The 55282-nt window shown below is 65.5% G+C and carries 64 protein-coding genes and 1 pseudogene (1 of these 65 cut by a window edge); 42 read left to right on the top strand and 23 right to left on the bottom strand.

Annotated elements, in window-relative coordinates; all coding sequences use genetic code 11:
• The 3 genes in view from ACOQFP_RS17275 to ACOQFP_RS17265 are tightly spaced (at most 22 nt apart) and all read left to right on the top strand, a layout consistent with a single transcriptional unit that may run on beyond the window.
• A protein-coding gene (locus ACOQFP_RS17275) for an NAD-dependent epimerase/dehydratase family protein (protein WP_421585012.1) crosses the window boundary here: on the top strand, nucleotides 1-154 show its 3' portion. Its footprint begins 956 nt before the window's first position; 154 of the gene's 1110 nt are visible here — the last part of the coding sequence; its start codon lies beyond the left edge, outside the window; its stop codon occupies nucleotides 152-154.
• Complete coding sequence (locus tag ACOQFP_RS17270; protein WP_421585005.1) at nucleotides 151-1194, top strand: lysophospholipid acyltransferase family protein; 1044 nt, start codon at nucleotides 151-153, stop codon at nucleotides 1192-1194. The genes ACOQFP_RS17275 and ACOQFP_RS17270 overlap by 4 nt, the downstream gene beginning before the upstream one ends.
• Before the next feature lie 22 nt (nucleotides 1195-1216).
• Nucleotides 1217-1705, top strand: a complete 489-nt coding sequence (locus tag ACOQFP_RS17265) for a GNAT family N-acetyltransferase (protein ID WP_421585004.1) — start codon at nucleotides 1217-1219, stop codon at nucleotides 1703-1705.
• A gap of 19 nt (nucleotides 1706-1724) precedes the next feature.
• Here ACOQFP_RS17265 and ACOQFP_RS17260 read toward each other — a convergent pair whose 3' ends face one another.
• Complete coding sequence (locus tag ACOQFP_RS17260; protein ID WP_421585011.1) at nucleotides 1725-2660, bottom strand: HAD family hydrolase; 936 nt, start codon at nucleotides 2658-2660, stop codon at nucleotides 1725-1727.
• Between the two features lie 203 nt (nucleotides 2661-2863).
• Between ACOQFP_RS17260 and ACOQFP_RS17255 the strand changes: the two genes are divergently transcribed.
• The 15 genes from ACOQFP_RS17255 (at nucleotide 2864) to ACOQFP_RS17185 (ending at nucleotide 13952) form a co-directional block, all read left to right on the top strand.
• On the top strand, nucleotides 2864-3145 hold the full coding sequence (locus ACOQFP_RS17255; protein WP_421585003.1) for a glutaredoxin family protein: 282 nt from the start codon (nucleotides 2864-2866) through the stop codon (nucleotides 3143-3145).
• A 155-nt stretch (nucleotides 3146-3300) separates the two neighbouring features.
• On the top strand, nucleotides 3301-4131 hold the full coding sequence (locus tag ACOQFP_RS17250; RefSeq protein ID WP_421585002.1) for a redox-sensing transcriptional repressor Rex: 831 nt from the start codon (nucleotides 3301-3303) through the stop codon (nucleotides 4129-4131).
• Nucleotides 4128-5522 (top strand): glutamyl-tRNA reductase, encoded by a 1395-nt coding sequence (locus ACOQFP_RS17245; protein WP_421585001.1) that lies wholly within the window; start codon nucleotides 4128-4130, stop codon nucleotides 5520-5522. The genes ACOQFP_RS17250 and ACOQFP_RS17245 overlap by 4 nt, the downstream gene beginning before the upstream one ends.
• 5 nt (nucleotides 5523-5527) lie before the next feature.
• Nucleotides 5528-6496: a hydroxymethylbilane synthase gene (gene hemC / locus ACOQFP_RS17240; RefSeq protein WP_206489104.1), complete on the top strand. Its 969-nt coding sequence runs from the start codon at nucleotides 5528-5530 to the stop codon at nucleotides 6494-6496.
• A gap of 159 nt (nucleotides 6497-6655) precedes the next feature.
• On the top strand, nucleotides 6656-8218 hold the full coding sequence (locus ACOQFP_RS17235; protein ID WP_206489008.1) for a uroporphyrinogen-III synthase: 1563 nt from the start codon (nucleotides 6656-6658) through the stop codon (nucleotides 8216-8218).
• 78 nt (nucleotides 8219-8296) lie between these two features.
• A complete protein-coding gene (hemB, locus tag ACOQFP_RS17230; RefSeq protein WP_421585000.1) occupies nucleotides 8297-9271 on the top strand; it encodes a porphobilinogen synthase in 975 nt (324 codons plus the stop codon).
• Complete coding sequence (locus ACOQFP_RS17225; protein WP_421584999.1) at nucleotides 9268-9894, top strand: hypothetical protein; 627 nt, start codon at nucleotides 9268-9270, stop codon at nucleotides 9892-9894. Before hemB ends, ACOQFP_RS17225 begins: the two co-directional genes overlap by 4 nt.
• Before the next feature lie 80 nt (nucleotides 9895-9974).
• Nucleotides 9975-10148 (top strand): hypothetical protein, encoded by a 174-nt coding sequence (locus tag ACOQFP_RS17220; RefSeq protein ID WP_421584998.1) that lies wholly within the window; start codon nucleotides 9975-9977, stop codon nucleotides 10146-10148.
• A 70-nt stretch (nucleotides 10149-10218) separates the two neighbouring features.
• Nucleotides 10219-10647 carry a hypothetical protein gene (locus tag ACOQFP_RS17215; protein ID WP_421584997.1) on the top strand — a complete coding sequence of 143 codons (429 nt, stop codon included), beginning with the start codon at nucleotides 10219-10221 and terminating at the stop codon, nucleotides 10645-10647.
• Nucleotides 10648-10699: 52 nt separating this feature from the next.
• Nucleotides 10700-11125, top strand: a complete 426-nt coding sequence (locus ACOQFP_RS17210) for a hypothetical protein (RefSeq protein ID WP_421585010.1) — start codon at nucleotides 10700-10702, stop codon at nucleotides 11123-11125.
• Entirely contained in the window at nucleotides 11122-11373 is a 252-nt protein-coding gene (locus tag ACOQFP_RS17205; protein ID WP_206489013.1) for a hypothetical protein, read from the top strand. Before ACOQFP_RS17210 ends, ACOQFP_RS17205 begins: the two co-directional genes overlap by 4 nt.
• Before the next feature lie 16 nt (nucleotides 11374-11389).
• Nucleotides 11390-11671 carry a metal-sensitive transcriptional regulator gene (locus ACOQFP_RS17200; RefSeq protein WP_421584996.1) on the top strand — a complete coding sequence of 94 codons (282 nt, stop codon included), beginning with the start codon at nucleotides 11390-11392 and terminating at the stop codon, nucleotides 11669-11671.
• Nucleotides 11672-11690: 19 nt separating this feature from the next.
• Nucleotides 11691-11894: a heavy-metal-associated domain-containing protein gene (locus ACOQFP_RS17195; RefSeq protein WP_206489015.1), complete on the top strand. Its 204-nt coding sequence runs from the start codon at nucleotides 11691-11693 to the stop codon at nucleotides 11892-11894.
• Nucleotides 11895-11979: 85 nt separating this feature from the next.
• Complete coding sequence (locus ACOQFP_RS17190) at nucleotides 11980-13158, top strand: PQQ-dependent sugar dehydrogenase (protein ID WP_421584995.1); 1179 nt, start codon at nucleotides 11980-11982, stop codon at nucleotides 13156-13158.
• On the top strand, nucleotides 13158-13952 hold the full coding sequence (locus ACOQFP_RS17185; protein ID WP_421584994.1) for a cyclase family protein: 795 nt from the start codon (nucleotides 13158-13160) through the stop codon (nucleotides 13950-13952). The genes ACOQFP_RS17190 and ACOQFP_RS17185 overlap by 1 nt, the downstream gene beginning before the upstream one ends.
• Nucleotides 13953-13962: 10 nt before the next feature.
• On the opposite strand, the gene ACOQFP_RS17180 is transcribed toward ACOQFP_RS17185, so the two are convergent.
• Genes ACOQFP_RS17180 through ACOQFP_RS17170 form a run of 3 tightly spaced genes read right to left on the bottom strand, consistent with a single transcriptional unit; the run spans nucleotide 13963 to nucleotide 17576 of the window.
• The gene (locus ACOQFP_RS17180) at nucleotides 13963-15930 is read right to left on the bottom strand and encodes an acyl-CoA dehydrogenase (protein ID WP_421584993.1); all 1968 of its coding nucleotides are present in this window, start codon (nucleotides 15928-15930) and stop codon (nucleotides 13963-13965) included.
• A gap of 43 nt (nucleotides 15931-15973) precedes the next feature.
• A complete protein-coding gene (locus ACOQFP_RS17175; protein WP_421584992.1) occupies nucleotides 15974-16180 on the bottom strand; it encodes an inositol 2-dehydrogenase in 207 nt (68 codons plus the stop codon).
• Nucleotides 16181-16226: 46 nt separating this feature from the next.
• Complete coding sequence (locus ACOQFP_RS17170) at nucleotides 16227-17576, bottom strand: serine hydrolase (protein WP_421584991.1); 1350 nt, start codon at nucleotides 17574-17576, stop codon at nucleotides 16227-16229.
• Nucleotides 17577-17654: 78 nt separating this feature from the next.
• On the opposite strand from ACOQFP_RS17170, the gene ACOQFP_RS17165 reads away from it, so the two are divergent.
• The 4 genes from ACOQFP_RS17165 to ACOQFP_RS17150 are packed head-to-tail and all read left to right on the top strand — an operon-like array spanning nucleotide 17655 to nucleotide 21423.
• Entirely contained in the window at nucleotides 17655-18929 is a 1275-nt protein-coding gene (locus ACOQFP_RS17165; protein ID WP_421584990.1) for an adenosylmethionine--8-amino-7-oxononanoate transaminase, read from the top strand.
• Nucleotides 18930-18953: 24 nt separating this feature from the next.
• On the top strand, nucleotides 18954-20114 hold the full coding sequence (locus ACOQFP_RS17160; RefSeq protein ID WP_421584989.1) for an 8-amino-7-oxononanoate synthase: 1161 nt from the start codon (nucleotides 18954-18956) through the stop codon (nucleotides 20112-20114).
• Entirely contained in the window at nucleotides 20111-20809 is a 699-nt protein-coding gene (gene bioD, locus ACOQFP_RS17155; protein WP_421584988.1) for a dethiobiotin synthase, read from the top strand. The genes ACOQFP_RS17160 and bioD overlap by 4 nt, the downstream gene beginning before the upstream one ends.
• Nucleotides 20810-20853: 44 nt before the next feature.
• On the top strand, nucleotides 20854-21423 hold the full coding sequence (locus ACOQFP_RS17150; protein WP_421584987.1) for a hypothetical protein: 570 nt from the start codon (nucleotides 20854-20856) through the stop codon (nucleotides 21421-21423).
• Between the two features lie 12 nt (nucleotides 21424-21435).
• Here ACOQFP_RS17150 and ACOQFP_RS17145 read toward each other — a convergent pair whose 3' ends face one another.
• Nucleotides 21436-21954, bottom strand: a complete 519-nt coding sequence (locus ACOQFP_RS17145; RefSeq protein ID WP_421584986.1) for a pyridoxamine 5'-phosphate oxidase family protein — start codon at nucleotides 21952-21954, stop codon at nucleotides 21436-21438.
• A gap of 115 nt (nucleotides 21955-22069) precedes the next feature.
• Here ACOQFP_RS17145 and hemL point away from each other — a divergent pair, with 115 nt between their 5' ends.
• The 7 genes from hemL (at nucleotide 22070) to ACOQFP_RS17110 (ending at nucleotide 30257) form a co-directional block, all read left to right on the top strand.
• Nucleotides 22070-23389 carry a glutamate-1-semialdehyde 2,1-aminomutase gene (hemL, locus tag ACOQFP_RS17140; RefSeq protein ID WP_341245007.1) on the top strand — a complete coding sequence of 440 codons (1320 nt, stop codon included), beginning with the start codon at nucleotides 22070-22072 and terminating at the stop codon, nucleotides 23387-23389.
• A 53-nt stretch (nucleotides 23390-23442) separates the two neighbouring features.
• On the top strand, nucleotides 23443-24105 hold the full coding sequence (locus tag ACOQFP_RS17135) for a histidine phosphatase family protein (RefSeq protein WP_421584985.1): 663 nt from the start codon (nucleotides 23443-23445) through the stop codon (nucleotides 24103-24105).
• Nucleotides 24098-24697 carry a TlpA disulfide reductase family protein gene (locus tag ACOQFP_RS17130; RefSeq protein WP_206489027.1) on the top strand — a complete coding sequence of 200 codons (600 nt, stop codon included), beginning with the start codon at nucleotides 24098-24100 and terminating at the stop codon, nucleotides 24695-24697. The genes ACOQFP_RS17135 and ACOQFP_RS17130 overlap by 8 nt, the downstream gene beginning before the upstream one ends.
• An 8-nt stretch (nucleotides 24698-24705) precedes the next feature.
• The gene (locus ACOQFP_RS17125; RefSeq protein WP_341245009.1) at nucleotides 24706-25527 is read left to right on the top strand and encodes a cytochrome c biogenesis CcdA family protein; all 822 of its coding nucleotides are present in this window, start codon (nucleotides 24706-24708) and stop codon (nucleotides 25525-25527) included.
• A complete protein-coding gene (gene resB / locus ACOQFP_RS17120; RefSeq protein WP_421584984.1) occupies nucleotides 25524-27143 on the top strand; it encodes a cytochrome c biogenesis protein ResB in 1620 nt (539 codons plus the stop codon). The genes ACOQFP_RS17125 and resB overlap by 4 nt, the downstream gene beginning before the upstream one ends.
• Nucleotides 27144-27146: 3 nt before the next feature.
• A complete protein-coding gene (gene ccsB, locus ACOQFP_RS17115; RefSeq protein ID WP_421584983.1) occupies nucleotides 27147-28112 on the top strand; it encodes a c-type cytochrome biogenesis protein CcsB in 966 nt (321 codons plus the stop codon).
• A gap of 870 nt (nucleotides 28113-28982) precedes the next feature.
• Nucleotides 28983-30257, top strand: coding sequence for an AAA family ATPase (locus ACOQFP_RS17110; protein WP_421585009.1), 1275 nt, complete (start codon nucleotides 28983-28985; stop codon nucleotides 30255-30257).
• Nucleotides 30258-30272: 15 nt separating this feature from the next.
• On the opposite strand, the gene ACOQFP_RS17105 is transcribed toward ACOQFP_RS17110, so the two are convergent.
• Complete coding sequence (locus ACOQFP_RS17105) at nucleotides 30273-30473, bottom strand: hypothetical protein (protein WP_206489030.1); 201 nt, start codon at nucleotides 30471-30473, stop codon at nucleotides 30273-30275.
• Between the two features lie 136 nt (nucleotides 30474-30609).
• Nucleotides 30610-30825: a BldC family transcriptional regulator gene (locus tag ACOQFP_RS17100; RefSeq protein WP_037187021.1), complete on the bottom strand. Its 216-nt coding sequence runs from the start codon at nucleotides 30823-30825 to the stop codon at nucleotides 30610-30612.
• A 199-nt stretch (nucleotides 30826-31024) separates the two neighbouring features.
• Between ACOQFP_RS17100 and ACOQFP_RS17095 the strand changes: the two genes are divergently transcribed.
• Complete coding sequence (locus ACOQFP_RS17095) at nucleotides 31025-31378, top strand: DUF4229 domain-containing protein (RefSeq protein WP_421584982.1); 354 nt, start codon at nucleotides 31025-31027, stop codon at nucleotides 31376-31378.
• Nucleotides 31375-32457, top strand: a complete 1083-nt coding sequence (locus ACOQFP_RS17090; protein ID WP_421584981.1) for a PLP-dependent cysteine synthase family protein — start codon at nucleotides 31375-31377, stop codon at nucleotides 32455-32457. The genes ACOQFP_RS17095 and ACOQFP_RS17090 overlap by 4 nt, the downstream gene beginning before the upstream one ends.
• A gap of 4 nt (nucleotides 32458-32461) precedes the next feature.
• Here the strand turns inward: ACOQFP_RS17090 and ACOQFP_RS17085 are convergent, their stop codons facing one another.
• From ACOQFP_RS17085 to ACOQFP_RS17070, 4 genes are all read right to left on the bottom strand, one after another.
• A complete protein-coding gene (locus ACOQFP_RS17085) occupies nucleotides 32462-32773 on the bottom strand; it encodes a hypothetical protein (protein ID WP_206489032.1) in 312 nt (103 codons plus the stop codon).
• Between the two features lie 5 nt (nucleotides 32774-32778).
• A complete protein-coding gene (gene pepN / locus ACOQFP_RS17080) occupies nucleotides 32779-35238 on the bottom strand; it encodes an aminopeptidase N (RefSeq protein WP_421584980.1) in 2460 nt (819 codons plus the stop codon).
• Nucleotides 35239-35262: 24 nt separating this feature from the next.
• Nucleotides 35263-36582 carry a hypothetical protein gene (locus ACOQFP_RS17075; RefSeq protein WP_421584979.1) on the bottom strand — a complete coding sequence of 440 codons (1320 nt, stop codon included), beginning with the start codon at nucleotides 36580-36582 and terminating at the stop codon, nucleotides 35263-35265.
• Between the two features lie 99 nt (nucleotides 36583-36681).
• Complete coding sequence (locus ACOQFP_RS17070) at nucleotides 36682-37590, bottom strand: NAD(P)/FAD-dependent oxidoreductase (RefSeq protein WP_206489035.1); 909 nt, start codon at nucleotides 37588-37590, stop codon at nucleotides 36682-36684.
• A gap of 76 nt (nucleotides 37591-37666) precedes the next feature.
• Here ACOQFP_RS17070 and ACOQFP_RS17065 point away from each other — a divergent pair, with 76 nt between their 5' ends.
• From ACOQFP_RS17065 to ACOQFP_RS17050, 4 genes and pseudogenes are all read left to right on the top strand, one after another.
• On the top strand, nucleotides 37667-38167 hold the full coding sequence (locus tag ACOQFP_RS17065) for a MarR family winged helix-turn-helix transcriptional regulator (RefSeq protein ID WP_421584978.1): 501 nt from the start codon (nucleotides 37667-37669) through the stop codon (nucleotides 38165-38167).
• 106 nt (nucleotides 38168-38273) lie between these two features.
• Entirely contained in the window at nucleotides 38274-38561 is a 288-nt protein-coding gene (locus ACOQFP_RS17060; protein ID WP_421584977.1) for a nitroreductase/quinone reductase family protein, read from the top strand.
• 98 nt (nucleotides 38562-38659) lie between these two features.
• Complete coding sequence (locus ACOQFP_RS17055) at nucleotides 38660-38875, top strand: helix-turn-helix domain-containing protein (RefSeq protein WP_206489038.1); 216 nt, start codon at nucleotides 38660-38662, stop codon at nucleotides 38873-38875.
• Nucleotides 38876-38878: 3 nt separating this feature from the next.
• Nucleotides 38879-39040 (top strand): annotated as a pseudogene (locus tag ACOQFP_RS17050) (Clp protease); the annotation flags it as partial.
• Between the two features lie 57 nt (nucleotides 39041-39097).
• Here the strand turns inward: ACOQFP_RS17050 and ACOQFP_RS17045 are convergent.
• Complete coding sequence (locus ACOQFP_RS17045; protein WP_421585015.1) at nucleotides 39098-39271, bottom strand: hypothetical protein; 174 nt, start codon at nucleotides 39269-39271, stop codon at nucleotides 39098-39100.
• Here ACOQFP_RS17045 and ACOQFP_RS17040 point away from each other — a divergent pair.
• Together ACOQFP_RS17040 and ACOQFP_RS17035 are read left to right on the top strand one after the other, a co-directional pair.
• Nucleotides 39224-39382 carry a Clp protease N-terminal domain-containing protein gene (locus tag ACOQFP_RS17040; protein ID WP_421584976.1) on the top strand — a complete coding sequence of 53 codons (159 nt, stop codon included), beginning with the start codon at nucleotides 39224-39226 and terminating at the stop codon, nucleotides 39380-39382. The two genes, ACOQFP_RS17045 and ACOQFP_RS17040, sit on opposite strands and share 48 nt — an antisense overlap.
• Before the next feature lie 33 nt (nucleotides 39383-39415).
• Nucleotides 39416-39796, top strand: coding sequence for a phage holin family protein (locus tag ACOQFP_RS17035; protein WP_206489040.1), 381 nt, complete (start codon nucleotides 39416-39418; stop codon nucleotides 39794-39796).
• On the opposite strand, the gene ACOQFP_RS17030 is transcribed toward ACOQFP_RS17035, so the two are convergent.
• Nucleotides 39793-40662, bottom strand: coding sequence for a 1,4-dihydroxy-2-naphthoate polyprenyltransferase (locus ACOQFP_RS17030; RefSeq protein ID WP_206489041.1), 870 nt, complete (start codon nucleotides 40660-40662; stop codon nucleotides 39793-39795). The two genes, ACOQFP_RS17035 and ACOQFP_RS17030, sit on opposite strands and share 4 nt — an antisense overlap.
• A 47-nt stretch (nucleotides 40663-40709) precedes the next feature.
• Complete coding sequence (locus tag ACOQFP_RS17025) at nucleotides 40710-41966, bottom strand: Hsp70 family protein (protein ID WP_341243930.1); 1257 nt, start codon at nucleotides 41964-41966, stop codon at nucleotides 40710-40712.
• A gap of 165 nt (nucleotides 41967-42131) precedes the next feature.
• Here ACOQFP_RS17025 and ACOQFP_RS17020 point away from each other — a divergent pair, with 165 nt between their 5' ends.
• Nucleotides 42132-45368 (top strand): BTAD domain-containing putative transcriptional regulator, encoded by a 3237-nt coding sequence (locus tag ACOQFP_RS17020; RefSeq protein ID WP_421584975.1) that lies wholly within the window; start codon nucleotides 42132-42134, stop codon nucleotides 45366-45368.
• Here ACOQFP_RS17020 and ACOQFP_RS17015 read toward each other — a convergent pair.
• The 3 genes from ACOQFP_RS17015 to ACOQFP_RS17005 form a co-directional block, all read right to left on the bottom strand.
• Entirely contained in the window at nucleotides 45365-46198 is an 834-nt protein-coding gene (locus ACOQFP_RS17015) for an ABC transporter permease (protein WP_341243928.1), read from the bottom strand. The genes ACOQFP_RS17020 and ACOQFP_RS17015 overlap by 4 nt on opposite strands.
• A complete protein-coding gene (locus ACOQFP_RS17010) occupies nucleotides 46195-47148 on the bottom strand; it encodes an ATP-binding cassette domain-containing protein (protein WP_206489045.1) in 954 nt (317 codons plus the stop codon). Before ACOQFP_RS17010 ends, ACOQFP_RS17015 begins: the two co-directional genes overlap by 4 nt.
• 78 nt (nucleotides 47149-47226) lie before the next feature.
• Nucleotides 47227-48006, bottom strand: coding sequence for a PIG-L family deacetylase (locus ACOQFP_RS17005; protein WP_206489046.1), 780 nt, complete (start codon nucleotides 48004-48006; stop codon nucleotides 47227-47229).
• A gap of 118 nt (nucleotides 48007-48124) precedes the next feature.
• On the opposite strand from ACOQFP_RS17005, the gene ACOQFP_RS17000 reads away from it, so the two are divergent.
• Nucleotides 48125-48496 (top strand): DUF4440 domain-containing protein, encoded by a 372-nt coding sequence (locus tag ACOQFP_RS17000; protein WP_421584974.1) that lies wholly within the window; start codon nucleotides 48125-48127, stop codon nucleotides 48494-48496.
• Nucleotides 48497-48503: 7 nt separating this feature from the next.
• Here ACOQFP_RS17000 and menE read toward each other — a convergent pair whose 3' ends face one another.
• Genes menE through ACOQFP_RS16975 form a run of 5 tightly spaced genes read right to left on the bottom strand, consistent with a single transcriptional unit; the run spans nucleotide 48504 to nucleotide 51790 of the window.
• Complete coding sequence (menE, locus tag ACOQFP_RS16995) at nucleotides 48504-49640, bottom strand: o-succinylbenzoate--CoA ligase (RefSeq protein WP_421584973.1); 1137 nt, start codon at nucleotides 49638-49640, stop codon at nucleotides 48504-48506.
• A 10-nt stretch (nucleotides 49641-49650) separates the two neighbouring features.
• Nucleotides 49651-49965 (bottom strand): DUF3349 domain-containing protein, encoded by a 315-nt coding sequence (locus ACOQFP_RS16990; protein ID WP_206489049.1) that lies wholly within the window; start codon nucleotides 49963-49965, stop codon nucleotides 49651-49653.
• Between the two features lie 3 nt (nucleotides 49966-49968).
• Nucleotides 49969-50298: a DUF3349 domain-containing protein gene (locus ACOQFP_RS16985; protein WP_206489050.1), complete on the bottom strand. Its 330-nt coding sequence runs from the start codon at nucleotides 50296-50298 to the stop codon at nucleotides 49969-49971.
• A gap of 24 nt (nucleotides 50299-50322) precedes the next feature.
• Entirely contained in the window at nucleotides 50323-50610 is a 288-nt protein-coding gene (locus tag ACOQFP_RS16980) for a hypothetical protein (protein ID WP_341243924.1), read from the bottom strand.
• Nucleotides 50611-50617: 7 nt separating this feature from the next.
• Nucleotides 50618-51790 carry an inorganic phosphate transporter gene (locus tag ACOQFP_RS16975; RefSeq protein WP_341243923.1) on the bottom strand — a complete coding sequence of 391 codons (1173 nt, stop codon included), beginning with the start codon at nucleotides 51788-51790 and terminating at the stop codon, nucleotides 50618-50620.
• A gap of 140 nt (nucleotides 51791-51930) precedes the next feature.
• Between ACOQFP_RS16975 and ACOQFP_RS16970 the strand changes: the two genes are divergently transcribed.
• A complete protein-coding gene (locus tag ACOQFP_RS16970) occupies nucleotides 51931-53325 on the top strand; it encodes a hypothetical protein (protein WP_421584972.1) in 1395 nt (464 codons plus the stop codon).
• A 105-nt stretch (nucleotides 53326-53430) separates the two neighbouring features.
• Nucleotides 53431-54711: an EAL domain-containing protein gene (locus ACOQFP_RS16965; RefSeq protein WP_341243921.1), complete on the top strand. Its 1281-nt coding sequence runs from the start codon at nucleotides 53431-53433 to the stop codon at nucleotides 54709-54711.
• On the opposite strand, the gene ACOQFP_RS16960 is transcribed toward ACOQFP_RS16965, so the two are convergent.
• Nucleotides 54708-55091 (bottom strand): VOC family protein, encoded by a 384-nt coding sequence (locus ACOQFP_RS16960; RefSeq protein ID WP_206489110.1) that lies wholly within the window; start codon nucleotides 55089-55091, stop codon nucleotides 54708-54710. The genes ACOQFP_RS16965 and ACOQFP_RS16960 overlap by 4 nt on opposite strands.
• Before the next feature lie 5 nt (nucleotides 55092-55096).
• Between ACOQFP_RS16960 and ACOQFP_RS16955 the strand changes: the two genes are divergently transcribed.
• On the top strand, nucleotides 55097-55282 hold a 186-nt coding region (locus ACOQFP_RS16955; protein WP_421584971.1), incomplete at its 3' end, for a hypothetical protein.

Here is a 55282-nt window from a genome sequence, read left to right as displayed (position 1 = left end):
GGTCATCAGAACCGAATGGGTCGACAGCATCGAGAACCGACTGCTCTCGGGCGTCGACGCAGGTACGTCCGCGGCGCGAGCGCTGGCGGCATTGGGGAGCTCGGACACCGTCAGCAGTGCCGAACCGGTGCGGGGCTCGGGAGGGGAGAGGTGAGCGAAGTGGCGAAAGTCATTCCATTGCACGGCGGTCGCTCGGTCCGCGCCGCTGCGGGCTCACGCGAACGGCATCCCTCCTCGTATGTCGAGCCTCGGGAACCGGTCCCGTTGCTCGATCCCGCTCCTCCAGCAGACGCGGCTGCCGCGGCTGCGCCGATCCCGCCGCCGATCCTGTCGATGATCGACGACACGAAATCCGCGGTCGTCGACCAGATATCCTCGGTCGCCGAATTCGTTCGCAGGCGACTGGCGGGCGATTACAGCGTCGACGAATTCGGCTACGACCCGCACTTCGCCGACGCAGTCTGGCTGCCGCTCCTACGGCCACTGTTCGACAAGTGGTTCCGCGTCGAAGTCAGAGGCATCGAGAACATTCCCTCCGACGGAGGTGCCCTCGTCGTCGCCAACCATGCCGGAGTGGTGCCCGTCGATGCGCTGATGACCTCGGTTGCCGTCCGCGATCACCATCCGGCCCACCGTCCGCTGAGAATGCTGGCCGCCGATATGGCATTCGAGATGCCCGGCGTCGGCTCCATCGCCCGCAAAGCCGGTCATACGCTCGCCTGCAATCCCGACGCCGAACGGCTACTGCGTACCGGCGAACTCGCCGCGGTGTTCCCCGAGGGATTCAAGGGCATCGGCAAGCCGTTCAGCGAGCGCTACAAGCTGCAGCGATTCGGCCGCGGCGGGTTCGTCTCGGCGGCCCTGCGCACCGGCGCTCCGATCATCCCGTGTTCCATCGTCGGCTCGGAAGAGATCTACCCGAAGATCGGCGACATCACGCCCTTGGCGCGACTGATGGGCGTGCCCTACTTTCCGGTCACGCCGCTGTTCCCGCACCTCGGCCCGCTCGGCCTGATCCCGTTGCCCTCCAAGTGGTACATCGAGTTCGGAAAACCGATCCACACCGACTCGTACGACGCCACCGCATTCGAAGATCCGATGGTGCTGTTCGAGTTGACCGACCACGTGCGCGAGACCATCCAACACACGCTGTACCGGCTGCTGGCGAAGAGACGCAACGTCTTTCTGGGATAGATCCTCGGGCTATCGTGTGGCCGTGCATATTCGTGACACGAGGACCGAGGACCTACCCGAGATTCTCGACATCCATAACGATGCGGTGGCCAACACCACCGCCATCTGGGATGAAGAACAGGTCGACCTCGCCGATCGCACGGCCTGGTTCCTCGATCGCACAGCCGCGGGATACCCCGTCCTGACCGCCGAGGTCGGCGGACGCGTCGCCGGCTACGCGTCGTACGGGCAGTGGCGGGCCAAGAGCGGATTCCGACATTCGGTGGAGCACTCGGTGTACATCCATCCGGATTTCCATCGCCGGGGCTTGGCCAGCGCGTTGCTGAGCGAGTTGATCGAGCGAGCCGCGGTGGGAAACGTGCACGTCATGGTGGGTTTCATCGAATCCGAGAACACCACCTCGATCGCCCTGCACGAGAAATTCGGGTTCGTCACCGTCGGGCAGATGCCGCAGGTGGGCGTCAAGTTCGGTCGGTGGCTCGACCTGACGCTGATGCAGCGGACACTCTGATCGAGTCCGCCGAAACGCACTACCCCTTGCGGCGACCGATGACCGCGGCGAGTCCGCCGCCCACCGCGCCCAACGCCAGCGCGGTGGGAACACCGATCTTGGCGGCCTTGCGTCCGGTGCGGTAATCGCGAATCTCCCAGCCCCGGTTCTTGGCCAGCTCGCGTAGATCGGTGTCGGGGTTGATGGCCACGGCTGTGCCGACGAGCGAGAGCATCGGAACATCGTTGTGACTGTCCGAATAGGCCGTGCACCGCTTGAGATTGAGCCCCTCGCGCACTGCCAGCGAGCGCACCGCGTGCGCCTTGCCGATGCCGTGCAGGATGTCTCCCACGAGGCGGCCGGTGAACACCCCGTCCTTGCTCTCGGCGACGGTACCGAGCGCACCGGTGAGCCCCAAACGCTTGGCGATGATCTGAGCCAGTTCGAGGGGTGTGGCCGTGACGAGCCAGACCTGCTGGCCCGCATCGAGGTGCATCTGGGCGAGGGCGCGAGTTCCGGCCCAGATCTTGTCGGCGATGACCTCGTCGTAGATCTCCTCCCCGAGCGTGGTCAGCTCCGAGGTGGGGCGGCCTTTGATGAACGAGAGCGCCTTCTCCCGGCCGCTGGCCACATCCTCGCTGCTCTCCTTGCCGCTGACCCTGAACTTCACTTGCTGCCAAGCGAATTGAGCTAGGTCACCGCTGGTGAAGTATTTGCGAGCGGCCAACCCGCGGGCGAAGTGAATGATCGACGCACCCTGGACCATGGTGTTGTCCACGTCGAAGAACGCCGCGGCCGTCAGATCCCGCGGAACCGCGCCCTCGCCCTCGATCTGCAGCGCGAGGGCGGCGTCGGCACTGGCCTGACCCGCCACGTTCGCGCGAACTTCTGCATCGGACGGACCGAACGGATTGCGAATCCTGCGAATGCGCCGCTTGAACTGTTTGTCCTCGTGCGGATCCTCGGTGTCGACCAGATCGATATCGGGCGTGTCCTCGATCGGCAGGTCGTTTCCCCCGTCACTCACTTCCATCCACCTCCCACTCGAGTACTGGGTGCAGCCTAGCCGTGGGTCGAACCGGAGCGGCAGGCGACAGTGCTCGTGGGCATCGTGCTTCGCCCTCGAACCGACGCCTTGTGTGAGGTTCGTCTCCATTGCGTTCGTGCCACAGTGGATGCATGCAGACGACTTCCCATGGCGTGGTTCTTCTCACCCGCGCAGGTTGCCATTCGTGCGCCCACGCACACGAGGTGTTGAGCGAGGTATGCCGCGAGTTCGACGTGGCAGTGACGGTGGTCGATGTCGACGAGGCGGCAGCCGAATCGCCTGACCTGCGTGCGGAGTACGGGGACCGAGTACCCGTGGTACTCCTCGACGGCATCGAACACAGTTACTGGGAGGTGGACGTGCCTCGATTGCGAGCCGATCTCGCACAGGCAGGGCACCCTAAGAACGCGTGATCGGTCTCCGTGTGCAGGTGAGGGCCGGTATGCGCAACTTTGTTCATTCGTTCACAAGCAGTTACCGTGGTGTGAACAGCATTCGTGAAATCGACACGAACGCAGGATCAGCGTGAAGACCGGCATCGACGCCGTTCGGACGAGGAGCCCCAGACGTGACCGAAGAGCGCCCGTCGCCCAGCGGCGTAGAGCGGGTCATCCCTCAGGCTACGGTCACCCGTCTGGCGACGTATCTGCGGGTCCTGTCGATCCTCGCGGACGAGGGCGTTCTCATCGTCTCCAGTGAAGAACTGGCCACTGCCGCGGGCGTCGGATCGGCCAAACTACGTAAAGATCTCTCGTTCCTCGGCCCCAACGGTGTTCGCGGTGTCGGGTACGACGTCGCCCGCCTGCGCGCCAAGATCGACAGCGCCCTCGGCCTCGACCGCGGACATCGCGTCGTACTGGCCGGAGTGGGCAATCTCGGTCAGGCCCTCGCCGGATACGGCGGCTTCGCACGACGCGGTTTCGCCATGGTCGGCCTCTTCGATCGAGACCCGGCGCGAGTGGGAACCGAGACCGAAGGGCTGACCGTCCGGCACATCGACGAGCTGGAGAAGGCCTGCCGCGAACTCGAAGCGACCATCGGCGTCATCGCCACCCCGGACGACGCCGTCCAGAGCGTCGCCGAGAAGCTCGTCGCCGGGGGTGTCGAGAGCATCCTGAGCTTTTCCCCGATGGTGCTCGACGTCCCCGAACGCGTCGAGGTACGGCGAGTGGACCTGGCGGTGGAGATGCAGGTGCTCTCCTTCAACAGCTCGCGCAACCTCGCCGAACACGTCGGTGTACCCGCGCCGACCATCGTCACCGCGCCCCGGCCGCAACCGGTCACACCGCCTGCGCTCACCTCCACGGCCCGGCTCGGTCGCAGCCACGGCCCGCGTATCGCAGGCAACCCAAGCCCAGTCAACAGTTCGACAAGAAACGGATCGGTGATTGCACCGTGAGTGTCCTTCTCGTCGGGATATCGCACCGTAGCGCTCCCGTCGCAGTTCTCGAGCGTGTCGCCATCACCGATACCGATCGCCCGAAACTGACCGACAAACTGATGGCCAGCGGAAGCATTTCCGAGGTCATGGTGGTCTCGACGTGCAATCGCGTCGAGATCTACGCCGTCGTCGAGGCCTTCCACAGCGCCTTGACCGCAGTCGGCGAGGTTCTCGGTGAACACTCCGGGCTCGAGATCGCGGACCTGACCAAGCACGCATACGTCCGCTACAGCGAGGCCGCCGTCGAGCACCTGTTCGCGGTGGCCAGCGGACTGGACTCGATGGTCATCGGCGAGCAGCAGATCCTCGGCCAGATCCGGTCGGCGTACGCCGCCTCGGACAGCAGGCAGGCATCGGGCCGCGTGATGCACGAACTGGCGCAACAGGCCCTGCGGGTGGGCAAGCGCGTGCACAGCGAAACCGGAATCGACGCAGCCGGAGCCTCGGTGGTCTCGGTGGCCCTCGACCGCGCAGAAGGACTGTTCGACGGTTCCCTTGCCGGCCGAAAAGCAGTGGTACTGGGAGCCGGAGCGATGGGCGGTCTCGCCGTCGCGCACCTCGGCCGCGCCGGAATCGGCGAGCTCACCGTCGTCAACCGCACCCGCGATCGAGCCGACCACCTCGCCGAAAACGCCGTCTCCAACGGCATCCCGGCCACCTCGGTCGCGCTCGCGAAGCTGCCCGACGCGGTGGCCGAGGCCGACATTCTCATCACCTGCACCGGCGCGGTGGGAGCGGTGGTCTCCATCGCCGACGCGCATCTCGCGCTGGCTCGCCGCGGCTCCGACCGGCCACTGGTGATCTGCGATCTCGGACTGCCCCGCGATGTGGACCCCGCAGTGGCACAGCTGCCCGGCATCACCGTCTTCGACATGGAGTCCCTCCAACGCGACCCCGCAGCCGGTGCTGCCGCGAACGACGCGTCGGCCGCCCGCGAGATCGTCTCCAGCGAACTGTCGGGTTACCTTGCCGGGCAACGACTCGCAGAGGTCACCCCGACCGTGACCGCCCTTCGCCAGCGCGCCGCCGAGGTGGTCGAAGGTGAATTGCTGCGGCTCGAGTCGAGGCTGCCCGGGCTGGATTCTCCGCAGCGTGACGAAGTGGCACGCACAGTGCGGCGCGTGGTGGACAAGTTGCTGCATTCGCCTACCGTGCGGGTCAAGCAACTCGCCAGCACACCGGGCGGGGATTCCTACGCCGCTGCGCTGCGTGAGTTGTTCGAGCTGAGCCCCGGATCGGTCGATGCCGTGGCGACTCCGATGGAGATCGGATCCCTGGAACTGGTCGACGATTTCACCGCCAGCCGCGCCGACATGCGCGGTGTCACCGGTGAGGAGCACTCGGAATGAGCGACATCGTCAAGATCGGTACTCGCGGAAGTCTTCTCGCGACCACGCAGGCCGACACGGTCCGTGTTGCGCTGGCCGCGGCCGGCGTCGAGGCGGAACTGGTGATCGTCAGGACCGCAGGCGATCTGTCGGCAGCGCCCGTGCAGACGATCGGTGTCGGAGTCTTCACCGCAGCATTGCGCGAGGCTCTGGCCGACGGCACCGTCGATATCGCCGTGCACTCCTACAAGGACCTACCGACGGCGGCCGACGAGCGGTTCACCATCGCCGCCATCCCGGCCCGTGAGGATCCCCGGGACGCTCTGGTCGCCCGTGACGGACTGGTACTCGGTGAACTCCCCGCAGACGCGAGGGTCGGCACGTCGGCTCCCCGGCGAATCGCTCAACTACGCGCTCTCGGACAGGGATTGGACGTCCAGCCGCTACGCGGCAACCTCGACACGCGGATCGGCAAAGTGGCCTCGGGCGAGCTCGACGCAGTCGTCGTCGCCCGGGCCGGGCTCGCTCGCATCGGTCGACTCGACGTGGTCACCGAAGCGCTCGATCCGGTGCAGCTGCTGCCTGCTCCCGCCCAGGGAGCGCTGGCCGTCGAATGCCGCTCTGCGGACACCGATCTCGTCACCGCCATCGCGACGCTCGACGACGCCCACGCACGGGCCTCGGTGACAGCCGAACGCGGTCTGCTCGCCGAACTCGAAGCCGGATGCACCGCCCCGGTAGGCGCGATCGCCGAGGTGGTCGAATCCATCGACGAGGACGGTCGCATCTTCGACGAGCTGTCGTTGCGCGGCTGCGTGGCGGCCATCGACGGCAGCGACACCATCCGCGCATCGATTGTCGGATCACCCGACCGCGCCGAGGAGCTGGGCCGCGAACTGGCTCGCGAACTGCTCGATCTCGGTGCACGCGAACTCGTTTCAGTCACCGAACCAGCACAGGCCGGTTCTCACGTACAGGGTGGATCTCATGTCTAGGGCCATAACGGCACCCGTCCGCGGACGTGCCAAACGCACAGCGACCCGTCCGGTCGTGCGAAGAGAGTCGATCGCCACCGCTCGACTGATTCCGAAACGGGGCACGGCAACCCCGATAGAACTGCAGTACCCACACAAGACAGCACTGGAGAACAACCGATGAGCCCAGTCCGCAAGAACACCAACGGACGGATCCTGTTCGTGGGATCCGGGCCGGGTGACCCAGCGCTGCTCACGGTCCGGGCACGGGAAGTGCTCGGAGCAGCCGAGCTCGCATTCACCGATCCTGACGTCGACAAGGGCGTCACGGCTCTCGTCGGTGCCGACGTCCCGCGTGACGCCGAGACCGGAGAGAACGGCGTCGAGGTTCGACCCGCGCTCGGTGAGCCCGCCGAGGTCGCCAAGACGCTTCTGACCGAGGCCAAGAACGGACACGACGTGGTTCGCCTGGTCTCCGGCGACCCGCTGACGACCGATTCGGTGATCGCCGAGGTCAATGCCGTCGCACGGACTCACGTTCCGTTCGAGGTGCTCCCTGGCCTGCCTTCCGGGTCCGCGGTGCCGAGTTACGCCGGAATGGCGCTCGGCTCAGGACACACCGAGGCCGACGTCCGCGGCGAGGTCGACTGGGCAGCACTCGCTGCTGCTCCCGGCCCGCTGGTGCTGCACGCGACATCGGGGCATCTGGCCGAAACCGCCAGCGCCCTCGTCGAACACGGCCTGGCACCGCAGACGCCTGCTGCCATCACCGTCCGGGGCACCACCCGCCAGCAGCGCACCGTCGAGGCCACTCTGGCCACGCTCAACGATGCCGGATCCGAGCTCGTCGGATCTCTCGTCGTCACCGTCGGCAAGGTCGTGTCGGGTCGAAACAAGATGTCCTGGTGGGAGTCTCGCGCACTGTATGGCTGGACCGTGCTGGTGCCGCGTACGAAGGACCAGGCAGGTGAGATGAGCGATCGTCTCGTCACCCACGGCGCCATTCCCATCGAGGTGCCCACCATCGCCGTCGAGCCCCCGCGGAGCCCGGCTCAGATGGAGCGCTCGGTCAAGGGTCTGGTCGACGGTCGCTACCAGTGGGTCGTCTTCACCTCCACCAACGCAGTGCGCGCCGTGTGGGAGAAGTTCGAGGAATTCGGCCTGGACGCCCGCGCGTTCTCCGGCGTCAAGATCGCTTGTGTCGGCGAGGCAACTGCGGCCAAGGTGCGCTCGTTCGGTATCAATCCCGAGCTCGTGCCGTCGGGGGAGCAGAGCTCGCTCGGACTGCTCGAGGACTTCCCGCCGTACGACGAGGTGTTCGACCCGGTCAACCGAGTCCTGTTGCCGCGTGCCGACATCGCCACCGAAACACTCGCAGAAGGTCTACGCGAGCGTGGCTGGGAGATCGACGACGTCACCGCGTACCGGACCGTCCGGGCGGCACCGCCCGCCGCCGAGACCCGCGAGATGATCAAGACCGGCGGATTCGACGCGGTGTGCTTCACGTCGAGTTCCACAGTCCGGAACCTGGTCGGTATCGCAGGTAAGCCGCACGCACGCACGCTCGTTGCGTGCATCGGCCCCAAGACCGCCGAAACGGCCGCCGAGTTCGGTCTGCGCGTGGACGTGCAGCCCGAATCGGCTCAGGTCGGACCGTTGGTCGAGGCACTCGCCGAGCATGCGGCCCGTCTGCGCGCCGAAGGTGCATTGCCTCCGCCGCGAAAGAAGTCACGTAGGCGCTGACGCGCATCGTGCGCCTTGTGCGCCCTCCCGAGTACGCAACAAGGCGCACGAGCCGAACGAAGTGAGGCAGGTTCAGCAGTGTTCCCCACCGACCGCCCTCGACGTCTGCGCCGCACCCCGGCCATTCGTCGGCTTGTGGCCGAAACGTCTTTGGAACCAAGGCATCTGGTGCTTCCGATGTTCGTCGCCGACGGCATCACCGAGCCTCGGGCGATCACCTCGATGCCCGGAGTGTTCCAACACACGCTCGATTCGCTGAGCGAGGCGGCCGAGGAGGCCGTCACTGCGGGCGTCGGTGGCCTCATGCTGTTCGGGGTACCCAAGCCTGAGGACAAAGACGAAAATGGCTCGGGCGCAACCGATCCCGATGGGATTCTCAATCGCGGACTGGCTCGGTTGAAGGCGGACCTCGGGGACTCCACGGTCATCATGGCCGATACCTGCCTGGACGAGTTCACCTCCCACGGACATTGCGGTGTGCTGGGTGCGAACGGATCGATCGACAACGATGCCACCCTGCTGCGCTACGTGGACATGGCCGTAGCGCAGGCAGAGGCGGGCGCACATCTGCTCGGACCGAGCGGAATGATGGACGGGCAGATCGGTGCGATCCGGGCCGGACTCGACGCGGCCGGGCATGTGGAGGTCGGACAACTCGCGTACTCGGCGAAATACGCCTCGGCGTTCTACGGCCCGTTCCGTGAAGCCGTGGGGTCCTCGCTGCAGGGCGACCGCCGCACGTACCAACAGGACGCAGCGAATCGCCGCGAGGCCACCCGCGAGGTGGAGCTCGATCTCGCCGAGGGCGCCGACATGGTGATGGTCAAGCCTGCGATGTCTTATCTCGACATCGTGCGTGATGTCGTCGAGATGTCACCGGTTCCAGTTGCGGCGTATCAGATTTCCGGGGAATATGCCATGATCACCGCCGCCGCGCAGAACGGGTGGATCGATCGCGACGCCGCGATCCTGGAATCACTCGTCGGCATCCGGCGCGCAGGTGCAGACGTAGTACTGACCTACTGGGCTACCGAAGTGGCGGGCCGACTGTGAACGATCTTCCACCGGGCAACAACAATCCCGACAGCAACGTGCCGGGCAATCCGCCGCCACAACCTGATTGGCAGCGCTGGGAGCTCGAACACGGCTTTCCGCAGTCGGGTCCGGAACTCGAGCCGACGCCGCGCCCGGCACCGGTCGACATCGAGACCTCTCGCCACCTGTGGTGGGGAGTCGCGCTGATCGGTGCGATCTCCGCGCTGTACTCACTGTGGACGCTGTTCGGCGTGCGCGAGCAATTTGCGCAGTCGCTGCTCGACGACCTCGCGGCGCAGAACGCGGCAGCGGACATGACCGTCGAGTCCACGCAGTCGATGGTGACAGTGATGCTGGTGATCACGGTCTTCGTCGTGTTCGGCTTCGGTGCGTTGTTCCTGTTCTGGGTCGAGCGCATGCGCACAGGCAAGATGTGGGCCCGCATGCTGCTCACCGTCATCGGCTCGTTCACCGTGTTCACCACGCTCGTGGACCTGTTCGCCATAGCGTCGAGCACCGGTGCGATGAACATCGTGATGAGTGTCCTCGGCATCGGCCAGGGGGTGCTCGCGGCCGGGGCGATCTACCTGATGCATCGTCGGGAATCCAACGAGTACTTCCTCGCGTCGAAAAAAAGGTAATTTCGGGCGTGTTCCGAGTCGAGAAACCAGCCGAGTGACTAGCATCACACCGGACATCGTTTCGAGTGATCGGATTCGGCATGGCAGAGAACACCCCTGCAGCGGCACACGTTGCGCAGCCGAGCATCGAACCGGTAGAAGATCGCGAGACCTGTCCCGCCGAGGCCGGTCGACCAGGTCTGGCGCTACTGGGACTACTACTCGCAGTCGCTGCCGCGATCGCCATCATGGCCCTGGGCATTTCTGCAGGCTGAACCCCAGACGACGGTGCTCGATCTCGGTCGGCGCGGCCGCTGACTCGACCACGGTGGCAGGATGTCTGGCGTGAGCGCAGAAATGGACGCCCCGATGGCCCGGCCCCGTGTGGTGTCCGTCGCCTACTGGTTGTGGCTGGCTTCGGCAGTGTTGCTGATCGTGGTCTGCATGATCGCGTTGACGCTCCCGAGCGAGCAGATTCGTGGATCGTTCGAGACGGCGGAACAGGGAGACTCGTTCCTGACCGTCTTTCGCGGTTTCGGAGTGATCTCCGGGGTGGTAGGGCTGGCCGTCGGGCTGATGTCGGGCCCCGTACGCAGCGGTGACCGCAGGTTTCGGCGCGCTCTGGTGGCCCTGTCCGCAACCGTGTCACTGCTGCTGATCTTCGCGTCGTTGGTCTTCCCCGTCGCACCCACGGTGATCACCGTCGGTTTGATCGTCGCAGCCGTCCTCGTCTATCGGCCTTCGGCGCGGGAGTGGTTCCACCGTGAGCAGTGAGACCCCCACCCGAGAACCCGTTCTGTTCCACGAGCCCGGTGGTCGGTGGCGCATGCTGGCCTGGGGTCCGGCGTTCTGTCTCGTGGTGTTGGTGGTGGAGTTGGTAACCGGCCCGGTGATCCACTGGTTCGGCCTGGTGGTGTTCGCGCTGATCCTGGTCGGCTTCACCTACGTTCAGCTGCGCGCCGCGCGGATGCACGTCAGCGTCGAACTCACGCCCCGGCAGCTGCGTCAAGGTACCGAGACCGTCGACCTGGTCGACATCGCCGAAATTTTCCCGCCTGCCGAGTACGCCGACAACGAGTACGAACCCAAGAAGTGGGAGACCGCGCGCGTGCTCGGTGAACTCGCGGGCGTACCGCGCAAGCGCCATGGCATCGGGCTGCGTCTGGTGGGCGGCGGATTGGTTCAAGCGTGGGCCAAGGACGACGACGGGTTGCGTTCGGCCCTCGAAGCGGCCACGCGGGAGAGCCTGTGAGGAAGGTTCTCGGCTGGGCAGAGGTTCTGCTGGCCCTGCTCGCCGTGATCGGGGCCGTTGCCTGCTGGAATTCGGGTGTGCGCACCACCGAGTTTCCGGCTGTTCCCGATGTGTCCCCGGCGTACTCGGGGACGTTCTACTCAGGGTCCTGGATCGCGCTCGCCGCGCTTGCCGTGATCGTGGGAGCACTGTTGCTCATCGACGGCGTCCGCCGAGTCCTGATGGATCCATCTTCCCCTACCGGGTAGGGGTATCATCGACGGCATGAGCAGCTACAGCGCCGAGCAGGACGATTTGTTGAAGCGATTGCGACGCATCGAAGGGCAAGTGGCCGGGATTTCCCGGATGGTTGCCGACGATCGCTACTGCATCGACGTCCTCACCCAGGTCTCTGCCGCAACCAAAGCGCTGCAGTCGGTGTCGTTGAAGCTGCTCGATGCGCACCTGGCCGGCTGCGTCGTCGACGCCGCGAGGCAGGGCGGCCCGGAGGCGGACGCGAAAGTGAAAGAGGCCTCCGAGGCCATCGCGCGCCTCGTACGTTCCTGACCACACGAAAGGCAATCCCATGCAGACGACATATTCTGTCGAGGGCATGACGTGCGCACATTGTGCCGCGTCGGTGAAGGAAGAAGTGTCCGAGATCGCCGGTGTGACCGGCGTGGACGTCGATGTGGACACCGGATCGGTCGTGGTGAGCAGCGACGCAACGCTGGCCACCTCGTTGGTGGACGCCGCCGTCTCCGAGGCGGGATATCGACTCGCGTCGTGAGCTGGCGCACCGCTTCCCGAGTGTGATAGAGATCATGACGTAACGGTCATAACGGGCCGTCAGCGGATCGCCGTCAGGAGAGTGGATGAACAAGCTGGTATCCAGTTCCGGAGTGCTCGCCGCGAGTGTTTTCCTGACGCTGGCATGTTCGACCGGCGCAACGGCCCAGCCGGATCCTCTCCCCGATCTGACGGTCACGACTGTTCTCGACGGGCTCGCCAAGCCGTGGGATGTGGTGGTCGCCCCGGACGGAACCGTGCTGACGGGGGAGCGGGCCGGACGGTTCGTGATCCGCGACGTCTCCGGAACCACCCGCGAGCTCGCAGCGGACCTGGACGATCTGTACGCGTCCGGTGAGACGGGACTGATGGGCATCGCTCTGGCGACGGATTTCGACTCGTCGAGAACGATCTACACCTGCCAGGGCGTGCTCGGTGATGGGGGCGCAGGTACCGGCAGCGCAGGCACCGGCAGCGCGGGCGGCGGCAGCGACAATCACATCGCCGTGTTCTCGTGGACCGTGGACCCGGAATGGACCGCGCTCACCCGCACCGGCACTCTCGTCGACGATATTCCCGTAGCCGACGGAGGACGACACGGTGGATGCCGCATTCTGGCCCATCCCGACGGCACCCTGTACGTGGGAACCGGCGACACTGCGTCGCCGACGGTCCCACAGTCGCGAGATTCGTTGGGCGGCAAAGTGCTGCATATCGAGGCCGACGGTTCCCCGGCCGCCGACTCCCCGGATCGCATCTTCACGCTCGGCCACCGCAACGTGCAGGGTCTGGCGATCCGACCCGGCACCGATCAGATCTACGAAGTGGAGCAAGGGACCAGCCGAGACGACGAGCTGAACCTGCTCGTGCCCGGCGGCAACTACGGATACCGCCCCGATCGGCTTCCACTGATCTACGACGAATCCGTTCCGATGACCGATCCCACCCGGGTGCCAGGGGCACGTGAGGCGGTGTGGAGCTCGGGTAGTCCCACCATCGCAACACCCGGTCTGACCTTCGCGAACGGCGCGGGGTGGGGTTCGTGGAACGGAGCTGCGGTGATCTCGAGCCAACAGGCCGAGAAGCTCGTGTTCCTCAAACTGTCCGAGGACGGCACCGAGTACGTCGACGAGGCCGACGCCCTGGTGGGGACCTACGGTCGACTGCGCTCGCTCACCAGCTTCGGCACCGATGGCGCCTTCCTGCTCACCACGGACAACGGGTCCCAGGACAAGGTTCTGCTCGTCACTCCCGCTGCCGACTGATGTGTGGGCCGGAGGTCGTCGAGACGGTCCACCGCAGAATCGGGCGTAGAGCGCTGCTCGGATCCTGGGGCGCGGCCGCGCTGACCGTCGCAGCGTCCGGCACGGTGCGAGCAGAACCCGCGGTCGCTGCGGCCATTCCGGCGGGACGCTTGATCGATTTGACGCACACCCTCGGCCCGAGCTTTCCGGTCTGGCCGGGCAACGCGCGCTTCTCGATGCGTCCGGTTGCGGCCTACGAGTTCGGCGGATTCCTGGTGAACGAGCTCTCGTACTGGGAGCACACCGGTACACACATCGATGCACCTGCGCACCGTGTTCGCGGCGGTGCCACGGCAGACGCCATACCCCTCGAAGACCTCATCGCCCCGCTGGTCGTGGTCGATATCTCGGAGCGCGCGGCGGTCGATCCGGAGGCGGTGGTGACCACCGAGGACATCGCCGGGTGGGAGCGCGTGCACGGCCGGATACCCGACCGCGCCGTCGTGGCGATGCACAGTCGGTGGCAGACCAGGCTCGCCGAGGGCTCCGCGCCGGGATTCGGTGGTGACGCGGCGGACATGCTGGTGCGTGAGCGCAACATCGTCGGAATCGGGGTGGACACGCTCAGCTTGGACCGGATGAACGATCGCCTGTACCCGGCCCACACAGCGGTCCTCGGTGCCGGGCGGTACGGAATCGAGGCCTTGGCCAATCTGGATGCGGTGCCCCCGGCAGGGGCGACGGTCGTGATCGGCGCACCGAAGCACGCGGGCGCGACCGGCGGCCCCTGCCGAGTCTTTGCGGTAGTCCCCTAGCGGAGAGTCTTCAGTTCGCCCGACTGGGATTGGCGGCGGGTTCTTCCGCGCTCCCCGCTTCCGGATCACCGAGCATCGCCGCACCGACCAATGCGTCGGGAATGCCGAAGCCGTCGACGAGCAATTCCGCATGGGGGCGCAGTGTGCGGCACCGCTCGTTGATGGCACGGGTGACGGCCTTGGATCGCTCGGTGGACAGGTAACGATGCTCGATGAACCAGGCCTTGTCCTGGTCGATCACCGACAGCGCATACAGATCGCAGACCTCCTCGAGCAAATCCTTGGTGGTCGGGTCCTCGCAGGATTCGATGCCGGCGATGAAGGCTTCGAGAATGATGCGATCGACGTGTGCGCTCGCGGCATGCAACACGTGGTCCTGCACAGCGTTGAACGCTTCGAACGGGCTGGTCTCCTTGGACTTGGACTGCAACCGGCGAGCGACGGTGGACAGTAGGTATTCCTCGCGGTCCTCGAACATCTTGACCTGGGTGCCGCGGTTGAACAGCGAGCCCTCCTCCTCGTTGTCCTGACGTCGGTCGAGGATGGTCTGCATGATCGTTTGTGCCGCAGTGCGTTTGACCACGCGGTCGCCCACCATATCGGCGGCGAACTTGACCCACTCGACCGGACTCATCGACTTGACGTCATCGGCGTACGCGGTGAGCAGTTCCTTGGCCACCAGCTGAGTGAGCACATGATTGTCACCCTCGAAGGTGGTGAACACATCGGTGTCCGCCTTGAGCGAGATCAGCCGGTTCTCGGCGAGATAGCCTGCGCCGCCGCATGCTTCACGGGCTTCCTGAATGGCGGCGGTGGCGTGCCAGGTGTTCGCGGCCTTGAGTCCGGCAGCCCTCGATTCGAGTTCTCGTTGTTCCTCGGCGTCGGGGTTGTCCGCAGTCTGTAGCTCGTGCATCTTCGACACGAGTTCGTTCTGCGCGAACTGCAGGGCGTAGGACTTGGCGATCAGCGGGAACAGGCGACGCTGATGCACCAGGTAGTCCATGATCAAGACTTCCTGATCGGAATCGGGTGCCGAGAACTGCCTGCGCTGCAGTGCGTATCGGGTCGCGATGTCGAGGGCTACGCGGGCCGCAGCAGCGGCGCTGCCGCCGACCGTGACGCGGCCGCGGATCAACGTGCCGAGCATCGTGAAGAACCGTCGAGACTTGTTCTCGATGGGGGAGGAGTACGTACCGTCCTCGGAGACGTCCGCGTACTTGTTGAGCAGGTTGTCGCGCGGAATGCGGACGTGGTCGAACATCAGGCGGCCGTTGTCGACTCCGGGTAGACCGCCCTTGTACTGGCAGTCCGAGGTGGTGACTCCGGGCAGGTCGTCACCGTTCTCGTCGCGGAGCGGAACGAAGAAACAGTGCACGCCGTGGCTTTCGGGCTCCTCGCCCGGTCCTGCGGTGATGAGCTGGGCGAACACCGCGGCGACGGTGGCGGTTTCGGCGGCACCGCCGATGTAGTCCTTGCGCGAGGACGGCGTCGGGGAGTTGATGACGAACTCGTCCGTCTTCGGGTCGTACGTGGCCGTGGTCTCGAGCGACTGCACGTCGCTGCCGTGTCCGGTCTCGGTCATCGCGAAACAGCCGAGCAGATCCAGACTGATGATCTTGGGGACGTACTCCTCGTGGTGTCGCTCGGTGCCGAGATTTTCTATGGCACCACCGAACAGCCCCCACTGGACGCCGGCCTTGACCATCAACGACAGGTCGCTCATCGCGAGCATCTCGATCATCGTCACCGCCGCGCCGACGTCGCCGGTGCCGCCGTGTTCCTTCTTGAAGCCGTTGTCGGCTGCGCCTGCAGCGGCGAGAAGCTTCAGTTGCTCGAGTGCTTTGGTGCGAGCGATGACCGTGTTCGGTGTGTAATGCGGACGGAATTCGTCGCGAGCGAGTTGCGTGCGCGCCTCGTTCTTCACATCCCGCCAGCGGCCGTCCAGAGTGTTCCGAAGGTGATCCGTTGTGGTTGCCATACTCGACGGTAACCTTTTGCGGCCGCTCGTGAGCGCCGTAAAGTCAGACCGGCCAGACGAATTCTCTGAACACTGCCCTGCAGTTCTTCCAGAAGCGCGATGTCGCCGAGGGGACGTCCTGGAACAGCGATGCGCCGTTGTCCGTGAGCGCCCTGTCCATCAGGGGGCTGAAGTCGGTGAATTCCGCGATCAGAAACTCTTCGAAGCCCGCCGGCCACACGTAGTGCCTTGGTTCGCGCTCCGACTCCATGACCATGAGTGTAATGCAGCGGTAACATCGCTGTTACAAACAGTGGTCACTTCAGCAGCGCGAACGACTCCTGGGCCACGAGCGCGGCGTAGCTGGTCGCAATCGAACCGATCGCCTCGTCGGCCTGGAACTGCTCGGTGACGATCCAATCCTGACCCGCCGCGTCGGTGGCCAGGTACGCGCCCGCGAGGTCGCCGGGCGCAGAGCCGCCCTTGAAGCCCGAATACGGCCAGGACGCCGGGTCGAGCTGGACGCCGGGAGTAAGGGCCAAGATGCGGCGGTTCTCCTGCGCTGTCGGGCCGGAAGCCAGATAACCCATCGCAGCACAGACATCCTGCGCATTGGCGTACCACTCGACGCCGTCGGCAGACGCCGGATCGTCGAGGAAGTTCTCGAGGTCGATCTCGAGCGGACGCGCGTCGGCCCGGGCGAGCAGCGCCTCCCGGACAGCTGGATCCGCGTCGGCCCATTCGGACCGCAGGTTCGGATCGCCGAACCCGATGACGAAGAACTGTCGAGTGTCCATCATCGGCGTCATGACCGCCGGATCGTGGTGTCCCATCACCCTCAGTTGGCGTTCGACGCGTTCGCGGCCCAGACGTGCCATCAGCAGATCCGTCGCGGTGTTGTCGGACAACGAGATCATCTTCTCGGCGGCCTCTCGAACGGACACCGCCGTACCGTCGGGCAGACCGTGCAGCTCGCCCGAGGGTGCGCTCTTGTTCGCGTCCCGAACGGTGAGCTGCTCGTCCCACTCGACCGTTCCCGCTCGGATCTCGTCGGTGAGCGCACCGAGGACGTACAACTCGAACACCGAACTCAGCGGGAGCAGGACGTCTGCGTCGGTGGAGTACACGGCTTCGCAGTCTCCGTCGCTGAGGCGGGACGCGCTGAAGGAGTAGTGCGGGGCCACCTTCGACAGTGCCGCGTCGAGATCGTCGAACGAGGAGATCTGCGGGGTGTCGGGGCCGACCAGGAACCCGTCGAGCGTGCCGTCGGTGCCGATCGAGGTCGAGATCGTCGCGGGAATGCCCCCTGTGGTGAACTCGAGCACCCCGCCTGCGGGACCGGCCACGAAGCCGGTGGCCAGGTTCGGTGCTCCGGCCCGCACCTGTTCGAGGGGTGTGAGCAGACCCCCGAGCGGTTCGACGGCCGCGGCGAGCTCGGGTCCGGTGATGGCGTCGACCGCAGCCGGATCGGGCGCGGTCTCGCCGTTGATCCACTGCAGAATTCGATCGTTGATCGCACCGAGGGGAGTCGAGGTGTCGATCACCAGGGACGGTGCCGCGGTGGTGGTCGACGCGGGCGTTTCGGCTGTGGCCCCACACGCGGACAGAGTCAGGGTGGCCACGAGGGCAACGCCTGCCAGTCTCGTCGTGGTGTGCCGCTCCGTCATGCGTGCGATGTTAACGGATTCGGACATTTCGCCTTCGTGGGTGAGCGGGCCCGAAGTGCTGTGGCAGTGTGCTGTGGCGTGTTGACTTCCGACGATGTTCGCCGCCTCGACTCCGATCATCTCTGGCACCCCTACAGCAGGTTTCCGGCCGGCGCGACGCCGCTGGTGGTCGACAGCGCATCCGGGGTACGGCTGCAGCTGGCCGACGGCAGGCAGCTCATCGACGGGATGAGTTCGTGGTGGGCAGCGGTGCACGGCTACCGACACCCGGTGCTCGACGCCGCCGCGCGCGATCAGCTCGGCCGGATGAGTCACGTGATGTTCGGCGGGCTGACGCATGCTCCGGCGGCCAGGTTGGCCGAGCTGTTGGTCGAGATCACCCCGCAGGGGCTCGACAAGGTGTTCCTCGCCGACTCCGGCTCGGTCGCGGTCGAGGTGGCCGTGAAGTTGGCGCTGCAGTACTGGCGGGCCCGCGGCGAGAAAGATCGCACCAGGCTACTGACCTGGCGTGGCGGCTATCACGGGGATACGTTCGCGCCGATGAGCGTGTGCGATCCGGACGGCGGAATGCACACTCTGTGGACCGATGTACTCGCACAGCAGGTGTTCGCTCCGGCACCGCCCGCGACGTTCGACGCCTCCTACGTCGCGGAATTCGAGCAGGTGCTCGAGGCGCATGCGAACGAGCTGGCGGCGATCATCGTCGAGCCGATCGTGCAGGGTGCCGGTGGTATGCGCTTCCACGATCCGCGTTTCCTGGTCGAATTACGGCGGATGGCCGACGTGCACGGCGTGCTGCTGATCTTCGACGAGATCGCGACCGGTTTCGGCCGGACCGGAGAGCTGTTCGCCGCCGATCATGCGGGTGTTGCACCGGACATCATGTGCGTGGGCAAAGCCTTGACCGGCGGCTACCTGACCCTGGCCGCGACTGTGTGCACCACCGCGGTGGCCGAGACGGTTTCGGCGGGCGAGGCAGGTGGGCTGATGCACGGGCCGACGTTCATGGGCAATCCGCTGGCGTGCGCGATTGCGGTGGCCTCGGTGGAACTGCTCCTCTCACGCGACTGGCGCGCCGAGGTCACGAGCCTGGCGTCGGGCCTGACGCAGGGCCTGGCACCTGCTCGCGCGCTACCGGGTGTCGCCGACGTGCGGGTGCTGGGCGGGATCGGGGTGATCGAGATGGACACCCCGGTGGACATGACGCGGGCCACGGCAGCGGCCGTCGACGCGGGGGTGTGGCTGCGACCGTTCGGCCGGCTGGTGTACGCGATGCCGCCGTTCATCTGCACCGAAGCGGAGGTGTCTGCCATCGCCGAAGCCCTGGTGGCGGTGGCTGGACACCATACTTGAACGATGTTCAAGTATGGTGCTGGAATGACCGCACTCGGTTGGCTCGACGCCGATGCCCACGCCCGACGCGAGGCAGGCCTCGAACGCGTCGTCCTCGCCCGCACCGCACAGGAAACGGTTCTCGACCTGGCATCGAACGATTACCTCGGGCTCTGTCGGCACCCGGCCGTTGTCGACGGAGCCTGCGCTGCCGTGCGTCGGTGGGGCGGCGGATCCACCGGATCGCGTCTGGTCACCGGCACGACCACCGCGCACGAGGCCCTCGAGGTGGATCTCGTCGAGTTCGTCGGGGCCGAGTCCGGGCTGATCTTCTCCTCCGGATACGCCGCCAACCTCGGCGCCGTGACCGCACTGGCGGGCCGAGGCGCGTTGGTGATCTCCGATGCCGCCTCGCACGCATCGTTGATCGACGCCTGTCGCCTCTCTCGGGCGCGAGTGGCCGTCGCGCGGCACTGCGACAGTGAGCACGTCGACCAACTGTTGCGTGAGCGGGTCGAGGCGCGGGCTCTGGTGGTCACCGACTCGGTGTTCAGCGCAGACGGCGATCTCGCGCCGCTGGCCGCGCTCTACGCCGTATGTCGACGTCGGGGCGCAGTGCTCGTGGTCGACGAAGCGCACGGTCTCGGCGTTCGTGGACACGGCGGTCGCGGGGCCGTGCACGAAGCCGGATTGGCCGGTGCCCCCGACCTGGTGATCACCGCGACCTTGTCCAAAGCTCTCGGATCCCAGGGCGGTATCGTCCTCGGCCCGATATCGGTGCGTGAGCACGTGCTGCACCGGGCCCGCACCTTCGTGTTCGACACCGGCCTTGCTCCGGCGTCGGTGGGCGCAGCCTCGGCTGCGCTCGAAGTCCTGCGTGCCGAACCCGACCGCGTGGGTGCGATCGGCAGACGGTCAGCGCAACTGGCCACCGCGGCGGGAGTGGCGCCGACGACATCGGCCGTGGTCCCGGTGATCCTGGGCGACGCCGAAACAGCCGTCCGCGCGGCCGGCCGCTGTCTGGACCTCGGTGTTCGAGTCGGATGCTTCCGGCCGCCGTCCGTTCCGTCGAATGCATCTCGGCTGCGCCTGACCGCACGCGCCGATCTCACCGATTCCGAGATCGATCGCGCCACTGTCGTTCTGGCGGAGGTGCTGGCCTCAACGTCGACGACAACGGCAACGGCAACGGCAACGCTGCGATGACGGTGCTGATGGTGACCGGAACGTCGACCGGCGTCGGGAAGACGGTGGTGACCGCTGCGCTGGCGGCGACCGCCCGCGCCGACGGACTGACGGTAGCGGTGTGCAAGCCTGCGCAGACCGGCATCGCCGACGGAGGTCTCGACGAATCGGATATCGAGGTGGTGCAGCGACTGTCGGGAGTGCGCGGAATCGAGTTGGCCCGATTCCCCGAGCCGCTCGCACCCGATGTCGCGGCGCGGCGATCGGGGCGACCGATGCTCGAACTCGACGGCGTCCTCGACGCGGTACGGGTGCTCGACGCGGCCCACGACCTCGTGTTGGTCGAAGGCGCGGGCGGGGTCGCGGTGCGTCTCGGTGCCGATGGCTTCACCGTGCTCGACATCGCCCGTGGCGTCGGGGCGTCGGTGCTCATCGTGGCCTCGGCCGAGTTGGGGACGCTCAATCACAGTGCGCTCACCGTCGCAGCAGTGCGGGCAGCCGGCGTCGAATGCGCGGGTCTGGTGATCGGTTCGTGGCCCGCCGACCCGGATCTGGCCGCGCGGGTCAACCTCGACGAACTACCGCTCGTGACGGAACTGGAGCTGATTGCGTGCCTACCGGAAGGAGCAGGTGCGCTCGAGCCTGCCGAGTTCGACGCCCTCGCGAACGCGAAGTTCGGTGAGTTTACCGGTTCGTTACCCGGGTACCCGACGTAGACGTATGCCTACCTCGGCATTCGAAACAGTCGGGAGTAGCAATCATGAGCACCACCGTATGGATCATCGTCGCGGTAGTCGTCGTTGCAGTCGTTCTTGCCGTCGTCGTCGTGGTTTCGCGCCAGGGCAAAGAGCGAAAGAGAGTCGAAGCCAACGACCTTCGCGAAAAGGCCGCCGATCAGGAGACCGTTGCGCAGGAGCGGGAACTGCAGGCCCGCGAAAGCGAGGCCAGAGCACGTCGCGCGCAAGCGGAGGCGGACGTCAAAGCGGCCGAGGCCGAGAAGCTGGCACAGCAGGCCCAGTCACACCAGGGAGTCGCCGCGGCATCACGCGACGAAGTGAACTCGCAGTTCGAGCGCGCGAACGAGATCGATCCGGATGTGAAGGTCGGCCGGACGTCGAGTGCTGACCGGACGTCGAGTGCTGACCACGACGCCACTGTCGAAAGAGAAACGAGCAGGCACCGGGCTGGAACCGCTGACGGGGTGGACGGTACCGATCGGGTTGGAAGCCCTGACCGGTACGCGAGCGACGATCGGAACCAGGTAGAAGACCCGGCCGTGAACGGTGACCCGGACGTGCCCCCGACGGCACACCGGAACGAGAAGATCTAGCGCCGCGGGCCGCTAGCGCGTCGTGCTGTGGGGTAGTTCGAGTTCGACGACGCCGTTGTCGCCCAGATCCGGGCGCTGGTCGGTGACCTTGGCCTTGGCATAAGCCAACAGAGTGGACACCTTGGAGCCGGGGGTCGACCAGTACTCCGCGCCTTCGGCGGCCACGTGGATCAAGGCCACGTCCCGGGAATCGGGATTCTTCTCGAACCACGCGGCCGCTCGGCTGTTCCACAGTTCCTCCGCTTTGGCAGTGTTCTCGACCACGGCAGCCGTGCCGGACAGCGACACCCAGCCCGAACCCGACTGGAACGAGACGTTGACCGCCGGGTTCGCCGCGATGTCGCCGACCTTGCGGGAGTCGTGAGCGGCGAAGAACCACAGGTCGCCGTCGAACTCGGCTTCCTGCAGTGCCATCGGTCGCGAGATCAAGTGGCCGTCGCGTCCGACCGTGGTGAACATGCAGAGTCCGGCTTCGGACATCAGTTCGGCGACCTTGGTGACGCCATCGGTGTTTCCGTCTGTGTTTGTCATCGAGACGAATTACCCCGGTCCGAATCGTTCAATCGTCAACGTCTCGAATCCGGGTAGCCGACAATTATTACGCCCTGTAGTTGGTGATTTCGAGGAACCTGGGACACTGGAAGTCGTGACTGTCTCCCTCGGCGACGACGCCCCCGAATCGGCCCAACTGTTCGCCCGTGCAAGTGCGGTGATTCCCGGTGGTGTGAACTCGCCGGTGCGGGCCTTCGCGTCGGTCGGCGGCACCCCGCGCTTCATCGCACAGGCCAGCGGATACACGATGACCGACGCCGACGGAAACTCCTACGTCGACCTCATCTCGTCCTGGGGTCCGATGATCCACGGCCACGCCCACCCGGCCATCGTCGAGGCCGTCCAGAAAGCCGCCGCGACCGGTCTGTCGTTCGGCGCACCCACCGAACGAGAAATCGAACTCGCCGAGGAAATCGTCCGGCGAGTCGGCCCCGTCGACCAGGTTCGCCTTGTGAATTCGGGCACAGAGGCAACCATGAGCGCAGTACGGCTGGCTCGTGGGTTCACCGGCCGCACCAAGATCGTCAAATTCTCCGGCTGCTACCACGGCCATGTCGACGCGCTACTGGCCGACGCAGGCTCGGGGCTGGCCACCTTCGGACTCCCGACATCCCCCGGAGTCACCGGCGCACAAGCGTCGGACACCATCGTCGTTCCTTACAACGACCTCGACGCCGTCTCCGCAGCGTTCGAGGCCAACCCCGGCGAGATCGCCTGCATCATCACCGAAGCCGCCGCAGGAAACATGGGCGCCATCGCGCCCGTCACCGGCTTCAACGAGGGGCTGCGCCGCCTGGCGACCGAGCACGGCGCGCTACTGATCATGGACGAGGTGATGACCGGATTCCGCGTCAGCGCCGCCGGTTGGTACGGCATCGACGGCGTTGCCGGCGACCTGTACACCTTCGGCAAAGTCATGTCCGGTGGGCTGCCCGCCGCGGCATTCGGTGGTCGAGCGGATGTGATGGCGTATCTCGCACCGGCGGGGCCCGTGTACCAAGCAGGGACACTGAGTGGCAACCCGGTTGCCGTCGCCGCCGGTCTGACGAGCCTGCAACTGGCCGACGCCTCGGTCTACGAGAAGCTGCAGAAGAATTCGCAGCTGCTCGGATCACTGCTCGGTGACGCCCTCACCGCCGAAGGCGTCACCCACCAGGTGCAGTTCGCGGGCACTATGGTCAGTGTGTTCTTCGCCGATGAGCCCGTCACCGACTACGCGCAGGCCAAAGCCGCGCAGACCTGGCGATACCCGGCGTTCTTCCACGCCTTCCTCTCGCGCGGCGTCTACCCACCACCCAGCGCATTCGAGGCCTGGTTCGTCTCCGCCGCACTCGACGACCGCGCCTTCGAGATCATCGCCGACGCGGCCCCGGCCGCCGCGAAGGCTGCGGCAGCTGCCACGGCCCCGCTGTGACAGCTCCGCAGAACTGACACCACCACCCCACTACCGAGAAACAGGACCCCGCCGTGACCGAGGCCCCCGCAACACATCCGCACTCGACGACGCGCACCATCGTGCACGTTCTCCGGCACGGTGAGGTGCACAACCCCAAGGGCATCCTCTACGGACGGCTGCCGGGCTTCAAACTGTCGGTGACCGGCCAGGCGCAGGCGAAAGCTGTGGCGGATGCGCTGGCCGACCACGACATCACTCACGTCGTGGCCTCGCCGCTGCTGCGCGCCCAAGAAACTGCCGGGCCCATTGCCGCAGCACACGGCCTGAAGATCGCCGAGGACGACAACCTCATCGAGGCAGGCAACGAGTTCGAAGGACTGCGCGTGGCCGTGGGCGACGGCGCACTGCGTCGGCCACGGCACTGGTGGAAGCTGCGCGACCCGTTCACACCGTCCTGGGGCGAGCCGTACCTGCAGATCGCGCACCGCATGCTCGCCGCCGTCAACGCGGCCCGCGTCGAGGCCGTCGGGCACGAAGCAGTCTGTGTCAGCCACCAACTCCCGGTATGGACACTGCGCCGCTTCCTGCAGGGAGACCGGCTCTGGCACGACCCGCGCCACCGGCAATGCGGCCTGGCGTCCCTGACATCGCTGGTCTACGAGGGCGACCAGCTCGTCGACCTCGTCTACTCCGAGCCTGCCGGATCGTCCGACCCGAGGATCACCGGTGCGTAGGTTCGTACTCGCGATCGCCGCGGTAGCCGCGGTCGCCCTCGTAGCCGGATGCAGTACCGGCACCGACGCGGTGGCACAGGGAGGAACGTTCCAGTTCGTCTCACCAGGCGGCAAAACCGACATCTTCTACGACCCGCCATCGGACCGCGGTGCGCTCGGCGAACTCTCCGGCCCCGACCTGATGACGGAGAACAAGACGACAGCACTGTCGGACTACGACGGTGACGTCGTCGTACTCAACGTCTGGGGACAGTGGTGCGGACCCTGCCGCGGGGAAGCCGACGATCTCGAAAAGGTCTACGAGGCCACCAAAGACCAGGGCGTCGAATTCCTCGGTATCAACGTGCGTGACGAATCGAAGACCGCCGCGCAGGACTTCGTCATCAGCAACAACGTCAGCTACGCCTCCATCTACGACCCGCCGATGCGCACCCTCAATGCACTCGGCGGCGTGCCCACCTCCGTCATTCCGACGACCATCGTGCTCGACCGGCAGCACCGCGTCGCCGCAGTATTCCTGCGCGAACTGCTCGCCGAGGACCTGCAGCCCGTCGTCGAACGGATAGCCGCCGAGGAGCCCGTGCAACAGTGACTGTGGCAATGCAGGAAACGGTCCACCTTGCCGGGGTCGGCGCGAGTTTCCAGGAAGCCGCGGCCTCGGGTCCGCTGATCCTGGCCCTCGGAGCCTGCGTCCTGGCCGGGCTCGTCTCCTTCGCGTCACCATGCGTCGTTCCGCTGGTTCCGGGATACCTGTCCTACCTCGCCGGAGTCGTCGGAGCCGACGCCCCCGCGGTCACCGCAGGCGAGGCCGCGGTGAAGACGAAGGTACGCAGCGGACGACTACGAGTGGCCGGAGCCGCCGCCCTGTTCGTCCTCGGATTCACCGTGGTGTTCGTCCTCGCGACCGCGTCCGTCTTCGGTGCCATCTCCGTTCTGTCGATCAATCGAGAACTGCTCATGCGGATCGGCGGTGTCGTCACCATCGCCATGGGCCTGGTGTTCGTCGGACTGATCCCAGCCCTGCAGCGCGACGTGCGATTCGAACCGAAGCAGATCGGCTCACTGGCCGGAGCGCCGCTGCTCGGCGGCGTGTTCGCACTCGGGTGGACCCCATGCCTTGGACCCACTCTCGCGGGCGTCATCTCGTTGGCCGCGGGAACCGACGGCGCGACGGCGGCTCGCGGCGTCACCCTCATCGTGGCCTACTGCCTCGGCCTCGGCCTGCCGTTCGTGATTCTCGCGTTCGGTTCGGTCAGCGCACTCCGAGGCGTCGGCTGGCTACGTACACATGCACGACAGATACAGGTGTTCGGCGGAATCATGTTGATAGCAGTAGGAATCGCACTGGTCACCGGTGCCTGGGATCAGTTCGTCGGGTGGATTCGCGACGCCTTCGTCTCCGACGTGGTGTTGCCGATATGACCGCCGACACCGAAGAGCGCACCGAGGCCTCGCCGCCCAGCAAGCAGTCGACGCTGGGCAAGGTAGTTGCCCTGGTCCGCAACACCTGGCGCGGTCTGACCAGTATGCGCACCGCCCTGGTGCTGCTGTTCCTGCTGGCGTTCGCTGCCGTGCCCGGTGCCCTCGTGCCGCAGCGCAGCCTCAACGCGGGCAAGGTCGACCAGTACATCGCCGACCGCCCGACCCTCGGCCCCATCATGGACAGGCTCGAACTGTTCGACGTGTTCGGCAGCTTCTGGTTCACCGCGATCTATGCGCTGCTGTTCATCTCGCTGATCGGCTGCATCCTGCCGCGCTGCATCGAGCACGCGAAGCAACTGCGCACCAAACCCGTTCGCGCACCCCGCAACCTCTCCCGGCTGCCACACCACAGCCGCTACGACGTCGACGGAACGCCGGAGGAGATCGCAGCGCAGGTACGCGCCCAGCTGCGAGGCTGGCGCGTAGCCCAGCGAACCGAGGACGGCGGAGCGGTGACGCTCTCGGCCGAGAAGGGCTACGTCCGTGAACTCGGCAACCTCGTCTTCCACCTCTCGCTCGTCGGCCTGCTCGCCGCGATCGCCATGGGCAAACTGCTCGGATACGAGGGCAACCGCATCGTCATCGCCGACGACGGCCCCGGATTCTGCACCTCCACGCCTGCCAACTACGACTCGTTCAGGGCAGGCAACCTCGTCGACGGCACCGACCTCGAACCACTGTGCCTGCGCGTCAAAGACTTCCGCGCCGACTACCTCGACAACGGCCAGGCCGAGATGTTCACCTCCAACATCGCCTACCAAGCCGGGGACGACCTGACCGACAACATCTGGCGCGACGACCAACTCCAGGTCAACCATCCACTGCGCGTGGCAGGCGATCGCGTCTACCTCCAAGGCCATGGCTACGCACCGACCTTCACCGTCACGTTCCCGGACGGTGAAACCCGCACCGACACCATCCAATGGCAACCGACCGACGCCACCACCTTCCTCTCCAGCGGAGTGCTACGCGTCGACCCACCCGGCGGCCTCTACCCGGACCCCATGGACCGGCGGAAGAACCAGATCGCCATCGAAGGGCTGTTCGCACCGACGGCGTCGTTCCACGGCAGCCTGCTGTCGTCGAGCTTCCCGGCCATGAACGACCCCGCCGTCGCCATCGACATCTACAAGGGCGACACCGGACTCGACACCGGACTCCCGCAATCGATCTTCTCGCTCGATCAGGAAATGATCGCCCAGGGACGCCTCGTCAAACAGGACCGCGTCAACCTGATGCCGGGAGAATCGTCGACGCTGAGCGATGGAACCATCGTCACGTTCGACGGAGCGAAAGAATTCGTCAACCTCCAGGTCTCGCACGACCCCGCCCAAACCTGGGTGCTCGTCTTCGCACTGACGATGATGGGCGGACTGCTCGTCTCACTGGTGATCAAGCGTCGCAGAATCTGGGTCCGGCTCATCGCCGACGAGCAGTCACGACGTACTGTAGTAGACCTCGGCGGACTTGCACGCACCGATCAGGCGGGGTGGGGCGAAGAGTTCGACCGCCTGTGCACCCGCCTGCTCGGCGACACCTCGAAACAGGAGAACTGACCGATGCCGATCAACGAGACCCTCTCGCAGTACAGCGACTGGTCGTTCGAATCCGCGTTCACCATCTACGTGCTCGCATTCGTCCTCCTCATCGCCCAGTACGCCTCAGCCAAAGCCGCCGCCGTACAGGCGAAAGAACTCGTCGGTGCCGGAGCCCCCGTCGAACAGACCCGCCCGGGACTGGTGGTGGAGACCCCCAAACGCCCACTCTCCGATCGCCTCGCCGGCATGGGCTTCGCACTCCTCGCGCCCGCCCTCGCGCTGCACATCGCCGCCGTCGTCCTCCGCGGCTTCGCCACCCACCGATTCCCGCTCGGCAACATGTACGAGTTCGTCACCATGGCCACCGCAGCAGCAACCCTCACCTCGGTGATCGCACTGCGCAAGAAAACCATGCGCCCGATGCTCGTGTTCGTCCTCGCACCGATCCTCGTGCTGATGTTCTTCGCCGCCACCAAGCTCTACGCCGACGCCGCCCCGGTCGTCCCGGCACTGCGCTCCTACTGGCTGCCCATCCACGTCACCATCGTCAGCGTCGGCAGCGGCATCCTGCTGGTCTCCGGCGTCGCCTCCCTGCTGTTCCTGCTACGCATCAAGCAGCCACTCGGCGAGGAAAGCCTCGGGTTCTGGGGCAAATTCGCCTCCAAACTGCCCGACGCCCAAGCCCTCGACCGACTCGCCTACAAGACGACCATCGTCGCCTTCCCGCTCTTCGGAGCCGGCGTCATCCTCGGCGCGATCTGGGCCGAAGCCGCATGGGGACGCTTCTGGGGCTGGGACCCCAAAGAAACGATGTCGTTCATCGCCTGGATCATCTACGCCGCCTACCTGCACGCCCGCGCCACCTCCGGATGGCGCAACACCCGCGCCGCGTGGATCAACATCGCCGGATTCACCGCCATGCTGTTCAACCTCTTCATCATCAACATGGTGGTCTCGGGACTGCACAGCTACGCCGGCCTGAACTAGTCCCGGCGCAGACTGCGGGGCTCCACTCCTGCATATTCGGGTCGTTCCGCAGGCTCCACTCCTGCACTGTCGGGTCGTTCCGCAGGCTCCACTCCTGCACTGTCGGGTCGTTCCGCAGGCTCCACTCCTGCATCTTCGGGTCGTTCCGCAGGCTCCACTCCTGCATCTTCGGGTCGTTCCGCAGGCTCCACTCCTGCATCTTCGGGTCGTTCCGCAGGCTCCACTCCTGCATATTCGGGTCGTTCCGCAGGCTCCACTCCTGCCCCTCAGCTGGTAGCGTCCGATCCGGCTCGATGGGGGAGACATCCGAGCCCGGATCTGGAGTGGGGGGAATCGGTCATGGCCGATCGGCACGAAAACAAATGGCAACCCGTCCGGCCATTGGACGAGGACCAACCGGAAGAACATGCGCCCGGGCGTGACGCAGCAGTCACCACCGGCTCGACCACAGCCACACCCGACGCGAAACCAGCGCCGCAACGTGAGCCATTTCGCTCGACGCCCATCACAATGCCGCCGGAAAGCAGCGCAACCCCGCCCCGAACGCCACCCGAGACCACGCGGACCCCGGTGCCATCGACGCCGATTCCTGCGTCACGTCCAGCACAATCCGCAGTCGCGCCCGCCACGGCATCCGAGTCGACCGATGGCGGCGACACGCCCGGAACCGCCCAAGGTGTGGGGGAGGCAGAATCCGCCCCCGCCGCCGCCATACCGACCGAGGCGGGGGAGTCGGCGAAAAGTACGTCACCCGCCACGCCTGCCGAAACGCCGACCACTCCCGCAGCGTCTCCCGAGAAGCCCGCTCCGGCGCAAAAGGATTCCGCCGTTCCGCCGCCTGGTCCACCGCCACCCAGCAAGATCCACCAGCTGCCGGTCTCATCCGGACCAGTCCCGAACCTTCCCACAGCCCCGCCGAACAACGGCGCGCCACAGGCCCAGACGGGGCCGCCGAACGACAGCCAACCGCAGATCCAGGGTGGGCCGCACGGGCCGATCGGACCCCAGAATCACTGGGCACCTCAGAACCAGATGGCACCGCACAGCCAGATGGCACCTCACACCCCATGGATTCCTCAGTCCGGTCCATGGCCTCAACCCCCACAACCGCAGCTCGCCCCGACAGGTGCCCAGGTTCTGCCGCCACCGGGAGCGGTAGACCACCTCGGTCGATTCGACGATCGAGCCGCGCCTTCGCATCCGGTGTCGGCGAACGATCTAGGTAATTCGTTGCTTGTGAGATCGGCGAGTGCGGCACCGGTGGCCGGGTGGCGTCGGGCTCTGTACGTAATGTCCGGCGGCCGTATCGACGCCGGCAACAGTGCCGCCCAGCAGCGTCGCCTCGAGTTGACTGCGCAGGTCGATCGGACTCTTGTGGGGTGCTACCGCGTCGCGGTGCTGTCGCTGAAGGGTGGCGTCGGCAAGACCACGACGACGGCGACGCTGGGGTCGACGTTCGCCGAGATTCGGGGTGATCGAGTGATCGCTATCGACGCGAACCCCGACCGCGGAACATTGGGACAGAAGGTTCCCTCGGAGACCTCGGCAACGGTGCGAAATTTGTTGCACGACATAGCGTCTCTGACGCGGTACAGCGACGTTCGGGCATACACCTCCCAGAACGCCAATCGGCTCGAGGTGCTGGCGTCCGATGCGGACCCGGCAGCATCGGAAGCGTTCAGTGGTGAGGACTACGAGCGCGCGGTCGAACTGCTCGAGAAGTTCTACAGCATCGTCATCACAGATTGCGGCACCGGATTGATGCACTCGGCCATGGAGAGCATTCTCGAAGGCGCTGACACGCTCGTGGTCGTCAGTTCAGCGTCGGTGGATGGAGCACGCAGCGCATCGGCCACGCTCGACTGGCTCGACGCGCACGGCTACCGGGACTTGGTGGCCGGATCGGTTGCCGTCGTCAACGGAGTTCGACCCAGGGCAGGGAAAGTCGATCTGGAGAAGGTGGTCGAGCATTTCGAACAGAGATGTGCACACGTACGGACGATTCCGTTCGACCCACATCTCGAGGAGGGGGCAGAGATCGAACTGGATCGCCTTCGTGGACGCACGCGTAAGGCACTGCTCGAGGTTGCGGCAGCGGTAGCGGCCGGTTTCCCGGACTCGCCCACCGCTTCTCGCCGCAGTTGAGAACCTCGAAAGCTTCTACTCGGTCGGTTCGGTGCCCGCCTCCGTGGTTCCGTCTTTTCCTCCGCGGCGAGCTTCCCGATTGATTCGCCACAGAAATTCCGGATCGTCATCGGGTCCGACGGTTCGTGGAGGCTCGGCCCCTGTGCCGGGTCCGAAAGCCTTCCAGAACAGCACCACCACTGCCACCAAGCCGATCAACGCCAATAGATAGATCACGACTCACCTCCTTGTACGAGGGTAGCCGCGATAGAGCAGCCTCCGCACCCGTCGAGCATCGCAGATTCCTGAGAATGTGCGATGAGTTCGTTGGGTGCGGATGCCGCAAGGGTTTCAGTTGTCGGGATATCCGATCTCAGTGGTGTGCGCCGGCTTCGGTCGTCAGAGACGTCAGCAGTTGCATGACCTCGGTTTCGCGGAATCGGCGGTGGCCGCCAGGGGTGCGGAGAGATCCGAGGCGTCCGGCGTGTGCCCAGCGGGTCACGGTCTTGGGGTCGACGTGGAAAAGCGCGGCTACCTGACCCGGCGTGAGAAGTGAGTCCTGAGCTTTGTGAAATGTTGGTGCGCTCATCTGTCGTGTCCTCCTACGATGCGGTTCGGTGCATTCGCGTCGAACCGGAGATATCGGTCTGCTGTGTTCTGGAACCCATGGTTGCACCCGAACCCCTAGGTACTCGACTGATACAAGGTTGGTAAAGGGGAGGTAATGGACAAATCGGTCACCCCAGGGGTGGGTCGGAACTGTCGACGAGCCCGGTAACCTGGGACCCGTGAGTGAAGCGACGAATGCCGATAACAGCGAACCGACCAGCGGGAATGCCTTGAACGGTAGGTCGCCGAAAAAGTCGCTCGCCGTGAACCTCGCCGCGTACACCTTCGCCCGGCTCGCGCTCGTCATCGTGATCGCGCTGGCAATCGTGGGCATCGGTTTACTGTTCGGCGTCGAGGTTCCGGTCCTCGTAGCCGCAATCTTCGCCGTGCTGATCTCGCTTCCACTGTCGCTGCTCCTGTTCAAGAAAATGCGTATCCGCGTCAACGAGTCCATCGCTGCAGTCGACGAGGACAGGCGAGCCGCGCGCGCGGACCTGCAGTCGAAGCTGCGTGGTGAAGACGGCAGAAAATGACCAGATCGATCGACCACTCGGGTTCGCGGGCCTGGGTCGACAACGCCGTGCGGCTGATCGAAGCCGACTCCCAGCGCAGTGCCGACACTCACTTGCTGCGGTACCCGCTCCCCGCGGCCTGGGGGATCTCGCTGTACCTCAAGGACGAGTCCACCCACATCACGGGCAGCCTGAAGCATCGACTGGCTCGGTCGCTGTTCCTCTACGCAATCTGCAACGGTTGGGTCACCGAGCACACGACGGTGATCGAAGCGTCGTCTGGCTCCACCGCCGTGAGCGAGGCGTACTTCGCCGGACTGCTCGGCCTCGAATTCGTCGCAGTGATGCCGCGAAGCACCAGCATAGCCAAGGTCGCTCTCATCGAGTCGCACGGCGGTAGGTGCCACTTCGTCGACCGGCCCGGCGAGATGTACACCGAAGCCCATCGGCTCGCGGCCGAACCGGATTGCCACTACATGGATCAATTCACCCACGCCGAGCGGGCCACCGACTGGCGCGGAAACAACAACATCGCCGAGTCCATCTTCGACCAGCTTCGGCTCGAGGAATGCCCCATCCCCGACTGGGTGGTGGTCGGAGCAGGGACCGGGGGAACCAGCGCCACCATCGGCCGGTACATCCGATACCGCAGGCATGCAACGCAACTCGCTGTGGTGGACCCGGAGAACTCGGCGTTCACAGGCGGTTACGAAACCGGGGATGCCACGTTCGAGACCGGCTTGCCATCCCGCATCGAAGGAATCGGCAGACCACGCGTCGAACCGTCGTTCGTCGGGCAGGTGATCGATCGCATGATCGCAGTGCCCGACGCAGCGTCGGTTGCCGCCGCCAGGTTCACTTCGGAGGCACTCGGAAAGCGGGTGGGCGGATCGACAGGTACCAACATCTGGGGTGCCTTCGGATTGATATCGGAAATGATCGCCGCGGGCCGCACCGGAAGCGTCGTGACGCTGTTGTGCGACGGCGGAGATCGATACTCCCAGACCTACTTCGACGATGCCTGGGTCGCGAGCCAAGGCATGGATCTCGGCGAACCGACCGACGCTCTCGAACGGTTCATTCGTACCGGGACGCTCTGACCGACTAGCTGCTCACGATCAACGACGCCGCCGCAGTTGCAGCGGCGACGGCACCGACGGCCGGCCACGCACCGATCTTCTTCGCCAACGGATGCGAGGCACCGAACGCCACGAGGTAAGTCCCGAGGAGTACGCCGGCGCGCGCCGTGCCCGAGGACTTCTGCCACTGCGCCGTGCATGCCACGCCGACGGCCGCCAATACGGCTCCGCCGAGCTGACGATTGTGGGACTGCCGGGCAACGGCGAAGCCGCCCAGCAAGCCACCGGCAGCCAGAGCGGATGTAGCAATCGAGCGTCGAGCACCGTGGTTGGGCATGGACGTCATTCTAGTCGCGCCTGAACCCGCAGACTCCGGGCCAGGTGGTCTCTCTGTTCGATCACCAAGCGCCGTAGAGCAGCCGGGGCCCATTCGTGCTCGGCGAGCCATGCATCCGCCGCGTCCGTCGACGACTGCTGTGGAAACAGTCGGACGACGATGCGCCTCGCGATCTCGATACTGCGCGAGGCCCACAAGGAGGAGATGGAGAGGAAATACGCGTCGTCGTACGGCTCGGTCAGGTCCGGTCGGTGCCCCGCTCGGAATCCGGTGATCAGGGCATCGAGGACATCGTTCGACACGTCCTCGCGCTCGGTGATGGCAGTCCACGCTCGTGCCTTCACCTCCGCGTCCGGTATTGCCGCCGACGCTGCGGTGTGTGCAGTTCGTCCCGAAGAGGTGTCGTCCGAGGCCAGTTCGGCATCGAGCTCGGCTGCGGTGGCGTGTCCGGTGGCGGCGAGGGCCAACCAGAACGCCCAACGCTGATCAGGATCGAGACGGAGGCCGTCGATGGTGAGGGACCCGTCGAGCAGCGCGCGCACATCGGCGGCAAGCACGTCGTCCAGCTGGGCAGCCGACGCGACCGCACGCGCCCATACCAGCTGCGCGTCGCTTCCTGCTTCCGCGGCGCGCAGCTGATTCCCTGACTCCACGAGCCACTGGCGGGTGGGTTCGTGCCTTCGCTCCTCGGGTAGATAGTGCTCCACCGCGTACGTCGCGTTGGCGGTGACAGCTGAGAGCAGGCCGATCTTGGGCTCAGTGGGCGCGAATCTGGTTGCAATGTCGAGGTATTCGAGTGCCGAGAGCTCGGCATCGCGGGTGGAATTCCACAGCGCTGACCACACCAGTCCCCGTGCGAGCGGGTCCACCATGCGGTCGAGGTAGGCCCGCACGGTGGCGGTGGAGCGTTCGTCGAATCGGATCTTGGCGTACGTCAGATCGTCGTCGTTGAGCAGAACCAGTGCGGCAGCAGGAAACTCCACGGGAGTTCGGGCTTCGGTGATGTCGAGCTCGTGGCGGTGGGTTCTGGTCAGATTTCCCGACTCGTCCAGATCGTAGAGGCCGACGGCTACACGGTGGGGGCGCGGGGGCGTCTGCTCGATGGCATCGCCGGTGAACGTCAGCGTGGAGACTCCGCTGGTCTGTAGCCATGCAGCCGCCCAGGTGTCGAGATCGCGCCCGCTGGCGGCCGACATCTCACCGAGCAGGTCCGTCAGAGTCGTGTTTCCGAAAGCATGGGTTCGAAAGTAGTTGCGAGAGGCCGCGAAGAACGCGTCGGCCCCGACGAATGCTCCGAGTTGCTTGAGCACGCTCGCGCCTTTGGCATAGGTGATGCCGTCGAAGTTGAGCTTCGCGGCCTCGAGATCGGTGATGTCGGCGACGATGGGGTGGGTGGTGGGAAGCTGATCCTGCAAGTAGGCCCACGCTTTTCGGCGGTTGGCGAAACTGACCCAGGCATCGGTGAATCGAGTGGCCTCGGCCGACGCGTAGGCGCCCATGTAGTCGGCAAAGGACTCCTTGAGCCATAGGTCGTCCCACCACTGCATCGTGACGAGGTCGCCGAACCACATGTGCGCCATCTCGTGCAGGATCGTGTTTGCCCGAGCCTCGTACTGGGCTTCGGTTGCCGCCGAGCGGAACACATACGATTCGGTGAAGGTGACCAGGCCTGGATTCTCCATCGCACCGAGGTTGTACTCGGGGACGAATATCTGGTCGTACTTTCCGAACGGGTACGGATAGTCGAACTTGTCGTGAAAGAAGTCCAGGCCCCGCTTCGTGATGTCGAAGATGTCCTCGGCGTCGAAGTGCTCGGCGAGCGAGGCCCGGCACAGCGCTGCTAGCGGGACGGTGAGTTCGTCTCGCGTCCACGATGATTCGACGCGGTGGTACGGGCCCGCTGCGACCGCGGTGATGTAGGTCGAGATCGGCAGAGTCGGCGCGAACGTGGTGACGGTGTTGTCGGTGACTCCTTCGCGGTTCGAGAGCACGGTCCACCCCGCCGGTGCTGCGACGGTCAACGTGAACGGAGCTTTCAGGTCGGGTTGCTCGAAGTTCGCGAACACCCGCCGCGCGTCGGCGGGCTCGTACTGGGTGTACAGATAGACGTTGTTGTCCACTGGATCGACGAAGCGGTGCAGTCCTTCACCCGATCGGCTGTATCGCCCGCGCGCTCGAATCCGCACCACATTGTGCTCGCTGAGCCCTAACAGCTGAATCCGCGCACCGTCGTAGTCGACCGGTGAGTCGGCACCGTTGACGGTGACCTCGTCGACGGTGGACCCGATGAAATCGACCCACGTCGCGGCGGTGGTCGCGTCGAATTCGATCGTCGTCACGGTTTCGAATGTGTCGACGCCGATGTTTTCGGCATGCAGAAGGTCCAGATGGACGCGATAGCTCACTGCGTCGATGTGGCGCGAACGCCTGCGAGTTTCGGTCCGGGTCAGGTTCGCGGTGCTCACCAACCAACCCTATGCGATCGTGTTTCACAGAGTCGGCGCGGTGAAGTAGTGATTTCCGAGTGGATCGACGATGTGCAGAACTCCTTCCGGGAGCAGTTCGGTGCGCCAGAGCTTGCGCGTCTTGAGGTTGTGGTGGAGTCGACATCGCGGGCCGACGTTCGTGGAGATCGTCCAGCCGCCTCGCTCCGGATTCCGTTGGTCGAATTCGACGATATGGTCGAGATCGCACCGTTCCGAGGGCACGTTGCATCCAGGGTGGAGGCAATACGGATGCTCGGCGCGCACCTGCGCCGCGAGTGCCCGACTGGGCGTGTAGGTCAGTGCCCCTGGCGGCGGCCGTTTCATGCCGCCGTGGCCGTCTGGGTACAGAGCGTGGATGCCGAAGGGATCGCCCCGGACGAGGGCACGCCAACGCTCGATCAGCGTGCCCCCTCCTGGTCGTGATCTTCGCGACGGGTCGGGTGGTGCGAGCTCGGCAGTAACTCCCGGCGCGGGGTGCGTCTCTCCCGGTTCTGTCGATGCCGAGGGCAATTCTGTCGGTGTCGAGGGCGATGCAGTCTTCGACGCCGGTTCATCGGCATCGGGGGCCTGCGGATCCGTCGCATCGTCAGCATCATCGCGAGAGACCTGGCACGTGCGGCACTCGCACAGCAGTGGCTCGCCGCGCATCAGTGCGGTCTGGGCGTCGCCGCGCCGTTGGTCGTCCGAACGCGGATCCTCGGGGTGCAGGCGTGCGACCTCGGCATCGATCCGCGAGAGCTGTTCGTCGGCTTCACCGTCGGTCATCAATGCGGTCACACTCGACAGTCCCCTGGCTCGTCGCCGAAGGCGGATGCGCTTCTCGGTGCGCGCGGCCCGTGTGCGCACCGCGCGGTCCCAGTCGGCGTCGGCCTCGATGAGGAGTCGGTCGATCTCGCGACCCAAGGTCCCCGGAGCCATCTCCCTGGCGGCCTTGACGATCTCGGCCTCCAGGGCGATCACCGTCTCCGGCCGGGCGTGAAGCAGATGATCGTGAATTGTTCTGACTCGCTCCAGGTCGAGGGAGCCGGCGATGAATTCCTGACGTACGAGCGGGCGAAGTTGACGCCACATCTGCAGCTTGTTGTGCACGGCGGCAAAGGTGGACGACAGGGCCGCCGCCAGTTCGCAGATCGCCGAGTTGTACAGATCTTTCTCGGTCACCCCGGTGTCCCACGGTGCTGCGCACGCCGTTCGATTCCGGACGTATTCGTCCGAGAGATTCAGTTCCGAAGCAACAGCAGCGTTGATCGTCCGGCGCGCGCCCAGTACGCAGGCGAGCGCAGCATGATCGTCCGTCGTCCATGCCGATTTTCGTAGCCCCATGTCACCCCCCAGCGACCGGAGATCGAACACGTATTCGATCTCGTTGCGGCCAGAGTAAACCAGAGCTCCGACACATTCGTCGGTGCTGACGAAATGCCCTCAGGACGCGCTGGCGGCGAGGTTCACGTCGAGCTCGAGGAGGTAGTGATTGATGGCGATCGCGGCTTTCGAGCCTGCTGCCGCCGAATTGATCACTTGCGCGGGTGAGTCCGAGACGTTTCCCGCTGCCCACAGGCCGTCCACACTGGTGCAACCCGTGGGGTCGGTTGCCACCCATCCGTTCTCGAGGCGAGCGCAGCCGAGCCCGATGAGCAGGCTGTCGTTCGGGACGAACGTCGGACCGACGAATACCACCGTTCGGGGAACGACTGTGCCGCCGGCAAGCTCGATGCCGGTCACGCTGCCGTCGTGCAGCACGACCCGGGTAACCGGCGCGTCGACGACGCGCACGGACCTCGCGTCGAATCGGGCCCGCTCGTCTCGTGTCAGCTCGATGCCGTTGGTGAAGAAGATGACGTCCTTCGACCATTGACGGATCAGTGCGGCCTGGTGGACCGAGAACGGTCGGTTGGATCCGCCGACGACGGCAATGGGCTGATCTCGCACTTCGTAGCCGTGGCAGTACGGGCAATGCACCACTCCGGAACCCCACTGCTCGAGGACACCGGGGATGTCGGGCAGCTCGTCGCGGAGGCCGGTGGCCACCAACGCCGATCGGGCGTCGAGACGAGATCCATCTCGGAGGTGCACCGAGAACGCGTCGTCGATGCGAATTACATTGCCCTGCAGAATCTCTCCGCCGTATCGGAGGACTTCCCGGCGTCCGGCCTCACGCAATTCCGCTGGTGCGGAACCGTCGCGTGAGAGAAAGTTGTGCACGTGGTCGGCAGGAGCATTGCGTGGTTCCTCGGCGTCGACGACGATCACGCGTCGACGGGCACGAGCCAATAGTGTTGCGGCACTGAGTCCGGCGGGGCCGCCGCCGATCACCACTGTGTCGTAGGTCAAGAGGACTCCCGGTGTCGGTGGACTAGGCTGTGAACGTAGCAGAACTGTCAACTGGTTAACAATATTGGTGGTGACGATGGCCGACGCATCTCTACGTGAACTGACCTGTGCACGGTGGGCCGAGCGCAATCCCGAACTGGACACGTCGCCGATGCAGGTGGTGGCACAGATCAAGCGCATCGTCGCGCTGCTCGACATGGCGGTCGAACCGATCTACGACGCGGCCGACGTCACCGTGTCCGAGGTGGAATTGATGGTGCCGCTGCGCTTCGCGGTAGAACCTGTGACGGCGGCGCCGCTGGCCGAGATGCTCGGGATGTCTCGTGCCGGCGTGAGCAAGGCTCTCGGGAAACTCGAACGGCGTGGTTTTGTCGAGCGAGTGCCCAGCGCAGAGGATCGGCGGTCTGCGTCGATCGCGTTGACCGATGACGGTGAACGCGTTGTGGACGAGGTGTTTCCCCTCGAATTGGCAGCTCACGGTCGGCTGTTCGATGCTCTGGGTGCACAGCGTGGGGCCGTTCTGAAGGCCTTGGAGGTCCTCGCTGCGTCGATGGACAGCGGTCTGTCGCTGCGGTGAACCCGCAGCTACTCTCGGTTGTAGGGGGCGTGCGCGAATTCGGAGGCGGGCAACGAATACATTTCAGAGATCTGCGGCAGCGGTCAACACGGTGGTGATGGCGGTCATGAAACTGCCGGTGCTGGAGCGGTTGCTCGGGCGTTCGATGGGCATCTTGACCTACACCGGCCGGAAGTCGGGCCGGAAGATCACTCTGCCGCTGGCAATCAGGCATCGCGACGATCATCTGAAGATCGCTGTGGCGATGCCGGACAAGAAGACCTGGTGGCGCAACTTCTCGAACGAGGGCGGTCGGGTCGACGTCGAACTCGGTGGTGTTCATTACACCGGCGTCGCCACGTCGACACGTGATGATCGTGGGCGAGTGTTCGTCGACGTGGCGTTGGATCGATGAAGCGCTCCTGGGCGTGAGAGCGCCTCGGCAAGCCGTCGATCTCACGAGGCCTGTCAACTAGAGTTGACAACGAGGAGTTGTCAACCTAAATTGACGTCATGACCGAAGCCACTGCACTCGCTGCCGCAGCCGCCAGTCCCGATCCGGGGGAGGGGCTGCGTGCGGTAGCGGCCCTCCGTCGATTGCTGGAGCGGCTCGAGGCCGTTCAGGTTCGCAGTGCCAGAAATCAGGGATGGTCCTGGCAGGCAATAGCCGATTCGCTGGGAGTCAGCAGGCAGGCCGTCCACAAGAAGCACGGCGGAAAAGGAAGGTAGGCAATCAGGTTCGAGCGATTCACCACGTCCGCCAGAGCAGTCGTCCTGGCTGCCCAGGGGCAAGCGCGGGCACTGCACTCACCGCGTATCGAGCCCACTCACCTTTTCCTGGGGGCGCTGTCCACCGTCGACGAACCGCTGAGAAAGGCGCTCGATGAGGCTGGATTCACCGCCGATGGGGTATTCGCAGACGCGCAGACCCGTGACGCGCGTGCACTGCGTTCACTCGGGATCGACCTGGACGCCGTCGAGTCGACAGTCGGTCCGGGTGCGCTCGACGACGCGCAGCCGGACGGCTCGAAGCACATCCCGTTCGCGCCCTCGGCCAAGGAAGTCCTGAAGCTCTCCTTGAAGGAGGCCGCGGAACGACGCGACCGCGAGATAGGCGTCGAGCATATTCTTCTCGGTTTGGTTCGAGGAGCCGATCCGTGGTTCACCGAATTGGTGCAGCTGCGGTGTTCGCTCGATGATCTGCGGTCGACGGTCCTGCTCGTTCGGACGCCGTAGCCGCCCAACGCTTCGAACCCTACGATGGGCGCCATGAACTTTCTGATTCGGCTCGTGATCAACGCTGTTGCCATATGGGTAGCGAAGGAGTTCGTCGACGGAATCACCGTCACCAGTTCCGGTCGCGGCGACGGGTGGGACATCGTGGTGCTGCTCGGTATCGCGGCCGTGCTGACGATCGTGAACGCGTTCATCAAGCCGGTGGTGAAGCTGCTGTCGCTGCCGTTGCTGATTCTGACTCTCGGACTGTTCACCCTCGTGATCAACGCGTTGATGTTGCTGCTGACGGGTTGGTTGTCGTCGCAGACCGGCTACGGTCTCGAGATCGTGGGCTTCGCCGCCGCGTTCTGGGGCGCAATCATCATCTCGATCGTGAATTTCCTGTTGGGTGCATTCGTCCCCGAGAGGCGTTAGGCGAACGCCAACGCGACGCCCGTGCTGGCTCCCCAGATGAGCATCGCCAGGCCTGAATCACGCAGTGCAGGAATCAAATCGAATCCGTGAGCGCCCTTGCGGACCGGGGAGTTCGCGCGGGCGGCAAGGGGGAGTGCCAGGAGGCCCACCAGCGCCCACGGGGTTCGAGCGATCAGGACTACGGTCATCGCGAAGGGCACCACCAGCAGTGCGAGGTGGAGGTATCGAGTGCGAGTATCGCCCAATCGAACTGCGAGCGTCAGCTTTCCGGACTCTGTGTCGGTGGGGATATCGCGGAGGTTGTTGGCCACCAGGACGGCGCTCGAGAACGATCCGACGGCCACTGCCGCCAACACGCCGGCCCAGTCGATCTGCTCGGCTTGCACGAACTGAGTGCCGAGGACAGCGACGAGTCCGAAGAACACGAAGACCGCCACCTCGCCGAATCCGCTGTAGCCGTACGGCTTCGAGCCGCCGGTGTAGTACCACGCACCGGCAATGCAAACCACTCCCACGATGACCAGCCACCAGGCGCTGGTCGCGGCCAGCACCAACCCCGCCAGACCGCCGACCGCGAAGCAACCTATGGCTGCCGTCTTGACTGCGCCTGCGGAGGCGGCTTTCGAGCCGACCAGTCGTAGAGGACCGACGCGATCGTCGTCGGTGCCTCGGATTCCGTCGGAGTAGTCGTTGGCGAAATTGACGCCGATGATCAGGGCCAGCGACACGATCAATGCGAGCAGTGCCTTCCACCACACCCCGGCGTTCAGCGACACGGCCGCGCCGGTGCCGACGAGGACGGGGGCGATCGCGTTCGGGAGTGTGCGCGGTCGCGCACCTTCGATCCATTGCGCAGTGGTGGCCATGAGCGACGATCTTTCCGTATCCGCGCGCCGGGCGAGAACGCGGCCGGTCAGAACGGCAGTCGCGGCAATACCGGCAGTGGAATGACAGGCATCTGGACGCCCGGAATCTGTGGCAGCGGCACCGTCGGTGCAGGCGGCGGTGCGGGCGGGTAATAACGCGGCTTGGGCTGCACATACGGTGCGGGGTTCTTTGCCGGTGCAGGCGGTGCAGTCGTCGTCGGGGGCGGCGGCGGGATGTCGGGAGTCGGTGACGAGGTAGTCGTCGTGGCGGTGCTGGTGGCGGTAGGCGCGCTGGTCTGCGGAACCGTCTCACCGACGCTGGCGGGCGTGCTCAGTGGCTGACTTTCGTCGCTGCTCCCGAGTGCGGTGAACACCCCGACGGCGGCGATGACACCCGCGATCGGTAGCGCGATCATCGCCAGCCGGGTCAGCGCCGGTCGGTGCGAGGCGAGGGCAGGCACGTGGGCCGCGTCGACGCGGGTGGCGTAGACGGCGGCACCGCCGGCGATCACCAGTTCGGGCCGATCCGGGACGATGACCGGTAACTGCAGAAATCGCTCCAAGGTGGCCTTGACCAGCGGGACGTTGGCCGTCCCGCCGATGGCGACGACGGCGTCGGGATAGAACTCGGCTTCGAGGCCGAGTTGCCGTACCGCGGCGGCGGCCTGTTCGGTTGCGCGGGCGATGGACAGCTCGAATATGTGCCGCTCGAGCAGGACGTGCTCGCCGTCGGGAGTGCTCGTGGTCTGGTGCGAGGACAAGGCTTCCTTGATTCCGCGACAGAACGCCGTCAGAGCGTTCTCCTCGTCGGCGGACTGCGGTGGCCGCACGATGCCGAGGCCGAGGATGTGGTCGCGGACCACGGAATCGAAGGAGTTTCCGCTCATGGCGGTGGTTCGGATGGAACCGTAGGAGCGTCCGGATTCGACGTCCACGATGCGAATGTCGACGCCGGTGGCACCCGCGTCGAACAGTGCGATCGTTCGGTGATGCGACGGCAGTCCGGGGCGGACGTACTCGAGTGCGGCACCGGTGTGGTCGATCAGGTGTACGTCGGAGACGTATTCCTCGGACAGGGCGAGCTCGATCTCGGTGCGTTCGGTGGGAGTTCGATAGGCGACGCCCAGTGACTGCGGTGGGTCGGGCCGGTCGACGATGCCGCGGACGACGCGTGCCACGTCCTGAGCGGAGGGCGCGAGTTGCCAGTCGTCGAACGGGGTGCCGTCGGTCCATGCGCCGTCCTCGGTGGTCCGCGCAGTGCGGATGCCGCATGTGCCCAGAGACACACCCTCGGACGAACGCATCGCTTATCCGGCCTCTCCTACGTCGGTCACGGTCTTCGGATCGGGAGAACGCACCCTCGAATGGGCGACGTCAACACTCTACCGTCTCCTGGTTTGGTTAGGCGCTCAAAACAATCTGGAGGTCGAGTCGATGGTACCGACACCGACGCCTACGATTCGAAGACAGTGCACATCGATATCGCATATCCCCAGACCGCGCACCTCACGGCCGAGCCACCGGTGGTGCGGATTCTGGGTGTGGTTGCGACGGTGATCGAGGGCAGTTCGATGCCGGTTCCAGGTGCGCGGGCTCGGGCCCTGCTGGTGGCGTTGGCGCTCACACCTGGGCGGGCACAATCGGCGCACTACCTCGTCGAGCAGGTGTGGCCGGAGCACGTACCGAGATCGCCGAAGAACGCTCTCCAGACCCAGATCTCGCGGCTGCGGGCGGCGCTGCCCAACGGTTCTCTCGAGAGCGGGCCCGCGGGGTACCGGCTGGTTCTCGACGCGGCGGACATCGATCTCGGGCGTGCGCGCACACTGGCCCGCGCCGCGCAGGACCGTCTCGGGCATTCGCAGTTCCAGGAAGCTCTCGAACTCGTAGTCGATGCTCTCGGTCTGTGGCGCGGCGACCCGGTCGACGCCGTCAGGGCGGAGGCGGATGCGATCGAGATCACGTTGAGGTCCGTACAGGTCTCGGCATTGCTCGGTCTGCGCAGATTCGGCGATGCCCTGCCGCTGGCACGAGCGCGGGCCGCCGCTGATCCGGTCGACGAGCCTGCGGCGGCCGACCTGATGCGTGCGTTGCACGGACTGGGCCGATCCAACGATGCTTTGACGGTATTTGCGACTCTGCGCCGCGAGATCGCCGATCGGTTGGGGACCGATCCTTCACCGGCCACGACGGCGTTGAACACAGAGATCCTCGGCCACGACACACTCAAGCTGCTGCATACGGTCGGTCTGCGTGTCGCCCCCAACGAGCTCATCGGTCGAGGCGGCGACATCGACGCTATCGAAATGCTGCTCGCCGGTGCACGCGTCACCACCGTCCTCGGCCCCGGCGGCGCGGGCAAGACGCGCATCGCCCACGCGCTGGGTCATCGTGCGGCGGCGAGAATGTCGGTGACGTTCGTCGAGCTGGCCTCGCTCCGAAGCGGGGAGGACGTCGCGTCGGCCATCGGAGCGACTCTCGGGCTGACCGAGGCGGACTTCAAGGTCGGCGGATTGCAGGTCACCCGGGTTCATTCGATCCAGGAACGCTTGGCCGAGGTCCTCTCCACCCGTCGGGGTTTGCTGATTCTCGACAATTGCGAGCACGTGATCGACGAGGTCGCACAGGTGGTGGACATGCTGGTTTCCGCGACCGATTCGGTGACCGTATTGGCCACCTCGCGTGCGCCGTTGGGAATCACGGCCGAATCGGTGTTTCCGCTTCCGTCCTTGGGTGTTTCCGGGCTCGATTCCCCTGCGACGGAACTGTTCTGTATCCGAGCGCGTGCCGTTCGGCCGTCGGCGCGGCTCGATGCCGAGGCAGTCGCCCGCCTGTGCCGGACACTCGACGGTCTGCCGCTGGCGATCGAATTGGCGGCTGCGCGAGTGAAGTCGATGACGGTCGAGGACATCGAGACCAGGTTGGATCGCCGGTTCGCGCTGCTGCAGACGCCGGACAGGACCCGGCCGGAGCGGCACCGCACGCTGCATGCCGTCATCGACTGGAGCTGGAATCTGCTCGACGCCACCGAACAGGCCGCCGTGCGTCGTCTGTGTCGGTTCCCCGCCGGATTCGATCTCGATGCAGCGCGATGGGTTGCCGAATGGTCTGGGGTGGAGGATATTTCGATCGCGCTGGACGGCTTGGTGAATCAGTCGATGCTCACCGTCGTGGAAACACATACCGGAATTCGCTACAAGATGCTCGAGACCGTCCGCGAGTACTGCGAGGAGCAGTTGGCGGCGAGCGGGGAAGTCGATGGCGTCGCGGCTCGGCTGCGTTCGTGGTCGACGTCCATTGCGGTTCGGGTTTCCGACGGGTACTCCGACGGTCGTGTCGCCGACGTGGTCGAGCTCGTGGAGGTCGAGCACGACAACTTGCTGTCGTTGATGAGACACTCCTTCGCGCAACGGATTTCAGACCACGTGTGCACGTTGTTCTCGGTTCTCGGTTACTTCTGGGCCATGCGCGGTGCGCATTCGGAAGTGCTGAACTGGGCGCAGCGAGTGCAGAGCTGTATGCGCGACGGACTGCGTGGTACACCCGACGACAACGCCGCGATGGCGATGCTGGTGCTGGCGGCCCACTTTGCCCACGATGGCCATGTCCGTCGCGTTGCGCGCATTCGAGTCGACATCCGTCGACTCCTGCGCACCAGGGACGCGATCTCGCCCGGCCTGCGTTTCAACGCCGAACTGATGGTCTTCGGCATGGATGGCCGGGGTTTGGCTCGAAAGTTGGCTCTCGCCACCCGGTCCGAGCACGAGGACGTTCGGTGCAATGCCCACCTCGTCCGCGCAATGCTCGCGCAGAACTCGGGCCGGGTGTTCGAGTCGATTCGCGACAGCGGGCGGGCGCTCGAGATTGCGCGGCGTCGGGGCGACCTCTGGGGTGTGGGAACGACGGCGCAGACGCTTGCAGGCTCGTACGGGCTGTCGGGTGACTACGCGCGGGCCGCGCAGTACTACCGAACCTCGGCCGAGGTGATGTGGGAGATGCACGCCTACGAGGAAAGCGTGCAGACCCGCACCTTTCTGGCGATGGCACTGATCGGCGCAGGCAGTGTCGATGACGGACGTGCGATGCTCGATGAGTTGTCGGCCGTGGAACCACAGCGGCAGATCACCCTCGATTCGACGGACGAGGCCGACGCCGGAGCGTGGTGGGATCACGCTCAGCAGCAGAGCTCGGCGTCGTTGACGGCTGTGCGGGCCGCCGCCGATATCGAGGAAGGTGCTGTCGAGCAAGGTCTGGCGGGGTTTCGGGCGGCGCTGGCGTCGGGTGGATGGCCGTCGGATGATCCAGGTGATCCGTTCATGACCATTCTGGTGTGCGCGGCCGTCGGAGCGCACGTGCTCAACGGGGCGGCAGAGCGTGTCCGTGACACCGTCCGGGCGCTGCGGGTCGATCGATGGAATATGTCGATGCCCGGTGGGTTCCACGACATTCCGATGCTGGGTGCGCTGTCGTGTGCGATGGGGTCGTTCGAGCTGCACTGTGGCGATCAGGAGTTGGGCCTGCAGTTGCTGGCGGTGTCGGACCGGGCAGTGGGTCGGCAGGACTTTCCTTCGATGCGGATCGACCGGCATCTGACGGCGGCCCGAGCGGTCCTGGGCGACGGTGAGGTCGACGCGGGTATCGCTCGGGCTGCCGGCTTCACCAGAACCACTGCGTTGCAAGAGATTCTGCGGTTGCTCGAGTTGGTCTAGGTTTTGCGCATGTACATCTTCACGGTCAGGGGTGCGAATATCGCGACGATCACGGCGCCGCCGATGATCGAGTACACGACGTGAATCCCGAAGTGTCCGGTGTTGGCGAGTTCGCGGACGGCTGTCACCAGATGTGAGACGGGGTTGACGTCGGCGAATGCTTGCAGCCAGTTCGGCATCGTGCTCGTGTCGACGAACGCGTTGGACAGGAACGTCAACGGAAAGAGCACCAGCATCGAGATGCCTTGGACCGAGGAGGCTTTGCTCATCACGGTGCCCAGTAGCGCGAAAATCCAACTGATCGACCAGGCGCAGAACATCACCAGCAGTACGGCTCCGACGAGACCGAGTGCGCCGCCTGCTGGGTGGTACCCCATTGCGAATCCGGTGAGAAAGCAGACGACCGCGGCGATCAGGTAGCGGATGACATCTGCCATCAAAGCACCTGCCAGCGGGGCGATTCGGGCAATGGGGAGTGACCGGAATCGGTCGAAGACCCCCTTGTCCATGTCTTCTCGCAGTTGCGTACCGGTGACGACCGATCCGGTGATGACTGTCTGCACCAGAATGCCGGGCACGATCATCGGCAGGTACGTGGTGACATCGCCCGCCACTGCGCCGCCGAAGATGTAGCTGAACATCAGGGTGAAGATGACCGGTAGCAGCACCACATCGGTGAGCTGTTCTGGGTTGTGTCGGAGTTTGAGCAGACCGCGGTATCCCATGGTGACGGACTGCGCTGCCGTGCGGGCGATACCGATGTGCCGAATTACGGGGAGGTCTGCGGGGTCGAAGTGCGTGGACGATCGTGGGTTCAGTGTGGTGGTCATGCAGCATCCTCGTGTGCGTTCTTGCCGGTGAGGGTCAAGAAGACCTCGTCCAGGCTGGGTTTGGTGACGGTGATCTCGCTGACCTCGATGCCGAAGTCGCGCAGGCGAATCAAGATGTCCGGAGTCGACGACGTGTCGGCCATCGGTGCGGTCAACCGAGCTGCCTCGGCACTGACTGTCACCTCGACACCGAGATGCCCGGCGACCAGTGCGCGGGCATCGTCGATCTGGTTCCGGTCGTCGAGGGTCAGGGACAGAGCCGAGGTGCCCACCGAGGACTTGAGGCCGTCGGCGGTGTCGTCGGCGATGACGCGGCCGTGGTCGATGACGGCGATGCGGTCACAGAGTTGATCGGCCTCGTCGAGATACTGCGTGGTCAGCAGTACCGTCGAACCGTCCGCGACGAGGCGACGGATGGTGTCCCACATCTGTGCGCGGGTACGCGGATCGAGGCCGGTGGTCGGCTCGTCGAGAAACAGCAGTGGCGGTGCCGCGATGAGGCTTGCAGCCAGATCGAGCCGTCGACGCATGCCACCGGAGAACAACTTCAACGGTCGCGACGCTGCGTCCGTCAAACCGAATTCTTCGAGCAGTTCGACGGCTTTTGCTGTGCTGTCGCGTCGGCTCAGACCGAGCAGTCGGGAGAAGACGACGAGATTTTCGGTTGCGGTGAGGTCCTCGTCGACCGATGCGTACTGGCCGGTGACACCGATGAGGGACCGGACCGCGGTGGCGTCGGCGACGACGTCTCGGCCGAAGACGCGGGCCGAGCCGCCGTCGGGTCGTAGGAGGGTGGCGAGCATGCGGACCGTGGTGGTCTTGCCTGCGCCGTTGGGGCCGAGGACGCCGTACACCGATCCGGTGGGAACGGTCAGGCTGACACCGTCGACGGCGCGTTGCTTGCCGAATGTCTTGACGAGGCTCTGCGCCTCGATTGCTGGTGTGGTCATGGGGCAACGATCGCCCCTGCCGCTTGCACGACGCTTTCGTCGCGCTTGCGTCCGCTGTCGTGTGCCGGTGTGGTGCGATCAGAGTGGCAGTGAGGTTTCGGTCAGGCCGACGCCACCGGTACCGCGAAGCTTTCTGAACCATTCGGTTCCGAACGCGGATGCGAGGTCTGCTGTAGCCATCTGCAGAAACGGTCCGAAGTCACCGACCTGGGTTGCGTGTGCTTCCATCGCGGCCCGCTTGGCGTCCATCACCGTGGAGACGTCGACGACCGTCGTGATCTCGGTTTCGGGCAAACCGAAGCTCTCCATGTCCGGCGGAGTCGCTTCCTCGCTCCAGTGCGGATTGGCCTCCATCAGCTTGCGCATGTGATCGCGGTTGGTGGTGGTCTCGTAGACGAAGGGCGTCTCGGCGATCTCGGTGGCACGCTTGCCGACCACGTGCACTTGGATGTGGTCGGGATGGCCGTAGCCACCGTTCGGGTCGTAGATGGTCACGACATCGGCCTGCTCCTCGCGCAGTACCTCGGCCAACCGCTGCGCGGCGGTGTCGACGTCGACGTTGCAGAACGCGTCCGGATTGGCGTTGTCCGCGGTGCCGGCCATGCCGGAATCGGCGTAGTGCAGCCGAACGACGCGGGCAACTCCGAGGACGGCGGCCGATCGGTCCAACTCGATGCGCCTGCGTTCGGCGAGTGTCTCACCCTCGGCGAGGATTCCGTCGGGGTACTCCCCGAGGGCACCGTCGGTTGCGGTCACCAGCACCACGCGGTGGCCTGCATCGGCGGCCAGCCGCATCACCCCTCCGGTGCCGAACACTTCGTCGTCGGGATGTGCGTGGAAGCAGACCAGAACACTCATGGCGTCAATGTTTGCACGTCGGATCGGGTGCAGCCCAGTCGGCGGGCCGATCTGTTCGGGTGCCGGTGTTCGGCGTCATCACTTCAGGTCCTCGCGAATGTGCGGGAGACTGTCCCTCATGACTCGTGTTGCCGATGGCGGTCCCGGTGGCCTCGACCTGTCGACGGTTCTGGCGCTCGAGCGTGAGTTGCAGACTGCTCAATGCCGCCGTGATCGTGCCAGGGTCGAGACACTGCTTGCCGACGACTTCTCCGAGGTGGGTGCCTCGGGCGCAGTGTGGGACAAGTCGTCGATACTCGACCTGCTCGGCACCGAAGACTCGAAGACCATCGAGGTGCTCGAGCTGGACGGTCGACTGATCAGCGCGGAACTCGTTCTGGTGCACTGGATCTCGACGGTATCGGGAGTGCACGCGCGTCGAACCTCGTTGTGGCGGCATGCCGCTTCGGGATGGGAACTGGTACACCATCAAGGCACACCACTGCGGTAATCCACGCTCAACGCGTCGCCAGCATCGTCCGCAATGCCGCCCGATCCAGCTTTCCCGGCCCTCGGGTCGGCAGCGAGTCGACCAGGAACAGCTCGCGCGGTGCCGCTGTGACATCCAACGACGACGCGATGTGAGAGCGCAACTCCGCCAGGGTCACCGGATCGGAAGCGACCACGGCGACGACCACCTTTTGACCCAGCCGTTCGTCCGGCAATCCGACGACTGCGCATTCGAGCACGGCAGGATGCGTGGCCAGCTCGGCTTCGACCACCTGCGGTACGACGGTCAGCCCACCGGTCGAGATGGCCTCGTCGAGTCGACCGGAAATGCTTAGGACCCCGTCAACCATGGTTCCGGCGTCGTCGGTGCGGAACCATCCGGGTTCGGCGAACGCCGGGTGATCGGGCAATCCGCGATACCCGGAGGCGAGGGTACTTCCGCCCAGCACCACTCGTCCGGCGTCGATGCGTACCTCTGTGTCGCGCAACGGAACTCCGTCGTACACGCAGCCGCCGGCGGTTTCGCTCATGCCGTAGGTGCGGACCAGTCGAATGCCCGCTTCGTGGGCCCGCTCGCGCAGCGGTATCGGCGTTGCCGCCCCGCCCAGCAGTACGGCATCCAGTGACGCGAGGGCCGCTACCGCCTCCGGATTCTCGAAGGCCTTCACCAACTGTCCTGGCACCAGCGAGGTGTAGCGCAACGGACCCGACATCCGGCCGACGGCCTCGATCAACGCGGCCGGGTCGAATCCTGCGGAGACGTCCATGATGACGGGCGCGGTCCCGGCGAGCACGCTCCGCAGCAACACCTGCAGCCCGGCGATGTGGTGTGCGGGCAACGTCAACAGCCACGAGCCAGGCCCGCCCAGTCGCTCCTCGGTGGCGGTCGCCGACGCTGTCAATGCCGATGCGGACAGCATGGCTCCCTTGGGGACTCCGGTCGTTCCGGAGGTCGCGACTACCAGTGCGACGCCGTCGTCGATGGGGGTTCCCGGCGACAGCGCCTCGTGCAGACGGCGAATCTCGCGTGGGTCGTCGGCGGGGACGGGGAGTAGGGCCGGGCCGTCGCCGGCCAGTAGACGACTCAGCCGCGGCAGGAGATCTGCCGCGGCCGGTCCAGAAGGAACGGCAACACTGTCGAGCACACCCGCGAGGTTAGTCCGTGCGCCGGATCGTGAACGGGTCGGCCAGGGGCCATCCACCGGCGGCGAGGTTGGCGCGTACCCGGTCGATGTCTTCCTCGCGGGGCATTTCGTTGGTGATCTTGGTGATGGTGACCGAGATGCCTGCCTTGTCGGCAGGCAATCGGCCGTCGGCGATGAGAGCGTCCATCACCGACTGCACCTCCTCCTCGGACAGTCGCCGAGTCAGAATGGCCAGCAGAGGTATGTAGTCCGATTCGGGCACTCCGTCGGGATACCCACCGCGAAGCCATCCGACGATCGAGTGGAGGAAAGACGGTACCGGCATCGATTACAGGGCGGCCGGATCCGCCAGGGGCCAGCCACCGGCTGCCAGACGCGCCGAGACCCGGGCGATGTCCTCGGCCGTCGGCTCGGCGTCGATCTGGTCGCGGATGTACGTGGCTATCTCTCCGGGTGGAATTGCACCGTGGTCCAGTGCTCCGGTGGCGGGAGAGACGAGTTCCAGGACTACCTCCTGTACCTGCGCGTCGGTCAGTGCCGCGCGGCGCAGCAGTGCCACTAGCGGAAATCGATCCTTGGGCGGCACGCCCTCGGGGTAGCCGGCTCGGAGCCATTCGAGAACCGATGACGGGAAGGTGCTCTTCCTAGGGTCGGTCATGTCGACAACAGTCCTTTTCGCGGGTCAGAAGACGGTGATACCGAACGAGCTGTTCAAGAAGTCCTTCATGATGAAGGCGATTCCGGCCACGATGGCCACGATGACGACGGCGAAGCACGTGATCGCTGCGGCAGTGGCCACGACGGGTCGAGCGACGCGAGTGGTGCCGGTTGCCGCGGCCTCGTCCGAGGGCTCGCCGACGGACAGTGCCTTGAGCCCGAACGCGAAGATCGCGGGCAGCCCTGCGCCGAGGAGCAGGCCGACGAGAACGACCTGCCACAGCGAATCGAGAGTGTGTTTCAGAGTGTCCATGAGTGCATCAGACCTTCACGGGAGAGTCGGAATCGGTCGGGGCCGGGACGAGTCCGCCGTCCCATTCCGCGTTGACGTTGCGCGGATCGACGGGCTGACGGCGAGAGCGGATGTACATGAACGCGGCGAGCGCCACGAGGACGGCGAAGACGATCAGGATTCCCGGTAGTCCGCCGATCGTGTGGGCGAGCAACCAACACGCGGCCCCGACCACGCCTGCGAGGGGCAGGGTGATGACCCAGGCGACGGCCATGCGGCCCGCGACGTTCCAGCGCACGGCTGCGCCCGGCTTGCCGAGTCCTGACCCGAGAATCGAGCCGGTGGCGACCTGCGTGGTCGACAGCGGAAGACCGAGGTGGCTCGAGGTGAGAATGATCGCTGCCGAGGAGGCTTCGGCGGCCATGCCCTGCGGTGCCGCGATCTCGACCAAGCCCTTGCCCAGGGTACGGATGACCCGCCAGCCGCCGAGATAGGTGCCGAGGGCGATCGCCAGGGCGCAGCTGAACTTGACCCACAGCGGCATGTCCGAATCGGGGGAAACGGTGCCGTAGGCGACCAGTGCCAGGAAGATGACCCCCATCGTCTTCTGGGCGTCGTTGGTTCCGTGTGCGAGGGAGACCAGCGACGCGGAGCCGATCTGCCCCCAGCGGAATCCGCGCTCCCTGGACTTCTCGGGGACGGAGGCGGTGATGCGGTAGATGACCCAGGTGCCGACGGTGGCGATGAGCCCGGCCACGATCGGGGCGAGTACGGCGGGCAGCACGATCTTGGTCCAGACTCCGTCCCACACGACGCCGCTGGTGCCCAGGCCCGCCACGGTGGCACCGATCAAGCCGCCGAACAGTGCGTGCGAGGAGCTGGAGGGAATGCCGAGCAGCCAGGTAGCGAGGTTCCAGAGGATGCCGCCGACGAGTCCGGCGAAGATGATGGTGAGGAGTTCTCCGCCGCCGGTGTCGCCGAGATCGACGATGCCTTTCGCGACGGTTGCGGCAACCTCCACGGACAGGAATGCGCCGACCAGATTGAGGACGGCAGACAGGGCGACCGCAACTTTCGGCGGGAGTGCACCGGTTGCGATCGACGTCGCCATGGCGTTGGCGGTGTCATGGAAACCGTTGGTGAAGTCGAATGCGAGTGCAGTCACGACCACCACGAGAAGTACGAGGAATTCAGCGCTCACGGTGAAATTGTGGGACACGAACGGCGATCGTCGAAGACCTCGTACGAACTGTTCTTCCGGGGGCGCTCGGAATTTGTCGCTCGTTCGGTTTCTGTGAATCTTTTTGCCGTATATGCCTCGTTTCGCGAGGTTCGGAGGAGGTGACCCGCTCCCTGAATTGGGGCACTGTGGAACAGTGGGACACCGTGAAGGGATCGGGCATGGACGATGCGGTGTCGGCCGCTCTGTCGTACTTCGATTCGGTCGATCCCGCACTCGCTGCCGACGCGCGCCTTGGGTGGGACGCTCTGGTCGCGGTGTCTGCTCCGGCCGGTCCGACGCAACATTCCGTGCAGACGTTCCTGTGGGTTCATCTTCGGCACCTGGCGGAGGGGCCCGATCGCGGCGTCGAGATCGCCCGAGCACTCGGTGAACTGCTCGAGCGGCTCGGACGCGTCGGCTATGCAGAGATCGCCCGAAGCGCCGTCACCGAGGATCTCGTGCGAACAGCCGACGACGCGGTGTGGTTGCAGAGGTATCGAGCGGCGACCGAGCAGTCGGGCATCGGTGCTGTCGACACCGAATTGGTGACCTGGCAGGACCTCCCGACCGGCACCGAGCGTTCCATCGTCGAGAAGATCGGCGAGACGCTGGAAGTGGCCACTATTGCCGGTGAGTTCGAGCCGTCGAAGCCGGGTGGACGCCCGCTCGGCGTCGACGCTCTGGCCACGCGTCGACGCGGCGTCACCGACGCGGTGCTCACGTCCGATCGCGGCAGGAACGAGGCCGAGGCCGTCCTTCTCGAACAACTCCTCGACCACCGCATCGAACTGTGGAGCAGCTACAGCGAACCGCGCGCCGAGCTCTATCTCGGGTTGCGTGATGCGCTGCACGAGGCCTCGCAGCCGATGTACGGCTGCGTGCGTAGGCTCGAGAGCTTCATCGGCTGTATCGGGGACGGCGTCCCGTTGACCGACTCGGGGTACCTTCCGAGCGATGTGGTGGCGCGTATCGCGTCCACGGTGTTTCCCCCGGCCGAACGTCCGCTGACGGTCGGCCGGGAACTCGATACCGAGAAAGTCCTCACGCTTCGACGCCTCCTGATGCGCGTGCGTCTGCTGCGTCGTTCGGCGGGGCGGGTCGTTCCCACTGCCCGCACCCGGCGGCTCAGTTCCGACGGGCTGTGGCGGGTACTGACGGCCGGGATCGTCGGCACGGAATATCACCCGGACGCCATCGCCGCGGAGGTTGTTCTCGCCCGCATGATCGTCGGGCACGATGCTGCGGATGTCGAGGCCACCGCCGACGACCTGGCGCGGCTGTTGCGCGCCGAGGGCTGGACCCATGCCGGTGCGGAGCCCGCTGCCGAACACGCCGCCCCGCTCGCTGGGTCTCTGGTCACCGAGCTCGGAGCGCTCGGCGCGTTCGAGTTGCCACAATCCGAGCCCGTGTCCACGCCGGAATCGCTCGGTGCGCTCGCGACCGATGAGGGCAAGCGGCTCGCCGCCGCAGTGTTGCGACATCGATTGCTACACACTCGGTATCCGTCCGTGTGACGGATCGGAGATGGACTGGGGGTCGAATCTCCCGTTCTCTCCCGGTTGAGCTCACCTGGAACCGATTCCTCAACGGGCTCGGGTGGAGCGTGCGAGGAGATGCCGGTGGATGGTGAGGTCGCGGACAGCGCGCGCTCCCAGTCTCGGCGCCAGAGCGACTCTGCCCGCCGCTATCTCGATTTCGAGGCCACGACGCCTGCTCTGCGGTCGACGGTCGAATTCGCCGCACGGAGCGTCGGCTTTGCTATCGCCCAGCTCAACGTGCTCGACGAAGACACGCAATACACCCTGGTCAATATAGGTGGACCACCGGTGTCGACCGTCGTGCGGTCCGAGACTCTGTGCGATGACGTGGTCCGCACCGGAGAGCCCGCTGTGGTGGCTCACGGACGCATCCACGCCACCACCCGGCAACGCGCAATCCTCGACGACAACGGCATCGAGTCGTATGCATCTGTCCCGCTGCGGGGGCGCGAAGGCTTGGTGATCGGCACCCTTTGTCTGCTCGATCGCACGCCGCGCTCGCTCTCGGACGAGCAGATGCAGGAACTCGAACAGTTCGCGTCGGTGCTCGAGGAACAGCTCGACCTGCATCGCCGGGTCGGATCGAGCGTGATTCGCCTCGGCAGTGACAACGACATCGCCGATTCCATCGCCGACGGTCACATCGTGCCCTGGTTTCAATCGATCGTGGATCTGCGGACCGAGCAGATCGTGGGCTTCGAGGCGTTGGCTCGCTGGCACCACCCGACGCGGGGGATGGTGGTACCTGCGGATTTCGTTCCGTTCGCCGAGTCCAGTGAGCTGATCATCGACGTCGACCTCAGTGTGCTCACGCAGGCCGCGGTGGAGATGAAGAAGTGGCACGTCCACCGTCCGGATCTGCGGCTGACCGTCAACATCTCGGGGCGACACCTTGCGCACCCGGACGGGGTCAGGCAGTTGGAGCGCGCCATCGCGTCCTCGGGGGTGTCTCCGTCGTCGATCTCCCTCGAACTCACCGAAACAACAGCCGTGACGCCGGGTCCATTGCTGCGCAAGCACATCGACGAGGTGCATCGATTGGGCTTCCGGGTGTTGCTCGACGATTTCGGTTCCGGCTGGTCCTCTCTGGAACGGCTGGTGACACTGCAGCCGGACGGGATCAAGATCGACGGGCACCTGACGCGTTTCGTCGACACCGTTGCCGGACGGGCGATGATCAGGTCGCTGGCGGGAGTGGCGAAGGACCTCGACCTCTCGATGATCGTGGAAGGCATCGAAAGCCGCGAACAGGCCGATGCCGTACTCGAACTCGGGTGCACCCTCGCGCAGGGCTATCTGTGGTCGCGGCCGCAGTCCGCCGCCGCGGTGTTGCGCACGGTCGCCGACGGCGGCCCGATCTAGCGGGTATCGCGGCGGAGCGGGTGATCGTGCGGGACCTGCACCAACACGATCGGAATCCCGTCCGGATCCTCTGTCCACATCTCGATCAGGCCCCACGGCTCGGTTCTGGCCTCGCGCGTGATCGGGATCCCGGCAGCGGTCAATTCGGCCGCGGCCGAGTCGATGTCGCGCACCTGCAGCCACAGTGCCCCGGAGAACGACCCGTGCGCGTCGTCACTGCGATGGTGAGCGGCGATCTCGAGTAGGCTCTGGCCCGCGAAAAACACCGTTCCACCGGGATATTCGCGGCACACTGCCAGCGACAGGCCGTCTCGATAGAACTCGACGGTCGTGCGGTAGTCGACCGGGCGCAGAATCGTTCGAGCAGCGAGGATGTCCACCCCGCATGAATACCACGTACCGAACGTGGTCGTCCGCAGGCTCCACGTACCGCCAATGGTCGTTCCGCAGGCTCCACTCCTGCCCGCATGGTCGTTCCGCAGGCTCCACTCCTGCCCGCATGGTCGTTCCGCAGGCTCCACTCCTGCCCGCATGGTCGTTCCGCAGGCTCCACTCCTGCCCGCATGGTCGT

Origin of the sequence: Rhodococcus sp. MALMAid1271, assembly GCF_049195265.1 — a bacterium.
Lineage (GTDB): Bacteria > Actinomycetota > Actinomycetes > Mycobacteriales > Mycobacteriaceae > Rhodococcoides.
The sequence above is the reverse complement of the archived record's forward strand: the minus strand, read 5'-3'. Positions and strand labels throughout refer to the sequence as shown.

Coding starts and splice junctions, on each gene's coding strand:
- ACOQFP_RS17085 (WP_206489032.1), bottom strand. CDS start 32,773: ATGCCCAACCACGGTGCTCGACGCTCGATTGCTACATCCGCTCTGGCT.
- ACOQFP_RS17125 (WP_341245009.1), top strand. CDS start 24,706: ATGCAGGAAACGGTCCACCTTGCCGGGGTCGGCGCGAGTTTCCAGGAA.
- ACOQFP_RS17145 (WP_421584986.1), bottom strand. CDS start 21,954: ATGACAAACACAGACGGAAACACCGATGGCGTCACCAAGGTCGCCGAA.
- bioD (WP_421584988.1), top strand. CDS start 20,111: ATGACGGTGCTGATGGTGACCGGAACGTCGACCGGCGTCGGGAAGACG.
- ACOQFP_RS17075 (WP_421584979.1), bottom strand. CDS start 36,582: ATGGGGCTACGAAAATCGGCATGGACGACGGACGATCATGCTGCGCTC.
- ACOQFP_RS17175 (WP_421584992.1), bottom strand. CDS start 16,180: ATGGAGTCGGAGCGCGAACCAAGGCACTACGTGTGGCCGGCGGGCTTC.
- ACOQFP_RS17150 (WP_421584987.1), top strand. CDS start 20,854: ATGAGCACCACCGTATGGATCATCGTCGCGGTAGTCGTCGTTGCAGTC.
- ACOQFP_RS17100 (WP_037187021.1), bottom strand. CDS start 30,825: ATGAGCGCACCAACATTTCACAAAGCTCAGGACTCACTTCTCACGCCG.
- ACOQFP_RS17170 (WP_421584991.1), bottom strand. CDS start 17,576: ATGACGGAGCGGCACACCACGACGAGACTGGCAGGCGTTGCCCTCGTG.
- ACOQFP_RS17015 (WP_341243928.1), bottom strand. CDS start 46,198: ATGACCACCACACTGAACCCACGATCGTCCACGCACTTCGACCCCGCA.
- ccsB (WP_421584983.1), top strand. CDS start 27,147: ATGCCGATCAACGAGACCCTCTCGCAGTACAGCGACTGGTCGTTCGAA.
- ACOQFP_RS17180 (WP_421584993.1), bottom strand. CDS start 15,930: ATGGCAACCACAACGGATCACCTTCGGAACACTCTGGACGGCCGCTGG.
- ACOQFP_RS17030 (WP_206489041.1), bottom strand. CDS start 40,662: ATGGCCACCACTGCGCAATGGATCGAAGGTGCGCGACCGCGCACACTC.
- ACOQFP_RS17060 (WP_421584977.1), top strand. CDS start 38,274: ATGAAACTGCCGGTGCTGGAGCGGTTGCTCGGGCGTTCGATGGGCATC.
- ACOQFP_RS17065 (WP_421584978.1), top strand. CDS start 37,667: ATGGCCGACGCATCTCTACGTGAACTGACCTGTGCACGGTGGGCCGAG.
- ACOQFP_RS17185 (WP_421584994.1), top strand. CDS start 13,158: ATGTGTGGGCCGGAGGTCGTCGAGACGGTCCACCGCAGAATCGGGCGT.
- resB (WP_421584984.1), top strand. CDS start 25,524: ATGACCGCCGACACCGAAGAGCGCACCGAGGCCTCGCCGCCCAGCAAG.
- ACOQFP_RS17190 (WP_421584995.1), top strand. CDS start 11,980: ATGAACAAGCTGGTATCCAGTTCCGGAGTGCTCGCCGCGAGTGTTTTC.
- ACOQFP_RS17090 (WP_421584981.1), top strand. CDS start 31,375: ATGACCAGATCGATCGACCACTCGGGTTCGCGGGCCTGGGTCGACAAC.
- ACOQFP_RS17025 (WP_341243930.1), bottom strand. CDS start 41,966: ATGCGTTCGTCCGAGGGTGTGTCTCTGGGCACATGCGGCATCCGCACT.
- ACOQFP_RS16985 (WP_206489050.1), bottom strand. CDS start 50,298: ATGACCGACCCTAGGAAGAGCACCTTCCCGTCATCGGTTCTCGAATGG.
- ACOQFP_RS17200 (WP_421584996.1), top strand. CDS start 11,390: ATGAGCAGCTACAGCGCCGAGCAGGACGATTTGTTGAAGCGATTGCGA.
- ACOQFP_RS17210 (WP_421585010.1), top strand. CDS start 10,700: ATGCTGGCCTGGGGTCCGGCGTTCTGTCTCGTGGTGTTGGTGGTGGAG.
- ACOQFP_RS17220 (WP_421584998.1), top strand. CDS start 9,975: ATGGCAGAGAACACCCCTGCAGCGGCACACGTTGCGCAGCCGAGCATC.
- ACOQFP_RS17010 (WP_206489045.1), bottom strand. CDS start 47,148: ATGACCACACCAGCAATCGAGGCGCAGAGCCTCGTCAAGACATTCGGC.
- ACOQFP_RS17035 (WP_206489040.1), top strand. CDS start 39,416: ATGAACTTTCTGATTCGGCTCGTGATCAACGCTGTTGCCATATGGGTA.
- ACOQFP_RS16980 (WP_341243924.1), bottom strand. CDS start 50,610: ATGGACACTCTGAAACACACTCTCGATTCGCTGTGGCAGGTCGTTCTC.
- ACOQFP_RS17000 (WP_421584974.1), top strand. CDS start 48,125: ATGACTCGTGTTGCCGATGGCGGTCCCGGTGGCCTCGACCTGTCGACG.
- ACOQFP_RS17255 (WP_421585003.1), top strand. CDS start 2,864: ATGCAGACGACTTCCCATGGCGTGGTTCTTCTCACCCGCGCAGGTTGC.
- ACOQFP_RS17045 (WP_421585015.1), bottom strand. CDS start 39,271: ATGCTCGACGCCTATCTCGCGGTCGCGTCGTTCCGCGGCCTCCTTCAA.
- ACOQFP_RS17235 (WP_206489008.1), top strand. CDS start 6,656: ATGAGCCCAGTCCGCAAGAACACCAACGGACGGATCCTGTTCGTGGGA.
- ACOQFP_RS17005 (WP_206489046.1), bottom strand. CDS start 48,006: ATGAGTGTTCTGGTCTGCTTCCACGCACATCCCGACGACGAAGTGTTC.
- ACOQFP_RS16990 (WP_206489049.1), bottom strand. CDS start 49,965: ATGCCGGTACCGTCTTTCCTCCACTCGATCGTCGGATGGCTTCGCGGT.
- ACOQFP_RS17055 (WP_206489038.1), top strand. CDS start 38,660: ATGACCGAAGCCACTGCACTCGCTGCCGCAGCCGCCAGTCCCGATCCG.
- ACOQFP_RS17160 (WP_421584989.1), top strand. CDS start 18,954: ATGACCGCACTCGGTTGGCTCGACGCCGATGCCCACGCCCGACGCGAG.
- ACOQFP_RS17195 (WP_206489015.1), top strand. CDS start 11,691: ATGCAGACGACATATTCTGTCGAGGGCATGACGTGCGCACATTGTGCC.